The sequence below is a fragment of the Collinsella sp. LCP21S3_D3 genome, assembly GCF_052118305.1.
Taxonomy (GTDB): Bacteria; Actinomycetota; Coriobacteriia; order Coriobacteriales; family Coriobacteriaceae; genus Collinsella.
The window spans coordinates 172,558-230,228 of record NZ_JBQKHK010000001.1 but is presented as its reverse complement, the minus strand read 5'-3'; the positions used below and the strand labels follow the sequence as shown (position 1 = coordinate 230,228).

Here is a 57,671-nt window from a genome sequence, read left to right as displayed (position 1 = left end):
CGTCAGCAGCAGACGGTCGAGGAGCCCCGCCGAGGTCCCCGCATCGAGCGCAGCGGACATATCGAGCTCGTTGGCGGCGACGATGGAATCGACGCCATCGCGCAGCGCCGCGGCCATGGCGCGCACGGCCTCCTGGCGCTGCTCGTCGCTCGCCGTGGCAAGCGAGGCCGACGCTGCCTTGGCGGCAACGGCAAGATCGTGGACATACGTGGCTATATCGACCGACATAGACGGCCCTTTCTCTTAGTAGTTTGCCAACCATGGTAGCCGATTTGTGCATGCCCTCGCGCATGGCGGTAGAATTGGTCAACCCGAAACACCACAACGAACGGAAGTACCGCATGGCCCTCATCACTTCGTACCACGTCCCCGGCCTCTATGTCGAGGACCACAGCATCGACGTCCCCTTGGATTGGCGCGGCCTGGAGCCGATGATCCTGGCCGTCGGCAGCACCATGCGCCGCGGCGCCATGCCGGCGCCCATTGCCGGCGCACCCGAGAGCATCAAGCTTTTCTACCGCGTGGTTTGCGCTCCCGACCGTATCAACGACGACCTGCCACTCCTCCTCTTTTTGCAGGGCGGCCCCGGCGGCGAGAGCCCGCGTCCGCTGTCGCCCACAAGCGACGGCTGGATCGAGGAGGCCGTCAAGCACTTCCGCGTCGTCCTGCCCGACCAGCGCGGTACCGGGCGCAGCAGCTGTGTAGACGGGCGCACGATTGCCGCACTGGGCGAGCGCGCCGAGGCGGCAGGCTCCGATGCGGCCCGCTCGCAGGCAGACTTCCTCAAGCGCCACCTCGCCAGCTCCATCGTGCGCGACTTTGAGTACCTGCGCCTGGTGGGCTTTGGCGGCAAGCCCTGGGTCACGCTCGGCCAGAGTTACGGTGGCTTTTTGACGTTGAGCTATCTGTCGCTCTTCCCCGAGGGCGTGGCGGCAAGCTTTACCTGCGGTGGCATTCCGCACGTACCGGCGAGTGCCAGCGAGGTCTACGCACACACCTTCCCGCGTATGGCGGCCAAGACTCAGCAGTATTATGACCGCTACCCCACCGACGTCGAGCGCGTGGCGGCCCTGGCAGATGCCCTCGAGGAACAAAAGCCCGTACTGCCCGACGGCTCGCCGATGACGGTCGAGCGCCTGCAGCTCATGGGCAGCGACTTTGGCATGAAGCCGAGCTTTGAGCGCATGCACTGGATTATCGACCACGCGTTTGTTAATGGCGACGGTACGCTGAGCTGCGGCTCATCGGTATCCGACAGCTTTTTGATGCGCGCCTTCGAGCGCACCAACACGCGCACGAATCCGCTGTACTGGACGCTGCAGGAATTCATCTACGCCGATGGCGACACGATGCCCATTGGCTGGGCAGCCGCCGAGGAAAAGGCCCATCGTGCCGAGTTCGACACCCTCGCGCGCCCGCTCATGTTTACCGGCGAGGCCATGTTCCCGTGGATGTTTGAGCAGATGCCCGAGCTCAAGCCCTTCAAGCCCGCCATGGACCTGCTGATGGAAGACACCAGCTGGGACAAGATCTACGACCCGCAGCGCCTGGCCTGCAACGAGGTGCCGCTCCAAGCCGCGGTATATTTCGACGACATGTACGTGGATTCGGGCCTGCAGCTCGACACGCTCAGCCGCGTGGGCAACTCACATGCCTGGGTGACGAACGAGTTCGAGCACGACGGCCTGCACGGCAGCATGGTGTTCAAGCACCTCTTCGACGAGGCCCTCAACCGCGGAGACCTGCGCCAGATCTTCTAGCAAAGGAGTGTCCCCGCCGGCCGGCACATAAGAAACGCCCCCAAGTGCCGGCACGAGAAAGACAGCGCTGCGGGAAACGATCCGCAGCGCTGTCTTTCTTTATGCAAAGACGATCAAGTTGTCTCGGTGGATCGCGGGCTTCTCGGCCAAGTCTGCCAGCAAGCGGTTGCCGGCAATCTGGTCCTGGCGGCGTCCGGCTGCAAGCTCCAGCACGTCCGAATCGGCCTCGGCGATACCGCGGGCGACAACCATGCCGCTCGGGTCGCACACGTCGAGCACATCGCCCTCGGCAAACGTGCCATCGACCTCGCGAATACCCACCGCAAGCAGGGAAGAACCGCGGCTGACCAGCGCTTTCGCGGCGCCGTCATCGACCGTCACCGAGCCATGCGCCTTGTCGCCCAGTGCAATCCACAGCTTGCGGGGCGCAATGTCCAGGCGCTCCGCCGGCGGATCGAACAGCGTGCCCACGCTCTCGCCGCGGGCAAGGCGCACGAGCGCATCGGGCTCCTCGCCCGAGCAAATCACACTCTGAATGCCCGCCGTCATCAGGATGCGGCTCGCGCGGATCTTGGTAATCATGCCGCCTGTGCCAACCGATGTGGAAGAATCGCCCGCCGAGGCGATAATCTTGGCATCGATCTTATGCACGACCGGAACGAACTCGGCCGTGGGGTCCTCGTGCGGATTGGCGGTATAGAGGCCATCGATGTCCGAGAGCGTCACGCACAGGTCGGCAGAAACCAGGCAGCCCACAAGCGCCGCCAGCGTGTCGTTGTCGCCAAACTTAATCTCGTCGACGGTAACGGTGTCGTTCTCGTTGACGACCGGCACCACGCCCAGTTCCACCAGACGCAGCAGCGCGTCGCGCGCGTGCAGATAGGACGTGCGACGGGCCGTGTCGTGACGCGTGAGCAGCACGAGCGAGGTGAGCAGGTCGCGCGCATGGAACTCCTCGTCGTAGGCCGACGAGATGATGCACTGACCGGCCGAGGCGCAGGCCTGCAGGCTCGGCAGGTCACCGACCGGCTTGCGGTCAAAGCCCAGCACGGGATAGCCACAGGCAATGGCGCCCGAACTCACCACGACCAGACGCCAGCCGAGCTTGCGCAGGGCAGCAGCCTGATCGGCGAGCCCGCCGATAAAGGCGCGGTTGACCTTGCCATCGGCGCCCACCACCGTGGACGAACCGATCTTTACCACCATCGTTTTATAAAAAGTCGTCATACGTCAAACCAATCAACTGTTGAGGGTTCGGGCGAGCTGACGGCCGAGGGAACGTAATTCCACCCTACACCCAACAAAATTAGCGAGCCCAGGGGAAGGCAGAAGCCGCGGCCATGTTCTTGCGCACGAGCTCGTCGCGCACCTGCGCCAGGCCCTGCTCCATGCCAACCACATAGGTCTGCGGGTACAGGAAGCGCTTGTAGACCGGATCCAGATGGTCCAGCGCCCAAGCGCAACGCTCGCGTGCGGCCTCGATGCTCTCGCGCGGGGCAACAGCGCTGCCGTCGCGCACGATCGGCGCCAGCAGCTCGCGATACTCAAGCTCGGACACGTCGGTCACCAGGGCGGCATCGTTCACGGCCACGAGGGTATTGCCGCGCGCGGCGCCCTCCCCCGCCAGATGGTCCTCGTCATAGATCATGTCGCAGACCGGGCCGCCAAAGCCGTCGTAATAGCGGCGCACGCGCTGCACGCCTGGAATCGTGCGCTTGTAGGGCTGCTCGGAGAGCTTGACCACCGGAGTCCACGGGTCCGCCTCGCTCGCACGGCGGGCGGAAAGCTTGTACACGCCGCCCAGCGCCGGTTGGTCGTAGCAGGTCGCGAGCTTAGTGCCCACGCCAAAGCTATCGATGGGCGCACCCTGGTCAAGCAGCGACTGAATCGTGTATTCATCCAGATCGTTGGAAACCGAGATCCCCACATAGGGCAGGCCCTCGGCATCAAAACGGCCGCGGACATACTTGGACAGCTTGGCGAGGTCGCCTGAGTCGATGCGAATGGCCGACAGACGCTCGCCCACCGCCTCCATCTCCTTGGCAACCGTAATGGCATGCTCGCAGCCCTCGCGCACATCATAAGTGTCGATGAGCAGCGTGCAGTTCTTGGGGCTCGACTTGGCAAAGGCACGGAAAGCCTCGAGCTCGGAATCGAAGCTCATCACCCAGCTGTGCGCATGCGTGCCAAAGACGGGAATGCCGTAGCGGCGACCGGCGAGCACATTGGACGTAGAGGAGCAGCCGGCAACGTAGCTCGCGCGCGCGACGGCCAGGCCGCCATCGGGACCCTGGGCGCGGCGCAGGCCAAACTCGGCCACGGGACGGCCGTCCGCCGCCAACACCACGCGCGCCGTCTTGGTGGCGACAAGCGTCTGGAAGCCGACGATGTTGAGCAGCGCCGTCTCGAGCAGCTGGCACTCCAGCGCGGGGCCGGTGACGCGCACCATGGGCTCGCGCGGAAAGACGAGCTCGCCCTCGGGGACGGCGTCGATGTTTACATGCGCACGAAAATCGCGCAGGTAGTCGAGGAATTCGGGCTTGAACATCGCGCCGCCGGCCGGGGCCTGGAGCGATGCGAGGTAGTCGATGTCCTCGGGCGTAAAGCGAAGGTTCTCGACCAGCTCGGGCAGCTCGGCGGTGCCGCACATGACGGCATAGGCGCTGCCAAACGGATGGTCACGGTAAAACGCCGTAAAACAGCCCTGCTCATTGGCCTTGCCGCTCTCCCACAGGCCCTGGGCCATAGTGAGCTCGTACAGATCGGTGAGCATTGCGATGTCGGTGGGATGCGAGATGTCGGTCAAAGCCATGGGGCGACCTTTCGGATGCGTTGTGCAGAGGTTGAGGGTTGGACGAGAGCAGAGCATGCGGACATGACGCCCGATGCAGATCGGTTAGAGCAGGCCCATGCTGGTCATGATCGTGTAGCCCATAAAGACGACAAACGCGACCAAGGCGAGCGCGATGATGATCTTTTGAGCCGGAGCCATACCGGGGATCTCGCCCTCGGCCGTGGGCTCCTTGGAAGTGACCATGCGCTGGGCAAACGTCATCTCGTCACGGCTCGGCTTGGGCTCGGCGGGCTTGGGGCGGGCGGCTTTTTTAGACTGAGGCTTGGGTGCAGCAGGCGCAGGCTTCGCAGCGGCGGGCCTGGGCGCGGGCGCGGGCCTGCACTCGGATGCGCCACTCGCAGCGGCCTCCTCGGCCTTCGCATGCTCGGCACGCAGGGCGGCCAGCTCCTCACGCTCGCGCCGGGCCTCTTCCTGGGCCTCGCGGCGGGCCTTCTCAGCGCGGAGCTCTTCCAACTCGGCGCGCTCCTCGTCGGACAATGGTTGGGAATCAAGCTCGGCCATAGTGCAGCCCTTTCTTTCAAAAAAAGCCGCCGACACAATGTCGACGGCTTATCAAATCCAAGGGTGGAGACGAAGGGAGTCGAACCCTCGGCCTCTGCCATGCGACGGCAGCGCTCTCCCAACTGAGCTACGTCCCCAGGACAAGTCGATATTTTACCTACGGCTCGCCAGCTGTCAACGCCCAATACCCAGTCTTTTTGGGACGGGGCTTTTTTGACTACTTTTCGGATGGTAGCTCGACCCCCACCGGGAGCAGTCTTTTTGGGACGGGGCTTTTTAGCTACCCAGGCAAATAGCGAAAACGATTTGGACGATTAACGGCAGGGGCAGCTAAAATAGCCCCGTCCCAAAAAGACTGCTCAAAAGAGCTACTTTGCGCTGGTGAGGACGCCAGTGGTGTCGAACGCTGGGGTAAAGCTCTCGTCTACCGCGCCGCCCTCTTGCCAGAACATCGTCGTAAAGCCCAGGTCGTCGGCATGGTCGAGCACCTGCTCGTACTCCTCGCGCGTCACGGCTCGCGCCAAGTCGCCGCCCTGCTCGCGCATGAGCGCATTGGGCGTGTACTGGTTCATGACCGAGATCGGAACATCACCCACCGTCTGCCACACCAGGTCTAGCACGCGACACGAATCGTCCGCATGCCCCGGCAACACCAGGTGACGCACGATCATGCCGCGCTTCATGAGCCCGTCCTCGTCCACCAGCTCTCCCCCACGACGCTCAATCTCGCGCGCCATTTGCGCCAAACCCGACACGGCCACACGCGGGTAGTCCTTAATGTGGGAGAGCGACTGCGCAAGCCCCGCATCGGCATATTTAAAGTCGGTAAGCCACACATCGACCAGATCGCCGAGCGCCGCCACGGCACTCGCGCGCTCATAACCGCTTGTGTTGTAGACGATTGGAACAACCAGTCCGCGCGCCCGTGCCGCGGCAATCGCAGCCGGCAGCAGGTGCGCGTAGTGCGTCGCCGTCACCAAGTTAATATTGTTTGCACCCTGGTCCTGCAGCTCCAACATAATCTCGACCAGGCGCTCGGGCATAATCTCAAGCCCAAAATTGCCCGTCGAGATCTCGTGGTTCTGACAATAGACGCATTTGAGCGAGCAGCCGCTAAAGAAGATCGTGCCCGAACCGGCCTCGCCCGAAATAGGCGGCTCCTCCCACATATGAAGCGCCGCGCGGGCCACCTTGAGCGTGTCGTTAGCACCGCATACGCCGCGCGCACCCTCATCGCGCGCCGCACCGCAACGCCGCGGACACAAATGGCAGGCGGGCGAAAAAAGTTCGGTCAACGACGTCGGCATAAAAACATGCTCCAAAACAACGATTCAGCAGGTCAAACGCAAAAGGACCAACCGCGCAGACGGCTCGAGCCCAAGGCGCCGTAATCGTCCGACACGATTTTTGTAATGTCAAGACTGGAATCGATAAAGTGCAGCTTTATGATGTAGGTATTCCGCCCCCCGCGGAGCAACTGGGTGAACCGTCGCGTTTATTTAGGGAGCCCACACAGTCGTACGTAGTACAGGTATCCTTCGTTGTTAAGGACGCTGGAACGGTCGATGAGGGCACCCACCTGTTTTAGGTGGGTTCATTTTCGTAACGTGGGGGGTGGTTTTCTTTTGCCGTTTTTGCCAAAAATAGCCATCGCAGATCCCGTATGACACCCAACGGCACTCGGCAGAACCCCCGCCACCATCCCAATATCTGGTAAGCGCGTGATTATCGATTGGCGCGATTCCCCGCACCCCCTTTAGTCGAGTATCATGGGTCAGCTATACCCTTTGCGGCATGGCATCCTTTGACCTTTTCCTTCGACGCTTGGCGGTTTTTGATACATGGCTTCATCCACAAGCTACATACCGTTCCTTTGCGTGGCAGCCGCGGCATATATCACGACCTTCCTCACGGTGCCCCTGGTTAAACGTCTGGCAATCAAGCTCGACGCCGTTGACTATCCTTCAAAACGCCGTATCAACACCAAGCCCATCCCGCGCTTGGGAGGTACGGCGGTCTTTTTGGGCCTGGTCGTTGCCTGCATCGTTCAGATTATGGGCACCTGGCATCTGGGTTGGCCGCCCGTCTTGGTCCCGCATCCGCGCCTGCACATTAGCTACCCCATGCTAGCGCTTTCTTTTACCGTCATTTTTGCGACCGGCGCGATCGACGACGTCTTCCAGCTTAAGCCCAAGCAAAAGCTCGCCGGCCAGGTCCTCGCCGCGCTCATCGCCTGCGTGGGTGGCCTAAAAATCGGCGTCATCCTCAACCCGCTTGCCCCCGGCGAAATCATGCTCGGCTGGCTTGCCTACCCCATCACCGTGGTCTACCTGGTGGCGTTCACCAATATCATCAACCTCATCGACGGCCTCGATGGCCTGGCCACAGGCATCTGCGGCATCGCATCGTTCACGATGTTCTCGATGGCCGTTCTCTCGGGCCGCATCGATGCCGCCGCGCTCTCCATCGCGTTGTTTGGCGCCTGCCTGGCCTTTTTGCGCTACAACTTCAACCCCGCGAGCATCTTTCTGGGCGACTCGGGGTCGCTGCTGCTGGGCTTTGCGCTTGGTTCCATTTCGCTGCTTAATGTGAGCCGCACCGCCGCGCTCACCTCGCTTATCATTCCGCTCATCGTTGCCGGTGTGCCCATCATCGACACGTTTAGCGCCATCGTGCGCCGCAAGCGCGCCCACATTAGCATTGGGCAGGCCGACAAAGGCCACATCCACCACCGCCTCATTCAAGAGGGCTATAACCAAAAGCAGGCTGTGCTGCTTATCTATGCCTGGTGTGTCCTGCTTTCGGCCGGTGCGGCCGCCATCAACCAGGTCGAAGTCCCCATGCGCGTGCTCATCTTTACCGTCCTTGGCATTGGCTCGGCAGCCTTCGCCAAGCACCTGCACCTGTTTGAGCCCGTGCTACGCCACCATTACAACAAGCGCACGCACGAAGACGAGCTGATAACCCCCGACGACCCCGCCTTTAAGCAGGAGGAGCAAGCGGCCGAGGAGCGTAAGGAAGAGCGCCACCACAGGCATTAAGGTTTGCTGCAGAAGGTCGCTCTGCTTACCGTCGGCCGCTCGTGACCGCGCCTCGACCGCCACGCATGTCTCGCCTTACCACCCCCTTGCCCACTTTCGCCCGCCCCTCTCAATAAACGCGTTATCATCTTGACCCATGAACATACGTTAGGAGCAATCATGCCAAACGAGAACAGCTACGAAGTCGCGCTGCAAAAGAGCAACGCCATTCGCGAGGGCCTGGCCAAGACGCCCGAGAAGTTCACCATGCTTACCGGCGACCGCCCCACCGGCCGTCTGCACCTAGGCCACTACTTTGGCACCCTCAAGGGCCGCGTGGAGTTGCAAAATATGGGAGCCAAGACCAACGTGCTCATTGCCGACTACCAGGTCATCACCGACCGCGACACCACCGAGCACATCCAGGACAACGTGTATAACATGGTCATGGACTACCTTGCCTGCGGTATCGACCCCGACAAGACCATGATCTACGCGCACTCCGCGGTGCCCGCCGCCAACCAGCTCATGCTGCCGTTCCTGTCGCTGGTCTCCGAGGCCGAGCTGGCGCGCAACCCCACCGTCAAGGCCGAGATGGAGGCCTCGGGTCACGAGCTCACCGGCCTTCTGCTCACCTATCCGGTACACCAGGCCTGCGACATCCTGTTCTGCAAGGGTAACGTTGTGCCCGTCGGTCGCGACCAGCTGCCGCACATCGAGCTCACCCGTACCATCGCCCGCCGCTTTAACAACCGCTACGGCAAGGTGTTCCCCGAGGTCGACGCGCTGCTGTCCGAGACCCCGCTGCTGCCCGGCCTGGACGGCCGCAAGATGAGCAAGAGCTACGGCAACGCCATCAATATCTCGATGACCGCCGAGGAGACGGCCAAGCGCATCAAGAAGAGCCAGACCGACTCCGAGCGCATGATTACGTTCGATCCCGAGAACCGCCCCGGCGTGTCCGGCCTGCTTTCGACCGCCGCCATCTGCACCGGCCGTTCCGAGGTCGAGATTGCCGAGGAGATTGGCATGGGCGGCTCTGGCCAACTCAAGAAGTACGTGACCGAGGCCGTCAACGGGTACTTCGCACCGATCCGCGAGCGTCGCCAGCGCTACGAGAACGACCTGGACTATGTGAAGGATGTCCTGCACGAGGGCAACCGTCGTGCCAACGAGATCGCCGAGCAGACCCTGGCCGAGGTTCAGGACGCCATGGGCATGGTGTACTAGTCGAGAGCAATAAACAACACTCAAACTAAACCGCCGCGATTGGCACAATCCTCGTTGCGGCGGTTTTGTTTTCTTCAGAGGTCGGTCGCCGAGATATTCAGCCGCTTGGCAGAACCCCTAAGTCGCAAGCACCTTGAGGCTATATCCTGTTAAGCAATGACACCCTATTGTTTAACATGCGGCAGCTTTTACGGCAGACCCGACCGACCGGAAGGAGTCCCATGAGCTCAGTTGCGTTTTGTACCTGCAACGACCGGAAATGCCCATTTAACCCTGTCAACCACGAGAAGGGCTGCACACCGTGTATCGCTAAGAATCTGCACGAGCACGAGATTCCAACGTGCCTGTTCAACGCGATTTCTCCCGATCGGCTTGAGGCCGATAAAGACGAGTGGTCGTGGCAAGCGTTCGCGCGGCATGTAGAAGCATATCTGGGAAGCGACAGCCCAAGAATCCCCGCAGGCGAAGAAGCGCCGCAGGGATTTACCAAGATCGGTTGCTGTAAGCGGGACTAACAATCAAAGTTAGTGCCCCCCTAAAACCAAACGTCAGTACCTCATTATGGGATAACATAAACCTGCCAATTAGGGACAGGTTTTTTTGGCAGGTTTTATCTGGGGAAACATCAATGGAGCCAGCGTTCCGCCACAAAGAGGACAGGCACCTTTGTGGTGGTTTTGACCACGGCAGAGCCGCTAGAGCCCTGCTGGCCAACGACAGGCGGCCAAGTCGACGTGCATGGGGTCGACAAACGTCACGCCCTCCCCCAGCAGAAGTTCGCGCTGAGCATCGGGGCCGCCAAACGCAAAGCCCTCGCAAATGCTGCCATCGGCAAACACCACACGATGGCAGGGAATCTGACCAGGGCGCGGATTGCTGTGCAGCGCATAGCCCACGTACCGCGCACTTCGTGGACGGCCGGCGAGCAGCGCCACCTGGCCGTACGTGGCAACCATCCCCTCAGGGATCTGCTCGACTACCTCGTACACCCGCTCAAAAAAGCCCTCAGACGCCATCGATGCTCCTTTCCGCCCGCAACAGCATAAATCAAATGATCCCTCGGGGACGGCAGGGTTGCGGATCATTTGCGGCCTCCGTGCGGCCGATGGTCCGCAACCCCGTCATCGCCGAGGGATCACATGGCATGGCAGGTAGCGTTTGCCCAGATAAAACCTGCCAAAATAAACCTGTCCCTTTTTGGCAGGTCGGTTAGTTGGCAGGCTGGAAGAAGGCTACGGCTATGGCACCGGGGCCTACATGGGTGCCGATGGTGGCGCCGATGGTGTGAACGGGCAGCTCGCCCTCGGTGTGGCCAGCCCACAGCGCGGCGCTGTCCTCGATATACTTCCTGAGCACCGCATCCGAAAGGCCCGTATAGCCGAGCGCCAGCGGCATGGAAAAGTCGACGCCGCCCGCCTTTTCGACCTTTTGGTTCAGCAGGTTGCGACCGTTCTTGGAACCGCGCGCCTTGCCCAGCTGCACGATCAGACCGTCCTCGGCAGCCACCACGGGCTTTACGTTGAGCAGCGTACCCACAGCGCCGGCCGCAGCAGACAGGCGACCGCCGCGCACCAGGTACTCCAGCGTCTCGAGCAGGCCGATAACCACCACGCGGTCGCGCACGGCCTCGACCGCCGCCGCGATCTGGGCAGCGCCACGGCCCTCGTCCACCAAGCGCAGGGCATACTCGACCAGCACGCGCTCGCCCAAGGTGACGTTGTTGCTGTCTACCACGAACACATCGCCGCCCGGGGCCTCGGCAAGAGCGGTGCGCGCACTCTGATTGGTGCCGGAAAGCTTAGCGCCCACGGTAATAATCACGGCCTCATCGCCGGCCTCACGAACCTCGGCGATAGCCTGCGAAAACGCGTACGGGTTGACCTGACCGGTCTTGGGCAGCTCATCGCGCTCCACGAGCATCTCGTAAAAGCGCTGGTGATCGATGTCGACGCCATCCATGTACACATCGGTGCCAAAGGTAACGGACAGTGGCAAAACAGCCAGTGCCGGGTGCTCCGCCGGCGACATATCGCTTGCGGAATCGGTAATAATGCGGACGGACATAGCGAATCCTTTCTTGCGCAGGTCCCGCGCAGGGAATTTTGACAGCAATGCCCCGGCACGGTATACGCGCTCAAACGGGACGATGCAGTTGTTAATGGGAAGCAAATGCCTAGGCGGCCCTACAGCTCGCGCAGGGTGTCGAGAATCGTACGCAGCGACGCGTACATCTGCTCGCGCTGCTCCACGCCCATGGCCTTGCCGGTGGCGTCGAGCACCTCGCGAATAATGCGATCGGCCTCATTCATGCTCTCGCCGCCCAACGTGGTCAGGCGAACCGGGGCACGATACTTAACGGCGGCATCGCCCGAATCGTCGACCTCGACGTAGCCGCCCTCTTCCAGATGCGCCAGCGTGCGCGAGACGGCAGCGCGGGTCACGCCTGCCATGCGGGCGAGGTCGGCACCAGTCAGGCCGTCCTTGCTGCGCTCAAGATAGTACAGGCACATGATATCGGAACCCTTAAGGCCCAGCCTTGCGCCCTCAGATGCCTTAATGCGCTGGATCTCCTTGTAGAGCCCGCTAATCAGTCCGACAAAATCCTCAAAACGTGTCTCGTCGTTCTGCTGCATGGGAGACGACCGCCTTTCGCTTACATGATGCTAACGGGTAAACATCTTAGCCGTACCCAGCGATCGCAAGCCCCGAACGCCCTAATTGTTAACTCATCAACATAAAAACCACCACAAAGGGGATAGCACCTTTGTGGTGGTTTGTGTGGTGGTTTGGCCCGAGCTAGAGTTCCACGCGCGGGTTATCGCGGGTCACAAGCGTCTTGACGACAACCGTCGCTCCCAGATAGCGCTCAAGCAGCTCGGCTAAGCGATCGATCGCGGCCTGACAGTCCCCCATTCGCTCGGGCTCAACACACTCAATCGCCAGGAACGCATCGGCAGAATCGTCGGACAGAGCCGTTCGAACGCCGTCGCGCCAGTTCCAGCAGCGGCACACGGCACCCGCATCATCGATGTAGGCGAGCTCGCCGGGCAGCGTCGGGTCATCCGCCTCCTCGCCAAGCGGCAGGAACGCATCGCCACCGTCGGTCACCTTCAAGCGAAGGTCTCCCTCAATCGCGTGCAAATCCTCGCCTCCCACGGGCAGCGCGTAGGTCAGCGACACCGTGTTGTAAATATCCACCGCCGGTGTGATATGACCGACCGGCTTGCCCTTGAGCACGCGCTTGAGCAAGTTCTCGATCGAGCAGCGGGCGCCCTTTTTAGTCTTGAACAGGCGATAGGCCTCGCGCCAAGCCTTGACCGGCGCGTTCTCGCTGATGGTATCGCTTGTCAGATGACACTCCGCATCGATATTGGCGCGATCGAGCAGCGCCGCAATCGCGTCCACGTCCTCTTGAGGAATCTGAGCCGCGGGCTTCATGCCCTTTACGACCACAACACCGACCGCCGCCTGTGGAAATAGCTCCCAAAATGAATCCTCGGCAACAAAGCTCTTCATACGTGCTCCTTTCGCAATTCGCGCCAACGCGAGCGCCTAAACAAAAAGCGCCCTTACAACGGCCACCTTCAAAGTCCTACGGTGCCGTCACAAGAGCGCTTACGCTGCCCCCATCCGGAGAAGGGGACGATATGTCAGGCGCATTGTAACCCGAGTCATCCACACGAGCAAAACCACCACAAAGGCGCCTGCCTCTTTGTGGTGGATATGGACTCGAGGCGACGCTAGTGGCGGAGTCCCAGCAGGCCGCGGCCGCGATGACGGGCCTCGGCAGACACCTGAGCGTGCGGGCCGGCGGCCTTGACGGACTCGGGCAGGTGCGAGTACTTCTTCTCGAAGTTCTCCTCGAACATCACCGCCAGGTTGTGCGCGGCCTCGTCGTAGCGCGCTGTGCTCTGCCAGTACTGGCGCGGCACCAGGATGCCGTCCGGCACACCGTGGCACGTGGTGGGAATGTCGACATTAAAGATATCGTCGTGCAAGAACTCGCTGTCCTCGATGGTACCGTCGAGGGCGCGTGCGACCAAGGCGCGCGTGTAGGCAAGCTCGATGCGATGGCCCACGCCATAACCGCCGCCAATCCAGCCGGTGTTGAGCAGATAGACGCGGGTGCGACCGTCGGCGATACGCTCGCCGAGCATCTTGGCATAGACCATGGGGTCGAGCGGCATAAACGGCTCTCCGAACAGCGAGGAGAACGTAGGCGTGGGCTCGGTGACGCCGACCTCGGTACCGGGGATCTTTGCGGTGAAGCCCGTCACAAAGTGATACATGGCGGCATCGGCCGTCAGGCGCGAGATAGGCGGCAGCACGCCAAAGGCATCGCAGGTCAAAAACAGCACGACGCTCGGGGTGGTGCCCATGCCCTTGGTCCATGCGTTGGGGATATGCTCGACGGGATAGGCAACGCGCGTATTGTGCGTGATCGAGACGTCATCGTAGTTGGGCTTGCGGTTCTCGTCGAGCACCACGTTTTCGCAGATCGCGCCAAAGCGAACGGCGTTGAAGATCTCGGGCTCGTGAAACTCGTCCAGGCCCTCGCACTTGGCGTAGCAGCCGCCCTCGATGTTGAAGATGCCCATGTCGGACCAACCGTGCTCGTCGTCGCCGATCAGCAGGCGCGTGGGATTGGCCGAAAGCGTGGTCTTGCCGGTGCCGGACAGGCCAAAGAACACGGCGGTCTCGTGCGTGACGGGATCCATGCTGGCCGAGCAGTGCATGGGCAGCACGTCGTCCTCGACAGGCAGCAGGTAATTCATGACGCTGAAGATGGACTTTTTGATCTCACCGGAGTAGCCGGTGCCGGCAACCAGAATCACGCGTTCCTGGAAGTTGATGACCACGGCGGCGCTGGAGTTGAGGCCCTTGATGGCAGGGTCGCACTGGTACCCGGGTGCCGCGAGCACGCAAAAATCCGGCTCGCCGGTGCGCGCAATTTCGCGAGCGAGCGGACGGGCGAGCATCTGCTTAATGAAGAGCGCCTGGCTCGCGCGCTCGCAGGCAACGAGCAGGCGACGCGTGTGGTTGCGGTCGGCACCGGCCATGCCGCGGGTGACGAACACATCGCGCTCGTTGAGATAGTCGACGATGCCGGCCTTGATGGCCTCGTAGCCCTCAATCGAAAGCGGGCGGTTGACGGCGCCCCAGGCGATCTTGTCGTGAACATCGGGGGTGTCAACGATAAAGCGGTCGTTGGGAGAACGGCCGGTGCGCTCCCCCGTCTCGATTACCAGCGCGCCGTTGGATGCCATGCGGCCCTCTTCACGGCGGATGGCGTGCTCGACGAGCTCCGCAGCAGGTAGATCGACCAGCAGACGCGGCTGATTCTCGGCGGGATCTTCGACCAGCGTAATACCAAAGTTGGACAGAACTTCTGCAGGGGTAACACCAGGCATGGGGCCTCCTTTAAAAGCGCGTCACGCGGGCGCGGCGCGCACTTTACTCACGTAAAGCCCGTTGTACCCGATATGCAAAAACGTTTTTGCCGCAAGGGCGGCAAGCCCGCCCAACGGTCAAAAATCCCAGGCAAGCGGCCTAGTCATTGGGTAGTCATTGGGGACGTTCTTAAACGACGAGTCGTTGGGGACACTCTTGAACAGGCAACATTCAAGGAGTGTCCCCGGATGCCGGCACAAAAGGAGCGTCCCTAAGCGCCAACTATAGCGGCAAGCCTTGGCCGAGCATGGCGATGGCGCTCATGAGGACCAGCATGCCGGCGGCGTAGGGCAGGACGGCGCCCAGGAGCTCGGCATCCTTGCCGCGCACGTGCACGGCGGCAAGACCAATGGCAAGCGTCTGCGGCGAGATCATCTTGCCGGCGGCGACGCCAAGCGCGTTCAGCGCGACCATCCAGTAGTCGCTCACGCCCAGCGCGGTGGCAGCCTGGCTCTGGATGGGACCAAACAGCATGCCAGAAGACGTGCCCGAACCGGTCACGAACGCACCGACCGCGCCGATCCACGGAGCCAGAATAGGGTACAGGCCACCGGCGACCGCAATGCAAAACGCGCTGATCGAAGAGATCATGCCCGCATAGCCCATAACCTTGGCACAGCCCAGAACCGAAAGCATGGTAATGACCGTCGGCATCATCTGCTTGACGGTCGCGGCCAGTACCTTGCCCATCATGCGCGGCGAAGCACCCTGAATGGCGCCGCCGACAAACGCCGCCAGGAAAATCCAGACGCCCGGCGTGTTGATCCACGAAAACGTGAGCGTGCCGGGGTTCTCGCCGCAATACACCTGCACCTGGCTCGCAAACGGTGCGAGCGCAGCATGCACGGCAGGCACCAGGTTAGACGTTCCCAACAGCAGCACAAAGATCAGGATGAAGCACGACCAAGCCGAAAGCGCCGACTTAGCGGTGAGCTGCTCGCCGGCCTCGATATTCATGTGGAAACGTGCGTCCAGATGCCCCGACTTCTCGGCACGCATGGCAAGCGCAGCTGTCAGCGCGAGCGAAACGATGGAACCGACGACGACGGCAAGCTCGGGACCCACAAACATAGCAACGACAAGAGCCGCGCCGGCAAAGGACACGCCGGAGAGTACGGCGATGCCCGCCACGCCGTTCAGGCGCTCGACAACGCCCGCAACATTACCCTGGTCATCGGCGACACGACCCGCAACCAGCACGATAAACAGCGGCATCATCACAAAGAAAGGCGTCAGCTGCACCATCTGAACGGTCGCCAAATGCAGCGGGTCCAGGCCCACCAGACCGGCAACGGACACCGTGGGAATGCCAATGGAGCCGTAGGGCGTGGGCACGCCGTTGGCCAGCAGACAGATGAGCACGGCGGGCACGGCCTCAAAGCCCAGGCCCGCGAGCATGCCGGCGGGAATAGCGACGGCGGTGCCAAAACCGGCCATGCCCTCCATAAAGCCACCAAAGCACCAGGCCACAAGCAGCGCCAGCAGACGGCGATCGCTGCTGATGGAGGTGATCATGCTGCCGATCACGTCCATGGCGCCCGTGCGAACGCACAGGTTATACGTGAACACCGCGGCGATGATTACCAAAACGATGGGCCACAGGGCCATCAAAAAGCCTTCGAGCGAGGCGGTCGCGATCTGCGCTGCCGGCAGGTGCCACCATGCGAAGGCAAGCACGCACGAAAGGACAAACGATCCGATGGCGGCTTTCCAAGCTGGCCATTTAAAGCACAGCAGCATCACGACAAGCCAAATGATCGGCACAAGAGCCAGCAAGAATGCGGCGACGTCCATAGGTAGAAGCTCCTTGGTGCCGCGCGGGCGGCATCGTGGTATCACATAACTTCAACAGGATACCGCACGCTCACCGACAATTTACTGCCGCCCCCCGAAAATATTGAACAATCCGTTCAAAAACATGAGTGACACCGTCGCGTCTATACTAGAACGCAGCAATAGAAAGGACCCGCCTTGAGCATCTCGCCCCTCGATAGCATCCGCCGCGCCATCGCCCGCCGCAACGGCATCGCCAACCCCGCTGTATCGGGCGGGGCGCACGGACAGGGCGGACGCATCGAGAACGGCCTGTTCCCCGCCTCCCACACGGCCGAGGAGCTCGCGCGTATCCAGGAGCTGAGTCAGCGTAACGCCGGCGGGCCAAATAGCGGCCAAGCCACGCGTCGTCGGCGCGAGCGCGATCGCGAGCCCGGTCCCGTCCGCCGTATGGTCAACGCCTGGTGGAACCGCCTGCTCGGCGCCGTCTACGGCGGCGGTTTCTCCATGCAGGAAGCCGAATACGAGGAGCACGCCACCAGCCGCGACTACCTTTGGAATACCCTGGGCACCGCCGTGTGGGGCATGGCGTTTCCGCTGCTCACTATCGTGTCTACGCAGCTTGTAGGCGCCGAGGAAGCCGGCAAGTTCTCCATCGCCTTTGTCACCGGCACGCTCATCATGATCGCATGCAACTACGGCGTGCGCAATTTTCAGGTCTCGGACATCGACGAGAAGACGTCCTTTGCCTCCTACCAGCTCAACCGCTGGCTTTGCGGAGCTCTCGCCCTAGGCTGCGGCCTCATGTACAGCAGCGCCCGCGGCTACGACGCGCACATGGCGATGATCGGCCTGGGCGTCTACCTGTATAAGGTAATCGACGGCGTGGCGGACGTGTACGAGGGCCGTCTGCAGCAGGCCGACAAGCTCTACCTAGCCGGCATGAGCCAAACGCTGCGCTCCGTCGGCGTCATCGCGGTCTTTAGCGCGGCACTGTTCCTCACGCGCAGCATGCCCATCGCGGCCATGGCCATGGGTGTTACAGCGATCGCCTCGCTTGTGCTGGTCACCGCCCCACTCGCCCTACTCGAAACCGAAAAATCGCGTCGCGTGAGCATACGCGAAGTCGGCCACCTTTTTGCGCAGTGCGCCCCGCTCTTTGGCGCGCTCTTTTTGTTCAACCTTATCGAGAGCATGCCCAAATTTGTGATGGAAGGCACGCTGGCCTACAAATATCAGCTGTACTTTAATGCCCTGTTCTTTCCGGCGCAGGCCATTTTGCTGAGCATTGGTTTTATCTATAAACCGCAGCTCTTGCGTTTGTCGAGCATTTGGGCTAACCCGCGCAAGCGTCGCCGCTTTGACTTAATTATTGTCGCCGTCATGGCGCTGATCTTGGGTTTCACTGGCGCATGCGCCGCATTTATGGCAGGCCCCGGCATTCCCCTTATGAGCTTTATGTACGGCCTCAACTTTGAGCGCTACCGCACATTGGCGCTGCTGATGGTCGTCGCCGGCGGCATCACCGCAGCCATCGATTTTATCTACGCCATTATCACAGTGCTGCGCCACGCCGGCGATGTCACCAAGATCTACCTCATTTGCTTTGCCGTGAGCGTGGTGGTACCGATGGTCCTCATCAACCTACTGGGGCTGATGGGTGCCGTCGTAAGCTACCTGGCGGTTATGGCCCTACTGCTGGTGCTGTTGATTATCGAGTACGCCCACATTCGCCAGCGCATAGAGAGGGACCGGAATCCGTACGGCGCCTAATTAGCTGCCCCGGTCACCGGAATTTGCGATGGAATCACCCCGGCTGGGGTCTCGTTGCGGACAATATGCATCACGCAAAACTAAGTGAGTAGACTTTTACCGAATCCCCGACCACACCGACAAAGTACAAGTCTGTGACCTGCGGTTTTATTGAGGCAAATATGTTGGGTGCTCGGCATTTCCAAAAAAGTCTACTCACTTAGCCAGCGGGCAGCCAAATGATTATGTAATCCCCGTTCCAGAAAAATCATTTGATGGGCAGAAGGGCAAAAGTAGTCAAAAAAGCCCCGTCCCAAATTAGCTACCCTTTGCACCGATTATTCGCCGGGCAGAATGTTCGCATAGAACTCCGCCCCGTCGTCCAGGCGCAGAATGCCTACGCGGCCGAACTCGGAGCCGGTGGCGGCGGCGCAGTCGATGTCGATACGGTCGGGAACACCGGCGGTATCCTCGCCGCCCAAGCGCACCATCTGTCCGCGGCCCGACTCCTCATCGAGCCCTGCCAGGCCGCCCACCTCGCAATAACGCCCGAGCGACACCGTGGGCGTGTGGCCACTCACCACAACCGGACCCTTGCCCTCGGCAGAAAGCAACCCCGTCGGGGCATCCCAATAGCCATGGCGAATCCAGAGCAAGTCATCGGACGACTGCACGGCGAGCATTTGCTGCAGCAACTCGCTATCGGCATCGACCGCTCCCCTGCCATCAGCGCAATCGACACCGTGCTCAAGCAAAAACGCACGCGCCGCCTCGGTCTGAATACCGGCGTGCACCAGCAGATACGGACGCTCGGCAGTCTCTGCCACCGCATAGAGCGGCAGGGCGGCAGCCCAGCGCACCAGCTCCTCGTATGCCTCAAATTCCATTTCGTTGAGCTGTTGGCGCGTGGTCCATCCGCCGTTGATGTCCCAGGTCTCGGCATCGAGCGGGTCCTGGCCAATGATCGCGTCGAGCATAATCTGCTCGTGGTTGCCCTTAAGCACGCGAGCGTTGGGCAGCGATCGCACCAAGTTGATGACGCCGACCGGATCGGGACCGCGATCGATCATGTCACCCAACACGTACAGCGTGTCGTCGGACGTTAGCGAGATCTTGGAAAGGGCCTCGTCCAGCGCGCGCACGTGCCCGTGAGCATCGGATGTCACATAGATCGCCATGGAACGCCTTTCCCTGCATTACGGCCGAAGCCCGGAGCCGCAACTAAAACTTCAAGTTGAACTTAAACGTTACCCATTGTACTCCGTTGCAATAAAGCTGGGAAGTAGATACGAGCCGCCGCCAATAGTCTAGAAAAACGGCTCCGCCTGTGACGATATCACGAACGCCCTCCGTTCAACCCATAAACCCACCATCTTTGGGTACAAATAACCGCAGACAACTGACCGTGCCACGCCAACCACCCAGGAGCGGACACTATCCATGAACCAGATACTTCTTTTTATCGGCCTCGTCATCATTTTGTGCCTGACCATCAAACCCGTCGGCAAAAAGCTCCCCTTCCCCACTCTGCTCATCTTTATCGCGCTGGGCATGCTGCTGGGCGTCAACGGTCCGGCGCACATCGACTTTAGCGACTATGCGCTCACCGAAACCGTCTGCAGCACGGCGCTGCTGTTCATCATGTTCTACGGCGGCTTTAACACCAACATCGACCGCGCCAAGCCTGTCGCCGTGCCCGCGGTGCTGCTGAGCACGCTCGGCGTCGTCGTCACCGCCGGCATCACCGGCGCCTTTGCGCACTTCGCACTGGGCTTCGACTGGATCGGCGGCCTGCTGCTGGGATCGGTTGTAGCATCCACCGACGCAGCGAGCGTCTTTAGCGTGCTGCGCGAGCACAACCTTTCGCTGAGGGACGGCACTGACTCGCTGCTCGAGGTCGAATCGGGCTCCAACGACCCCGTCGCTTACATGCTCACCGCCGTGCTTGCAACCCTTGCGGCCGGCGGCGACATCAACATCCCCGTGCTGCTCGCCAAGCAGATCATTCTGGGCGTGGGCCTGGGCCTTGTCATCGGCTGGGCATCGGGCCGCCTGATCGAGCGCGCGCACGCAACAGCCGAGGGCGCGCAGACCATCTTCTTGTTCGCCGTGGCCATCGTCGCCTACGCGCTGCCGAGCTACCTAGGCGGCAACGGCTTTTTAGCCGTGTACCTTGCCGGCATTGTGCTGGGTGCGAGCGACATCACCGGTAAGGTCGAGCTGGCGCACTTCTTTGACACCCTCACCGAGATGGCCGAAATGACCATCTTCTTTTTGCTCGGGCTGCTCGTGACGCCCGCCCGCCTGCCGCAAATGCTGCTACCGGGCCTGGCACTCATGACGTTTATGCTCTTCGTAAGCCGCCCCATCGCCGTCGGTCTGCTGTTGGCGCCCTATAAGACAAACCCCCGCCAGGTGGCGCTCGTAAGCTGGGCGGGTCTGCGCGGCGCAGCTTCGGTCGTCTTTAGCCTCTTTGCCGTGGTGGCCGGCGTTCCCGGCGGTCACGACCTGTTTGACCTGGTCTTTGTGATTGCCGTGTCGAGCATTGTGGTGCAGGGTTCGCTACTGCCGGCGGTGGCAAAGAAGCTCGACATGATCGATGCGTCCGGCGACGTGCGCCGTACGTTTAACGACTACCGCGACGAGGACGGCATGTCGTTTGTCAAGCTCAAGGTGGGCACGGGTCATCCGTTTGCCGGACGCTCGCTCGCCGATATTGGCAGCGCCACGGACATGCTGGTGGTCCTGGTACTGCGCGACGGCGCGCACCCGGTGCTGCCCAACGGCGATACCGTCATCGAGGAAGGTGACCTGCTGGTGATGGCCGCGCCAACGTTTGAAGAACGTGCCGAGGTTACACTGCGCGAGGTCACCGTGACGCCCCACGGTCGCCTGGCCGGCCAGCGTCTCCGCGATGTGCCGCAAGGCAAGCACCCGTTTATCGTCGTGATGCTCAAGCGCGATGGCCAAACGATCATCCCCGACGGCAACACCCTCATATACGCCGGCGACGAAGCCGTCATCGCCACGCTGGCGTCGTAGCGGCAAGGGACAGCCATCCCGAATTGGCTACATTTGAGCACCAATCGCCCCGGCTGGGGTCTCGTTGCGAACAATTAGCGCCTCTCAAAACTAAGTGAGTAGACTTTTGCCGAATCGCCGACCATGTCACCAAAGCACAAGTCTGTGACCTGCAGGTTTATTGAAGCAAATTAGTCGTGTGCTCAGGATTTCCAATAAAGCCTACTCACTTAGCCAGCGAGCAGTCAAAATAGAACGGTCGCGAGCTCATTAGACTCCATTGCGACGGCTTATCTTGCATGTTCGCGCAGCTGCGGATGCAGGCGCCCTATGCCAAATTAGCTACCCTTGTCACATTCCTAGTCATCGTCGACGGCAAAATCACGGAGGTCGAGGCCTTCGCGTTCGGCTCGGGCTAGGAGCTCTTGGGGCGACTCGTCCTCGATATCCACTACGTCGAGCATGGCAGCCGGAAAGCCCACGCCGGCTGCACTCCCCGCGCGATCGAGCAGACTCTCGCGCAGCTGGTCTACATCAACGTCGATCTTCATGGTGTAACCTCCTACCGAGCCAGGTCCCTACTCAGCAGCGCTAAGCTTATCCACAGCAGCAACAAAAGCCGCAACCTGCTTGTCGTCCATCTGCATGGCCAGGCGCCCCACGGGCTCATCGTAGGCGAACTGCACCTTATCGATAAAGCAATCCCAAGCACGCTCGTCCACACGCACGGCGGCCTCGCAATACTGGCTGAGCTTTTTGAGTCCATACCAAAACGCATTCACATGGCGCGTGGGGTCCTCATCCAGCACACCATCGTAGCGACGCCCGTTAAACTCACGCATGCGCGCCACGGCGACCTCGAGCGAGTCGCCGCCCTCGGCCGAAGCCTCATCCACCAGCTCGGGAATCGGAACCTCACGGCGAACATCGTGCCTGGTAGCGCCATCGTACTCGCCCACCAGCACGTCTTCGTCAAGCCGAGAATCATAGTCGAAAAAGCTCGAGCCCCTGCAAATCCCATGCGGCGAGCCAGAGCCAAACGCGCAGAACAACCCGCCGTCGGCAACAATACGACGGTAGGTCTCAAACGACTTCTTAACCTGAGCGAGCAACTCGAAAAGCAAACCGGCATCGCACGCCGCCTCGCACGCAACGCACGCAGGCTCGGGCAGCCCCGAAGGCTCCACCGTGCTCCCCGCAACGCGGGCGGCGCGCTCGGCCCGATATGCCTGCGCCGCCAAGCGCGCTCGCTGCGCAGCGCCATGCACGTTGGTAAGCTCGCGCTCCAACGCCACGTCACCAGCAACATCGCCAGCAACATCACTCGCAGACCCGCCGGCGCCCTGCGACCCCGTCGCACTCAGCTCGGACTCAAACGTCGCTGTGATCATACCCGCAAGGTCCGTCGCATCGGCGGCACAACGCAACTGCTCCAGCTGCGTACACAGCAGGTCGGCATCCAAAGGCACGGCGTCCACAACACGCACGTCACTCAGGCGCGCCACGTCCTGCAGCACCATAACCCCCGCAGCATCGTACGCCGCGCGAACCTTGTCCGCCGTATTCGCACGCAGCTTTACCTCGATAAACGCAAGCGTCTGCTCCAAACGGGCCAGTAGCTCGGCCTTGTCCTCCATGCGCAAAAAGGCAGCATAGCGGCGCTCCATCTGCAGCGGACCAACAATGCCCGCCTGCTTGCGAGCGCGTGCAAGCGCAGCGCCCTCAACACGGCGCACGTACGTATCAACAGCCCGCACGGCAGACTCGCGCGCAGCGCGCTCGGCAGCCTCGACGCCCCTAAGCACGCCCAGCAGCTCGCGGGAGCGCGCCTTGCGCACCAGCTCCCCGCGATCGTACTGCTCAAGCGCCGTCTGACGCTTAGCCACCGACTCAAAGCCAAACAGCTCGTCGAGAAGCTCACCAACAGAACGCTCGTCTGCCACGGTAGGCCTCCTCACGCACTACGCACCAACATGTACGCGGTGCGCCCGAACACCGGACGCCCCGCACGCCCGCACTCCTACAGATCCAGTGCCTTCTTCGCGGCGTCGACCGGGTCACCATCCATGTAGAACACCGGGCTCAGTCCCGAAATAATCTCGGACGACACGCTCTGCAAACCCGCGATGGCGCTCAGCGGCAAAATCACGCGCTTGGCGCCGGCGTTTTTGGCCACGCGCATAATGTCCTCGAGCCCACGGATCTCGTCCATAGAGCCCGACATGCGCAAGATTCCCGGAATCGCCAGCGCAGGCATCACCGGGCGGTTGCACGCCGCGGAGCACAGGCCCACAAACTCGGCAAGCGAAACTTCCTCGGACAGGCCCTTGCTCTGCAGGTCGTTGTAGAACAGCAGGTAATCCTTGGAGCCAATGTGCATGCCCGGCGCCACGCGGTTCGCCAGGTTCACAAAGTTGTCGAACGCGGCCTCCAGGGTATCGCGCACCGGCTTGTTAAAGGCCACGCCCTCGTGCTTAAACTTGCACTCGCCGGCAACGGCCTTGTTCTCCAACTTGTACACGGCAACCTCGCCGCCCTGCGACCTGCCCACGCCAAACACGTGGCCGGACAGCAGCGGCCCGTCGGGAATCAGCGTGTCCTCGCTCTGCTCGGGCACGCGCACCACGTGCACGTCCTGCGGGTTGTCGGCATCCATATAGCCCAGGTTGACGTCGATAAACTCAACGCCCGCCATAATCTTGAGCTGCTCCTTTACGCGGCGACGGCCCTCGATGGCGTAGTCCAGCAGCCAGCGCACGTCGTCCTTGTCCATGGCCTCGTCGGGAAACAGCAGCTTGGCCAGGCCGCTAAAGGTCTTGCGCACGGCGATCTCGTCACGTTTGTTAAAGTCGCTGTTAAAGCGGAAGTAACGGTCGATATGGTGCGTAAAGTCCTTGCGGCGCATCTCCTTGCAAAACTCCGACAGGCAGTCGGTGATCAGGCCATAATGCCCGGTCAGCAGGCTCGAGCGCATCTTGGGAATCTCCCAGCCCGGCAGGTAGTAATGGATACGGTCAAAGAAGGCCGAATCGTTGTTAAACTCCGGCGGAAACGGATCAAACAGGTGCGTAGTCTTAAGGACGTTTTGCACGGTGTCGTTGATGTTGCCCTCAAAGACCATGGAGGCATCGGCGTTAATCTGGTCGCGGCCGCGCGCATAGCTGCCGCTCGCCATGTAGTCCTTCATGATCTGCACGGCATTGGTGTCCTTAAAGCGCATGCCAGCAACCTCGTCGAACGTCACGCAATCCCAGTGGCCCACCAAGCCCACGCGGTCGGCGCGCATGGAATTCATGCGGCCGAACAGGTTGGCCGTGGTGGTCTGGCCGCCAGAGAGCAAGATGGCGTAGGGCGAGACCTCTTTGTAGATATGGCTCTTGCCGGTGCCGCGGGGACCCAGCTCGCACAGGTTGTAATTGCGCTCGATGAGCGGCACCATACGCTCGATAAAGTGCAGACGCTCTTTCTCGGAAAGCTCACTGGGCTCATAACCAGCGGAGCGCAGCAGCATGTTGAGCCACTCGTCGCGCGTAAAGTACTGGCGCTCGTCGACCATAGCATCCAGGTCCAGGTTGGGCATCTGGATGGGCGTGAGCGACGCCACGCTAAACGGAGAGTCCTCGGGCCCGCGCTTTTTGCGCTTGGCCTTGGAGCGGCGTGGCGCATCGTCGCCAAAGACCTCCATTCCAAACTCGTCTTCCTCATCCAAGGGGTGACGATACTCGATGCTCATAATGCACCAAATGCCACCCTGCAGAATCTTGGAATAGTCGCGCACGTACTCGGCCGGCATCACAAACGGCTCGATGGTCAGGTTGGCAAACGACGCCACGTAGATATCTTTGTACTCGTCGAGCTTGGCCGTCACCTTGTCGATGATGGTAAAGCGGCCCAGTTCGCGAATCTTGGACTTAATGCGCTCGGACTCGTCGGGACGCACGTAGTTATCGGTGAGGATCCTGCGGATGCGATCCAGGCCCTCTGCCACGGCTTCCTCGTCATCGGTTGAGCAGTACATGCCCAGCAGATACTCAAGCACAAAGGTTGGCACATTGGCGCCGCGCTTCATAAGGGCCGTCAGGTCCTTGCGCACGATCTTGCCAGCAAAGTGCTCGAGCAGCTTGCCGTCCAGCCCGTCCATGTCGTAGCCCTCATCCTCGGGAGCCTCGGCCACAGCCTGGTCATAGCCATCGGTCGAGGACTCGTCCTCGGCGTTCACCGCAGCCTCAACGGGCGCGACGGCCTCCACCGGCTCCGGGGCAGGCGCCGCAGCAACCGGCTCCGGGGCAGGCGCCGCATCCTCAACGGACGCCGCAGCCTCCGCAGGCACATCCACATCAATCGAGGGAACTTCCCACAGATTGTCGTCATGGCTATCAATCATAGGGCACACTCCTAAAAACCAAAGTCAGCAACAGGGGCAAACGAAACAGCGATGGTATACGTCTCGCGCCAAACGATCTTGCCCGACTGGGCATCGCGGCAAACCAGCAAATGGGACGAGCCGGACCCAAACGACACACCCGTCTTAAGCGTAAAGCGAGCCTCGACCACGCGATCCTGCGGGTTGGGCGAAGTCATGTCCGCATGCACGCGAGCAACGTCGCTCACCTCGTTGCCGGTCTCGTCGGTAAACACCAGCTCGTACTCGCACGGCAGCACCTTGCCCGTAGCGGCCTCCTCCTGCAGCAACTTAATGCCAAACAGCGAGTTGGTAACGCGGCGGCTCTCGCTCAGCACGCGCAGCTTCGCAGTCTGCGTATCAACGAATTCCTTTGAGGACGCACTCAGGCGGCGATACCCGACCACCGGCACCACGAGCTCCTGCAGACTCACGCCGCCATGCACGTAGCGCTTGGTTCCGCCGGGTCGCTTGTAGTGCACGATCCCGCGCAGAGCCAAGCCAACGTAGCCGCCGCCCGGCACCACATGGTCCATGTTCATGGCTAAACACGGGCTACCGTCCGCGCCGTTAGCGATATCGGCCAAGGTGTCGCCCTGAGCGACCACCGCATGGCGCTTGCCAAACAGCACCGGATCGTCGGGCAGGTCGTTCTTGCCCAGGAACAAGCATTCCGGCAGTTCGTTGGCCGTGTACAAAAAGCCATGGTCGGATGTAATCGTCACGCGGGCGCCTGGCGCGTCGGTGCACACGCGCTTGGCGATCGAGACCAGCTCGTCCACGCTCTCGGCGCATGCATCGAACACATCGCTTTCGGTGGCGAGCTTCTCCCCCGTCGCGTCGATCTTGTTGTGATACAGGTACACGATCTCGCTGGACTTGAGCAGCTCCTTGCGGTCGGCGGCAGACATGTCCAGATACGCCGCGGCACTCAGGGCGCGACCCGTAGGCGCGGCCTTCTGCAGCACCGCTTGACGCTCGACCGTAGAGCTCGTCGGCATATCATCGAGCAGCACGGCGCCCGTTTCCATGTTGAGCGTCATGGCCTGATGCGGCAACAGCGCCGGCATGCCCATCTCGGTAATAGAGGGAAACATCGCCTGCACGCTACCCATGCGCACCTCGCCGCCACGCTCGCGCTCCAAAGCGGCGGCCACATCCTGCGCCACCTCGTAGCGAAGCGCATCGCTAATCAGGACCACCTTGGCCTTGGCACTACCGGTATACGTGGGCAGCGTCTCCCAATAAAACAGGTCTTGGCGAGCGACACCCTCAACATAGCCGGCATCGCGCCACTGCGCCTGGGCGGCATTGGCCCAGCACGCGTTGCTCTCGGTCAGATACCAGTTAACGTAGTTGTTCTCGGCCCATTCGACCGCACGGCGCTCGGGCTCCTCCAACAGGTCGACACCACGAAGCTTGCAGCGCTCGTTGGCCTGGCGCAGCGCGCGGTATGCCGCATCCATGCGCCACCAATCTGTGGTATAGGCCTCCCATACCTCGGCCGCCTGGGCAATATGGAATCCACCCGCATGGTCGCGCTTAAAGGCCGCCATGTCGGCCAGCGCCAAAAGCACCTGGTAGTAGCAGGCAACATCGTCGTACCAGCACAGGTCGCGACGGGCCGCGGCAACACGACGGGCCTCGTCAACGCGATCGGCACCCTGCGCCAGCGAGGTGAGCAGGTCGCTCAAAATGGCCTCGTCAACGCACGGGAATACATCCAGGCGCAGCAGATCGTCGGTAGGCAGAGCACCAAACACATGGCGCAGGCCGCACGCGTCCTGGACCAGCTCGCAAATCTCGCGCAGGTCATCAGACGCCGCAGCATCGCCCGCCCACTCGCGGACGACGGCGATGCAATACGGCGCATAGGCGGGCGCAATATGGTTGGAAAGCTTTTGCAGCGCAGCCGCTGGCACCAGCGAGGCTGAGGCCGTCAGCAGCACATGGGCGGCAAAATCCTGGAGCGAATCGCGCTCGAACAGCGTACCCTCAAAGCCCGTGCGCTGACGAACAAAGGCAGCAAGGCTGTCGGCGGCCTCAAACTTTTGCGCCAGCTCCGACAGCGCCTCCGGGCCATCGCGCAGCAGCATAGTCAGGCATGCGCGCACAATAAACGGCATGGTGGCAGCGCTGGGGTCGGAGCCGCCAAACATTGCAGCCAGCAGGCCCAGCTCAACATCGGCCGCACACGCAGGCGCGGGCATGCACTTAGAAAACTTGGCGACGCGGCCCTTGGCGGCAAAGAACGACTTGTGCGCCTGCAACGCCTTGCGAATATCCCGCGCGTTCGAAGCCCCCAGCTGATCGGCCAGCAGCGACAGATAGTCCGCCGAGAACTGATCGGCATACAGTTCAACATCGGCCAGCCAATCGCCCTCGAGGCCGCCACGCCCCTGCTGGCGATACACCAGCATGTCGCTCGTGGTGTCCTCGCGGGCGATAAGGCGCTTGACCTCAAACATATGCCCGTCGCAAGCCTCCACAAAGCGCACCGGACGCGGCAAACGTTGCTCTACCGCTTCTCCAAAGCCGCCCTCGGCAAGCTCGGCAAACGTGGCGGCAAACTCGCCTTCCGCGTCGTGCCACACCACCACGCGGCGCTCACGGCAATCGGGCAGCGGCTGTTCAAAGCGCGCCGCCAGCTCTTCAATTACATCGAACTTTGCCATCTAACAATCCCACTGTCATACCGGTCAAAACAATTCGCGTAACGCGTAATCACGTGTGCATTATTTTATCTTTGCCAGCACATCCTGGAACTTGGCATAGTTGACCTTAACGCCGTCGTCCAGGTCAATCTTGATCATCTGGTCGGCCAGGTGATGCAGCTTTTCCTCGTAGGCAACGGTCTCGGTCAGCTGATCCTTGAGCTTTTTGATGCGCTTGGTCAGCGCGACCTTCTCGCCGCGCTCGGCCGTGGCCAGCGCGTCCTCGGCGTCGGCGATCTGCGAGCGATAGCGCTCCTGCTGCTCGTGCACGTAGTCGGTACGAATGCGCGCCAGCAGGTCGGGCGTATAGCGGTGCATGTAGACCAGGGCCATAAAGCCGTTCTTTTTGCCCGAATCAAACAGCCAGTAGATAGGGCGCTTCTTGTAGGTCTGGCAGTGGTCCTTAAAGAAGTCCTTCAAAAAGTAGGTGCGGATGACCTCTCGCGAGGTGCCCTTGCCGCCGAGCGCCTCGGCAATAAAGGCCAGGTTCTGCTCGAGCGTCTCCTCGCCGTACACGGTGCGCACAAAGTCGATAAAGTAACGCACGATGTCGTCGTCAAAGTACTCGTCATCGGTGATGGGCAGCACGTTGTCGCCGTCGGGCATAAAGGTCACGTGATCGGGATCGGGCATCTTGGCCAGGTAGTCGTTGACCGTGGCACCCTGATCGGCCAAAACCAGACCGTCCACGTCCAGCGAATAGCGGCCGAACATGCAGCCCACGGCATAGCTTATGAGCGAGGTAATCTCGTCGCGCTTGGTGCGCACGTACTTGTTGCCCTTGTAGCTCTCGGGAATCTCGTCAGCGGTATCGAAGATGCGCGCCACCGATACGTACTTGTCCTCGACCTCGATGGGCACCTCGCCCTCCATGTTGTAGATCTTGGCGAAGATTCGGTTGAGCTCCTCCTCGTTAGCACGAAGCTGCTCAAAGCGAGCATTGACCTCGGCCTTGCGAGCCTCGTATTTATCGGCGAGCAACGTTGCCATATCTCTATCCCATCCAATCAGGACCGATTAAAAGCCCAATAAAACTAGCTAAGTCAACATAGACAAGTCTACCCGACAGCAAAGCTTATAGCGCCCCATGCAGAGCATTCGCAGGCATCATTTTGAGAGGACGCCCACTACAAGCCGACCCCGCTTCGCAGTCAACTATGTATTAACTTACTCCACCAGCCCCACCATTTGTTGAGCAACAAGTGCGAGCGGTAGCCATAACGCCACGGCCGCATCAACCGGTTCAAAGCAACACGAACGAGCGCGTCCCCACCATCTCATGCCAAAAGTCTGTCGTTATCCTAAAACCGCAGGCAGATTGACGAACATGTGTTTGGTCATTATAATTCCTACTTGAATAGACTCCTCGTCTCGTGGTATAAATGGGTTGCGTTCCTTTATGGAGGGCAGTCAAGGGCCGGGGGATCCCCCCGGCATTTTTGTTTTTAGGGAGACTGCATCATGAGGGAGCTTTCCGTCTTCGTCGACGAATCAGGCAACTACGGAGGGCAAAGCGCTAAATACTATCTCGTCACGCTTGTATTTCATGACCAGTCAGCATCAATTGCTGAAATTATCGAGCGTTATGAACACACGCTTAGAACGCGTGGACTTCCCGATATCCCCCTACACATGAACCCCCTGATGCACGGCAACGAATCCTACGGAGCCATGGACACTCGCTTGCGCAATCGGCTTCTGGCGAGCTTTGCAGTATTTGCAAACAAATGCCCCATTACATACATGACGCTCAGTTACCAAAGAAACAAATTCAAAAGTGATGCGACTATGTTCGCAAGAATGCGTCGCGACTTGATCCTCTTTTTGTTCGACAGACTTCAGCCCTTCCAAAGCTATGACGCTGTCAAAATCTATTACGATGACGGGCAAAACGAGGTAACAGCCGTCCTTCACGCTGCATTCGAATACGTTCTTGGAAAGCAAGCGGTCATTTTCAAAGAATGTGATCCGAAGCAGTTCAGGCTTCAGCAAATTGCTGACTATATCTGCGAAATCGAACTGGCACAAATTAAATTCGGAAACTCCGAGCAATCAAATACCGAGCAAATCTTCTTTGGAAACTATCGTGATTTCAAGAAAAATCATCTTAGAAAGATTCGGGCGAAACGTCTCGCGTAGACCCGGCGCGCAGCTTCTGCTATAAAGATATCGGTACCCTCGAATAGAGGGACCTCCAAGAGCCGGGGGATGTCCCCCGGCATTTTTTATGCGTGGATCCAATGCAGGCTCGACATAAAAACAGGGGGCATCCCTAGAGATGCCCCCTGCAAAATACATCCGACTTCTGCTTCAAAATCAATCGTCCCATATATCCATGAACCTTTTATCGGTCAACATATAAGCAGTGCGATTGTTAATCGGAGCAACCTTTTTTACTGAATGAGTCCTGTCATACATATAGCAAACAACGCCCGCTTTTGAGAACGTATCTATTCCGTCAACAGCGTCCATCATGTCATATAAAGTAAATACTTCCCCAACGTCAACTGTTTGCGCAAACTGCTTCGCAAGCCGCTTGTTTTCCGGATCGGTCTTAGCCTTCCTCTTGCGATCGTACGCTTGTCGCATCTGCCAATCGGCATCCCAATAGCATTCATCAAATCGGTCACTTTTTGGCACGCTGGCACAGAATGCTTCGAGCTTAGCCCTGCGCTCTTTCTTTTCGGCTTCTATTTGTTCGAAGTTCGCTTCGGCCTCTTTAAACGCTAGCTGGGCATCGCCCTTTTGCTGTCGCAACTCATCGACCTTTGCTTTGACGAGCTTACTTGAGCCCTTGGAGAGTTTGACCTCGATCGCCTTAAGGCTGGAATCGACCTTTTCTATATGCTCGGTAAGATCCGAGAGCTTCTTCTTTGCTTGACGTTTATTGCTAATGTCGAACAATCCAAACGACTGAAGCTCTTTCTCGCAGCTAGAGGCCTCATTATTAAGGTTGTTTCTTAGCTCTGCCAGCTGCTCTCGTTTGCGCTCTAGGTCCCGAAAGTAATCGAATTTTGAGATTGCCTCATTCAAATCGTCGACAATCGAATCTAGCTCGCGCTGGCGCCTCGCCTTGTTCACTTTGGCGTCAAAGTAATCGCCGCGCATCTCATTGCATCGATCGGCAAGCGCGTAAACCCTATCCCTCGTCTCGTCCTCTGCCCAAGACTTTGGTTGAAACGGTTGAGGCTTCTCGTCCTCGGCCTTTTTCTTCTCGATGACCACATCATTCTTTTTCTCAGGCGCAGCCGCCTTCTCATCCTTGGCAGGCTCAGCGACCTTCTCCTCAGCCGGCGCAGCGACCTTCTTCTCCTTGGCGGGCGCAGCATCCTTCTTCTCCGACGCCTTACTCTCCGGCGCGGCCTTCTTCTCCGGCGCAACGGGCGCCGGCACCGGGTCCAGTCCAATGCGGGCGCGAATCTCACGCATGTGCTCGGAAGGGGCAAGGATGGCCTCTGCGTTACGCCCGTCTTCGAGGTCGCAATTAGATGCCCTCAGTAAAGCAACATCAATAACATTAGCTGCGGCAGAGCGAATGTCCTGATATACGGAGCTCTCTTTTCCGTAGAGGCGCTCCTGGGCATCGACCGCGTCAAGAATGCGATCCAGATAACGCTCGGAATCCACATGAAGCTGAGCCAAAGCCTTTAAACCGGCATTCTCCTGATCGAGCTTAGTATTACCGACTACCAAACTAGTCTCGTATGCCGCTGACGTATAGACCTTCTGGCGAATCGTGATCAAAGGAGAAACGCCCTGGAATGCAAGCTCCCTGAACTCCTCGGGCTCGACCTTAGTTTCAAAGCATTTCTTAAACGCAATGTCCCAACTGAGAGGCTCCACCTTATTAAGACGAACGGTCGACGCGAGTCCATCGACAAACGTGCGGGCCTCATCAACACGATCCCGATCCCATGAATAGAACGTCACGCGCATGCCGTCGTTGTCACGGTATAGAGGGTAGACATAGAACTCCAAGCCAATCCCCGTATCCATGCCAGGAAGTCCCACGCCAACCTGGACGACAGCGACAATGCACCCATCACCCTGAACTTCGTGATACTCAAGCCCTCTGGGAACCATGTTGTTTATGGGAGGGAAGTGGGTGGTCCTAATCACGGCGCGACGAACCTCGAGCTGGTCCATGATGCGCATTTCTTCTGGTGTTTCAGGGCGCCACGAATAAAGAACCTGAGCCCCTTCCATGCGCCTGTTGGACGAAGCGGGGCTTAAAACAAAGGTATCTTTTTGGCTGGGGTCGGAATCGACAATCCAGCCATCGGGAAGCGCCACGGAAAACGCATTACCCCATACGCGGTCGCCCTCGCTTGCAGCAACCTTCCTATCACCGCCTGCGTTACCAGGCCGCTCCCCTCCCGCAGGGGCAGACGCCGCGCCGCATCCGTCTGAGGCCGAGGTGTCCAGCTGAATCGCCGGGGCAGAGTAGACCATCATCGTTGCCGGCTTTTCCTGCACGCCCGGAACATCCGTCACGTTGCCTACGACCAGCGTGGATAGATCGACGTTCTTCGCCGCAACAAACGTCACCTTAAACGAGGCGCCTTGCTGGCTACGCAGCCCTTGGCGCATATCCCAAAGCATGCGTGTGACCAAGTTGAAGAACTGCGGAATACCGCGAGCGATTCGCGTGTCATACATTACGCAATACGCATCGGGGGCCGGATTGTCGATTACGAGTGCCTTGTTACAGCCGCAGAAATCAGCCAAAACAAGGCCCGTCAAATCCCCTTCTCGAAGCATAGGGTAAAGCGCCTCGTGGATTGCGCTCCTGGGAACAATGAGATCCTCATCGGCCTCAACCAGGTTATTCAAAAAGCCGTCGACAAAGCAGTTGAGGTAATCATTCAAATCATCAAAGCCGCCCTGCGTGGCAAACTCGGTAAGCTCGGGCACCTTTTCGTTATCGACATGCAAACCGGTCGCAGCGTGATGATGACCATCCCAAGTAATCATTCCATCGTCAAAGCAAACGCAATAATCGGACAGCAGGTGGAAAAAAGAAGTCACCAAATCCATTTGAATTAACCTTTCGCTTAGACTTCAGGAGCTACTTAACTTCCTTTGGGGCGTTTTCAAGGAGGGCTTCGACTCCCTCCGCTCCCCCGCTTTGGTCCAACGCTGCAATCAACTTAGCCCATCAACCTCGCTATTTGTTGAGCAACAAATGCGAGCGGTAGGTATTGGGCTACGACCGTTGAGGTCAAATAAAAGCACCGGCTGGCAATGCAATAATTTCCGATTTGCGCGGCATAAAAATAGAGGGCGTCCCATAAAGAGAAGCCCCCTTGCAAAACGGTTGAACCGTTTTTCAGCTAACCTCATTTTACACCGCGAGTTAAAATAGCGAAAAAGCACGCTCCATCAACATCCCATTCATAAAATGGATTCGATTCGCAATCTAATCGTCTTCGGCATACATGACGTCAGCAATTAAATCGATTGCCACACGATAGGCCTCTTCATAATCCCCTTTGTACACGGGGACATCGATAATCTTGACTCCGTATGTTGAAAATAAATCATAACGAGCAGGATCGTTTACACGGAACGACGGACTCTCAGATTGATAAAGGCTGTAGTATCTAATGGCATTAGGCTTGATGTCCGGATGGTCTTTAAACCAGAGAGAGCGAAGATGCAGCAAATGCCATAAGTCAATCTCATCTAGGCTGAAGCCAAATCCAAGAATAAAAACATCTGTGCCGAGGAACAGAAGCGGCCAATCACACTCAACGAAGCTTGAAAAGGACCCGTTCCAAGAACGGACTACCTCATCCATTTTCACAGCAGACTTTAGATAATCACTTTGCCCAAGTACGACAGATGAAACATCATCGATCGAACCGTGAATATGCAAGACGGGATAAGTAGACAGACATAAGCCAGACTTCTTAAGACCTTCGTAGCGATTCTCAATCCTCAGATCGTAATTAGAAGTTAGAACAAAATCGTTTTTCAGCTTAAGCGCAGCATCCAATACATCGGGAGCACAATATCTCCGTTCGTTAAACCAGCCGGCAACAAAGCGCTTAACGCGGTGCTCCATATCGCCCGACCTAACCATATCGTCTGGATTAAGAATCTGCTTCCAAGCGTCATTGCGTCCTTCGAGCGAATAATAGTCCCTAAGTGAGTCTTGATTCCGTACCAGCGATGCAATCAGTCGATCATATTCAACGGGCATAGGCCTATCGTTATTGAAAACATCTTGGACATGAAAAGCAATTTCCGCCAGCAAATCCGCCCAGCTTTTGTCACGACCCTCGCAGCCAACCTTCTTTTCAGATTCTGTCCTAACTCGAAACAACCCGTTACCGAGAAATAGTGTCTTCTTCATTCCATTCACCTACAGCAGCGGATGACGCTTGAAATCCCAGGAGGTTTCAAACGAATCGTAGTCGGCAATAGAGTCCGCAATGCATTTTTTGACCAGCAGTTGGACCGCCGGATCGTGAGATTCTTCAACGTAGGGCTGTTTGCCTATATCGCCAGATTGGAAGTGCAGCGTCGGATTGACCATTCCGTTAATCTCCTTGGCCACAGAGGAATTAAGGTAGCCCAGTAGGTAAATTAATTGCATTTCAGACGTAGCAAAAAGGGCAGTCCCCGAGCTCTCGAAAAAGAAACCATCCGGCATCAATCGAAACGCAGCAAGAGAAGAACTGATGTTGGACCATGTCAATCCCCTCTTAAAGAGATATTCTTTATTTCTTATTGTTGCTCGTCCAAGGTTTCTAACGGCCCTACCATCGTCAGCCCAGTCAACCACATATGTCTGATTCCCGTACCACCTTCGAAACTCACCGCCCTTCATGCACGGAAACCAGCGCGATGAACCCTCAGACACCTCGTACCATCGACGTAAAAATAAATCATTGTTGCCTAAAGTTGACCCTTGTTTAGGAAAGGCGACGTCAGAAATTTGGGGATTATTAGCAAATGTGTCAAGCAGGGCATCGCTGGCCCAGTAGGCGATGGGGGTGCCGGGGATCTGCTTGAAGGTCTCGGCGTCGCGGCGGTAGAACCAGCCGCAGTCGGGGTTCTTGATCGCCTCGAGGGCCTTGGGAGCCTGGACGGAAGCACCAACGAAGTCCGAAAGGCGCACGTAGCCGCCCTTGTAGCCCTTGATGAATGAGTTGTGGAACGTGTAGGTGCAGATGGGCACAGTCGCGCCAGCGAAACCCGAGTACTCGAGCTGGATAAGGGAAGTCAGCGTTCTGTTGTCGATAATCTCGTTGCGGAGCTTCTCGTAGCTTCCGATGAACATCCAGACGAAGGGCGACATGACACCGCACTCGCCATGGTCTTTGGCGAGATCGAACATGCGGACGACAAAGCTGGAGAACAGGTCGCTCTTGACGTCGGGGTAGCTCTTCTTGACCCACTTGGACATGAAGGGGCCGAAGCTGGAGCTGCCCATGTAGGGCGGGTTGGCCACGACGCAGTCGTGGCGGCGGGCCAGGATCTCACAGGTGGAAAGGGCGCGCTGGAGCCTCTCCCTCGAGCTGCTGCCGAACAGGCCGTCGGAGCCGGTAAGGTCGATTGCCTCGCGGACCGCGGCGAGGTCGCCCTCGCCCGGGGCGAGCAGGGAGCCCACCTCGTCCAGGTGCGCCAGGGCGTCGACCAGGTCCTTCCTCTTCTCGAGCGCGCTGCCGTGCGGGACGTCTCCCTCCCCCAGCGCCACCGGGGCGAGCACGGCGATGTCGGCCTGCACGCCGCGGCCGAAGAAGCGGCGGTCCAGCTCGCGGGCGCACATGGCCAGCGCCAGCCGCGCGATCTGGGCGGCGCGGGGGTCGATCTCCATGCCGTGCAGGTTCTTGGACAGGACGAGCCCGGGGATCTCGCGCTCGCGGTAGCCGCGCTCAAGGTACATCTTGGCCAGCAGCTCGAAGGCGTAGACCAGGATGTGGCCCGAGCCGCAGGCCGGGTCGCACAGGGAGATGTCCTCGGGGCCTGCGATCCTGATGAAGTCCTCGTGCTCGGAGTCGGGCTCGATGTAGTACTCCATCTCGTCGCGAAGCGGGCTTCCGGGGTTGTTGAGCATCCATAGGCGCCCCAGCGAGTTCTGAACCATGTAGCGCACGATCCAGTCGGGCGTGAACAGCTGGGTGGCCGGGCCTATGGTGTCGGGGGTCTCCTTGGCCTTGGAGGCGAAGAAGGCGTCCTTGACCTCGGAGTTGTAGTACTGGTACATCCATCCCAGGATCTGGACGTTATCCCAGTCCTCCTCGGGGATGTCGCCCACCATGCGTCCGATGACGCCGTCGGGGTCCATGAGGTTGGCCGGCAGCAGCAGCGCCATGCAGGCGTCCACGGGCTGGAACACGCCGGGCAGGCACCCTGAGAGCTCGGCGCACTGGGCCAGGAACAGGTAGCGGAACAGCGGCCCGTCCTCGCCGGCCTGCTTGAGCTCGGCGACGCGCACCGGGTCCGCCCCCTCGATCTCCACGTCGAGCGCCTCGTCCGCGGCCTGGCTGCCCAGCTCCCAGGAGCCGTCCGCCGCGGGGCGGGTGAACATGCGCACGCGGGAGGGCAGGAAGTCGTGGACCTCCATGTAGCGCACGGCGGCGATGCGGTTGAACCAGGTGTAGGCGGCGCGGTCGCGCAGGTGGGAGAAGCCCTCCTCGGCGCCGGCGCGCAGCAGGGCGTCGCGCCACCCGGTCTCCTCCGGGGACAGGGCGCGCCCGCCCACCGCCGTCGCGCCGGCGGGCTCGGCGCCCTCGGCCACGCCGTAGAGCCTCATGCGGGCCTCGACGCCGGCGATGAGCTCGTTGCGGGCCCAGATGCAGTAGTTCTTGATGGCGGTATCGTTCATGGCGGTCTCCCCTTCCCCGGTGGTCCTTGGTTAGCTCAGGCGGATGGCGTCGTTGCCCTGCAGCTCGGCAAGCAGGCGCACGCGGAGCTGGGCAAGGTAGGCATCGATATCGCTTTCGCTCTGCAGCTTTTTGCGCTCGCCCAGGTCGGCCAGGCGCAGCTTTTTAATCCTCTTGGGAGCAGGAGCGGGTGCAGGCTCGACGGTCGCCGAAGCATCGTTGCCCGGGTCTTTGATCGTAGTAACGGTCTCACCGTTGGGCATGACTTCTACGTGGCGGCTCTCACGCAGTTGGCGGGCCTTCTCCTCATCGATAGCCTTATCGATGTTCTCGCATGCGCGATCGCAGTACTCAATCAGCTGCTGCTTCAGCGCGGCAAGCTCGCTGGCCTTGGTGGCGCTGTGCGCACGGCCCTCGAACGACTTGGCCATGCGGCCGGCGTCCTCGATGGCGCGCTCGGCCAGCTTGGCGTAGCCGTCCTGGCCCTGGGCATATTCGTGTACCTGGGCCATCTGCGCGGCAATGTCGTCCAGCATCTCCTTGCGCTTGGCATCGACCATCTGCTTATGGGCAGCCATGACGGGCTCCATCAGGTTGTGCAGCTCGCGGACCTCACGGTACGGACGCGGATTCTTCAGAATCTGCTCAATGCGCTTGTTGGCCTCGACCGCCTGGGCGTTAGAGTCCATGTAGAAGCCCTCTTCCTTCATAAGGCCCATAAACGCAACGGCCTTATCAAAGACGGGCTTTTGGTTCTCAAAGAAGAACACGACCTGGTCGTAGTCCTCTTTCCATTCGTCCAGATCGTCCTGCGCCTTTACAAAGGCATTGAACAGTGCCTGGGCGTCGTTTTGGTTGTCCAGCAGGCGCGTGGTCAGCGTAATGCCATCTTCTAGCACCTTTAGGCCCGGATACGGGTAGGCTGGGGCCAAGCCCGTAAAGTTGTTGTTCGTGAGCTCCACGCACTCGTTCTTGTAGCCCGTAAGCGTTTCGACCACCGTGGCGGTAAGCTCGTCCTCGTTGGAAATATCACGCTTGGCATCGAAGGTATCGCGCAGCACCCTGTTGACTTTCTTGATGAGCTCGTCGCTCATCTTGACGCGCTCGCGCACCTGGGCCTTGTCGGCGTCCTTGCGCAGGTAGGTAACCATACGCAAATCTGCGGGGGCAACATTGGCGCCGGCAGCCGTAATGATCGCACGCTGCGAAACCACCAGCTGTGCCACCACGTTGGCAATGTCGATTTCGCGCCAACCATAGGGGGCACCCTGGAACTTACGCTGCAGGTCACCCATGGTCGTATTCAGGGACAGGCGCGTCTGGGCATGCAAAAAGTCCGCGACCTCCTTCTCGGCGCGGGCGTTCTGGGAGCTCTGGCCATCGAGCGCCATCTGGTTGGCACCGCGCAGCGTAGCGCGAATGTCCTCGTCGGTCTTGGCGGGGTCGGCGATGTAGTCGGCCTTGGTAAAGATGGCATCCGTCAGCTTTGACAGGGCCTGGTCAAACACATCGGCGGGCTTGGTGGCGCGAATGTTAACCATGGAACCATTCACAGCCACACGGGCATGCAGCACGGCCTCCTCCAACAGTTTGGCTGCCTCGCGCTCAACGAAAGTAGCCTCTTTCATCTTTGCCTGGATAATCTGCTGAGTCGAAGGCGCCAGGGCCTCGGTATTGATGGTCTTGCGATACTTACGGATCTTAGCCACATTCTGCAGGTCATCAAAGTAGTCGATATCGTCTGCCAGCACCACCAGCGCGATATTGGCCGACTTGACGGCGAGCTCGGCGTCGTCGGCACGCGAGAGATCATCTGCCACCGTAACGACGTTGAGCTTCATGCCGCCCTGGGCCACACCATAGACCGAGTCGTCTACATAGCGGTCGAAGGGAAAGTCGTTGGCGCCCACGCGCAGCTTGGTAGCCGTATAGATGCCGCTAAAGAGCGACTTTTTAATGCCCTCGATAATCAGGGCAGCATCTACCGGCGTCTCGCTAATGGCGCGCGAGATATCCTGCTCCTCGTCGGTGAGGAAGTTGTACGCATCGCCCTGACGTGCCACGTAGTTTTCGCGTACCAGACGGTTGAGCGACTCCTTAACGCGGTCCTTAAGGGCGGCCTTGTCCACGTCCATGCCGTCGACCATAAGGATGGAAATGTTCTCGACGTTGGACTTGATGTAGTCGATATAGCGGATCAGATACAGCAGCTTTAGGACCTTAACGTCCTCGGTCTTAAGACCATGGCCATCCTCGGCTGCGCGCTCGGCGCGCGTGACCACCTGGATCACGCCGTGCTCCAGGTCCTTGGCAATGGTATCGAAAAAGCGCCAGAACGGCACCAGGGCGCCTACCTCTTGGTCCTGAATGGCCTGGGCCGATTCCTGGAAGGCCGAAAGCATGGAGCGCTCGCCCGTGGACATGTGCTTGGCCTTGACGCCGTGCTTACGTACCTCAGTCATAACGTCGGGTAGCACCTTAAACTGGTAGTTCACAAACGGGTAGCTGGCCGTAAAGTCGTTGCGGCTGGCATAGCCAATCAGGTCGCCGCGCGAACCGTCAAAGGAGAATACGTTTTTGAGCACGGTGCTCTGGGCCTCATAGTCCTGCTGGAGCTTTGCCTCGGCGGCATCGTTCTTTTGCAGCACGCGGCGCTGGATGACCTCGTCCACGCTGGAGCTGGAGAGCGAAAGGCGCGTGTTAAAGCGACCCTGAATCTTGGAGAAGTCGTCGCCCACGATCATGGCGACCTCGTCTATGGCCTCCTGGCTGGTCACCATAACCCACACGCGGCCACCGCAACGGCTGCCCAGCTCCTCGACGAGCGTCTGCAGCGACAGCATAAGGCTCGTGCTCATGTCGGCATCGGAGCCAATAAACTGACCCACCTCGTCGGCCATGAACAGCAGGCGGAACTCGCCGCCGCACTCTTCGGCGCGCTTGTCGGCATACTGCTTGACCATCTTGGCAAAGGTGTCGGCAGCGATGGCGTCGTCCTCGGTACCGTCGAACCAGTGGCGCGCGGCCTGCTCGCTCATGCCCAGGACCTGTTGCAGGGCCTTGACGATATCGTCCTCAAAGTAGCTGTAGCTCTCGCGGTCCTCGAGCCAGTTGCCGTGGTCAATGCTCTCGTAGGCAGCGCGGAACTCCTGCGTCTTACCCTTGCTGTCGATATGCTGCTCCAGGCGTGCCAGCTTAAGGTCCTCGCCAAAAAAGCCCAGGTGCTCAAAGAACACGCGCTCAAAGGCGCGCAGCAGGGCCGTGCGCGAGGTGTCGCCCTCTTTCCACTGGCCGCCCTTGCTGTCGATGTTAAACAGGATCGCCTCGGTGGGAACCTCGCAGCAACGACGAACCCGAGCGGCCACGATGGGATCGGAAATCTTGCCATCAAAGTAGTCGACGGCCCGCTTGCCGGCAATCTCATCGTTTTGCAGCAGATACGAGAGCATCTTAAGGAAGTGCGATTTACCGGAGCCAAAGAAGCCGCTGATCCACACGCCCATATTGTCGGTGGGAACGTCGAGGGCCTTGTCGTACGCCTCGAAGAAGTGCGCAAAATGACCCTGCAGCTCGCGCGTCACCACGTACTCGTCGAGCTCCTGGCGCACCGATTCGTCGCTGGCGTCTTGCACCTTGACGACGCCGTTGATGGAACGGTTGATGTCCTTGGAAAACAGGTCTTGGATAATCATCTGTCGCTCCTAAGAAATATCGAACGCGCGGTAATAGTTGCTGGCGTTCTCTTTGTTGAACAACTTGAGCTGGCGGCCGTCAAAGCTGCCGGGATACATGACGACGACAGGCACGGTGCCAAAATCGGCAAGCATGTCGTTGAGCAGGTTGTGCACGCGCAGCAGCGGAAAGACCTCGCCCACGCCCGTGAGCAAGATCACGTCGCCGGGCTGATGCGGCTGGGTATGCTCCAGGAGGTACTGGGCAAAGCTCTTGGAGCTGCAGGGCTTCTGGAGCTCTTTGATCTGGGCCTCCGAGCCGACCTTTGCCTCACGCCGGGGAATCGCACGAAGGATGCGGCGCTGCTCGCAGATATCGAGCATCACGTCGTACAGGTTAAAAACCTCCAGATTGCACGGCAGCTTGCCGGCCTGGGCATCTGCCACGAGCTCGTCCACATAGGCGCGGCACTCAAACTCCAGCGAGGGATCGTAGCAAAACGTGTAGAAGCCAATCTCGTTACCGATGCCCTTGTTGGCCAAGAAGTCCTGGTCTTGCAGGCGCTCGCGCAGCGCCTCGCGGCGATGGTCAAAGTCCTCATGTATGCGCTCGGCGCGGTTGCGCGGGCGAATATGCGGCTGGTTTATTGCCATGCCTACATCACCTGCCCGGTGAGTGCGGCCAGGGCATCCATATCGCCCAAGTCGCGGATGGCCTGTTCCACGTCGGGGTCGAGCAGCAGGGGCTGGAGCGTATCGGTTCGCTGCGATGCCTTAAAACCGGCGCTGCGCAGAATCTGGCGCAGGGTGCTTTTTATACGGCCCAGCGTAGCATCGGACCATTTGACGGCCTCGGCGTGCTCAACCTGAAAACGGGTGACAAACGCGTTAAGGTCAACGTCGGTAAAGTTGTAGTCGAAGCTGGCCATGCGCTCGCCAATCTCCACCTGGATGAGCTCGCGAACCATGGTGTAGCGGCACATCATGGCAAACAGGTTGGCTTGAGCAGCCTGATCGGGCATGCCGTTGGCGACAAGTTCCATAATGCGCGTGACAGCTTGATCGGCGGTGTCTTTGTCGATACCGCGGGCAGCGCACTGCGCCTCGTCGAGCGATACGGCATCAAAGCGGCGCAGGCACACGCGGGCGCGGTCGGCCAGCATGCGCTCGGTGGGATACTGAAACAGGTTGTCGTGCTTAACGCGCGCAATGATCTCGTCGTCGCTCACGCCATCAAGACGCAACGCGGCGACGATACGCATCTCGGGCAGCAAAAACTGCTCGCGCGTGAGCACGCCTCCCAGTGATATTTTTTCGGTGTTATCCACAGGACACACTCCAAGGGTTCGGGCCTTTTTATTTGCATCGGGGCGATGCAAATATGCCTTCCAATGATACCGTTTAAGTACGGGGTCGTGAGGGATGTTGCTGTCCTACTGCCCCAGCTCCTTAAGCGCTTGCAGCGACGCTGCGCGGGTCTCGGCGTAGGCAAGGCGCGCGTCGCGGAGCTGTTCGTCGAGCTGGTCGACATGGCTGCTGAGATCTTTGACCTGCCTGCCGACTTCCTCCATCTCGACAATTGCCCTCCAACCACTTTGATCGGAAAGCCGCTCATGCTTATGGCGCAGCACAAGCAGCTGGTTGAGCAAAGCAACACGTGCCTTGTCGAGCTCTTCCATCTTGTCGCGCGCGGCCTTTACCTCCCTTGCGATGCGCAGCTTTTCTTGCTCCTTTGCAGAGGGCGTAGGGGCAGGTTCCGGTGCAGGCTCTGGCTCAGGCTCGGGCTCCGGTTCAACACCGAGCGCCTCCTCGGGTTCGGGCTCCGCGAGAGCCGTTTCACTCATCTCCAAAAACGCGCATATACCCGGCTCCGTTGCCGGCCTTGCCTCGAACACCGTGGCAACCGATCCGTCGCTCAACATCGTGCTCTGAGAGCAAAGCGACTCGACAAAGCTCGCCATAAACAGGCCAAACCCGGAAATCTGCTGAGCCAGACGCTCGTCGTAGGTAACGCGGATCTCGCCCTCATTGCCCTGACGCACCGAAAGCCAGTCGCCCACACACATGAGCTGCACCAGCGTAATCGGCGTCAAGTCGCCCTCAAACAGCAACTGCAGACGGGACGAAACAACGTCGCGGGGAACAACCGGCTCGGCATGCTTCTCGAGCTCTTCTAACGTGGCACCGACGTATTGGCACAAATCGATGTTGCTCGGAACATCCGTAAAGTGCTCGCGCGCATGGCTCAGGAGCCGCTCACTTTTGTCGGCATTGATACGAATGCGCTTAACGGCGTGCGACGATCCATCCCACGTCACATCGGAATGCGTTAAGAACAGCCAGCCGTCGCAAAACAGCTCCATGGCAAAGATGGGAAAGGCTTTCTGCATCATTTACATCTCCTTGCGTTCTTGCGTATCGTCCGCGGCGTCGTGGTCGTTGATCTCGTTCCGCTGTTCCTCGTCATCAAAAAGACCCTTAAACACCAGTTCCAGATCGCGCTCGTCGGTATAGCCGGGTTCCAGCGTGCCGCGGTCAATCGAGTCGAGCATGACCTGCTCCTTGTACTGCAGGCGCTCGTAGATGTTGCGGTCGAGCGACCAGGACCCGCCGCGGCGTTCGTACACAGCGCGCAGGTAGTGGTACTGCGTGTACTGCTCTTGCGGCAGACCTAGGCGGTGAATGCGGTCTTTGGACTGCAGTAGGTGCACCAGGTTGTAGCTGCACTCAAAGTAGACGGCGTCGTGGCACACGCTGTGGAGCGAGACCGACTCGGCCAGTGTGTGCGGGTTGGTGACCAGCACGCTCGTCTCCCCCGCCTTAAACGAATCGATGATGCGGGCGCGCGTGGGCATATCGGTCGACCCACTGATGGCACGGGCCGTAATGCCGCGCACGTGCAGCTCGTGCACCACGTTGCGAATGCTGCGCTTAAAGATGCACCACACGATGACTGACTTGCCCTGGGCTACCAGGGACTCGACCAGATCTAGGCAGGCGACCATCTTGGCTGTGGGCCGGTCATCCACCTGCAGACCTTCCAGCGCTTTGCCGGCGCCCGTCTGCACCTCGCCATCAAACAAGTCGGCATAGTCGCCGGCGCTCAGATCCTCGGCCAGCATGCGCGGATCGGACGAAAGCTGCAGCAGGCGAATGATCATCTCGAACGGCTCGCCCGAAAGCGTACGCAGCACCTTTTGGAACAGCTGCTGCTCCCAGCGTTCCACCGGCACATCGACCAGATGGTCCTCGTTGGCCTGCGGCACGCCCAACTGATGCTTATTGGTGCGGCAAAAGAACGGCGCGATGGACTCGTTAATATGCTCAACGTCGTCCTCACTCGTCGACTTAAGGGCATTGGCGCTCATGCCAAAGTACCAGTTGTAGTCGCGCGGCCATAGGCAGTGGAGCAGGTTGTATAGGTCCTCAAACGAGTTGGGAATCGGCGTACCGGTGAGCGCGATAAAGTACGGCGCCGCCGCGGCAATCTGCACCGCACTCGCTGCGCGCTTGCCGCCCACACGCTTCACCTTATGCACCTCATCAAATACCACCAGGGCGCGATCGGCCGCAATGCGCGCGGCTGCCTCCCCCAGTGCGACCGACTCGTAGTTGAGTAAGATCATGTCGTAGCGCTTGTAGTCAAACAGCAGAGTGCTGTACTTGTCGCGCGTGGAACGACCGCGAAACTCGGGGTCGTGGAAGCACAGCGAACGCAGCGGGCGGTCGGCGCCAAAGCAGGCGGCCCACTCGTCGCGCCACGAGCCAAAAGCGTTTTTGGGCGAAAGCACGATGATGCGGTCGACTAGGTCGCGCTCGCGCAGGTAGGCAAAGGTTCCCAGGACCGATGCCGTCTTGCCCGAACCGGGAACGGAGAAGTTGGCACTGCGGCCCATGGCGCTCATAAAGAACGCATCCCACAGCTGACGGTCCTTGAGCGGGCGCTGCATCAGGGTGTCCTCGGCGCGGCGGAACTCATCAAAGCGATCGGCCACCGATTCATCATGCGCCTTGATCAGCAGGCCCACGCGCGCCTTCTCGCGCAGATAGTCCTCACGCGCCGTAAGGCCTCGCAGCAAGTCCGGGTCCACCTGGCACTCCACGCCAAAGCTTGCCGCCTGCTGCAGCAGCTCGACGATGCGCTTGGCGCCCGGGTCGTCAATCCCCAGAGAAAAGAGCACGTCCGCCTCTCGATAGCTCGGTGCATAGCGGCGCAGCGCCGAAAGCCGAATCTTCCAGACCGGCTCGCGGCGCAGCTGCTCAACCGTCATGTCGAGCGGCACGACGGAAATGCCGTCGCTATACGAGAGGCGCAGTTTCATTTAGGCTTCCTCGCCGCCCATCCTGTACGAGATCTTGTCCTTGATCATATGCACCCTCGCCTCGAGCTTGGCGACCTCGGCGGCGATATTGGCGATCTCGTCCGCAGGCAGCAAGCCAAAGGTCGATTCCTCCACCTGATCAAGATCCCTGATGGCGCGAATGATCGAGAGCGAAGGCGACTTGAGGGCCTTGTTCATCTTGGTGGTGTTCTCGGCCGACTCCATAACCTCACGGAAGGCCGTCGCCAGCTGAACATCGTCGCGAATCTCGGCGATGTCGGTCGAGGTCACGATCTCTTTGTTCTTCAGGCGCTCGGCAACCTCAAAGGCCAGCTCGTTTTCGCGCTCGATAAAGCGATCCGCGTCGGGGCCCTCCAAAATCGGCTTGATCTTACGGACAAAGCGCACGATGTCGCCCTGCGGCTCGGTAATCATGTTGGCAAAGACGATGTTCTTAACGTCCTCTTCCTGATCGTCGCTCTTGCACTTTTTAAGGACGCCCTGCAGTTCGTTGATAACGCCGGCGACCTTGAGCTCGCGCGCCAGGTGGAACTGGTCCTTGGCGTTGGCAAACTCCAGGAACTCGTTCATATAGCGGGCTTTTACAATCTCCTTCTCGAGCTCCTTGGGCTCAACGCCAATGCACTGGGCATACTCCTCCTTCGAGAGCAAGTTTGAGCTAATGATGTCGTTGTAGATGCCCACCAGGCGGTCGACCGGATCGTAGCCGACCTTCTCTTCCTCGCCATGCTGAATCGAAAGCTCCAGCATCTTGATCTTCTTGGAATCGTTACCCAGGCTCTCGGGAAGAATAACAGCCTCAAACCAGCCAAAGCTTGGGTTTTCGGCGGCAAGACGACGCAGGCAGGTAAAGCGGCGGTTACCATCGACGATCAGGCCGTCGGCCAGCACCACGCCGGGGCGCTCCTGCGAACGCAGGGCAATGCTACGCTGCGTCTTTTCGATGGCATCCTTATTGCTGTCGACGATAAAGCCCTCAATGATGTCGTTGCAGGCCGCGACGTCCAGCTCATTAAACGCACCCTCGCCATGTTCGGCCTTATAGCGGCTAATCCACGAGGCGATGCGGTCGTTTTGCACGTTATAGCGCAGGAACTCGAGCTTAATGCTGTAAACGGGATACATCTCGGGCTTGCCGTCGATCACGATCTTGTGGTTGGCTCCGGTCGGCTTAATGTTGACGCCGTCGCCGATCATCTCGAGCAGGTTCATGTTGACTCCTCCTATTGGTTGTTTTTGATATACAGCTCGCGCAGGTATTCTGCGTTCATCCTTTTGCTGAGCATGACCATGTCGAGGTCCTCGTTGTAGAACAGCCCCTTGTCCTGGACGGCTCGGTTAATATCGGCTGCGGTTATTACGACGCCGTAGTCATCCTGGAACGCATCGATCAGGTCCCCCACCTCGATAGGCCCCTTTTGCCTCACGACGTATTCGACCGCGTCGCCCGACGAAAACGCCCCCTCCTTGCGACAGAACATGTAAACTCCGCTAAAGCGGGTACGCCTTATTTGCTCATGAGCCAGGCCGTACAGAACGATTGAGTCATAAAACGTATTGTCAAAACCACATTCATCGACCACGGCATGGAGCTTATGCATAAAGCCCTGCTTACGCAGGCTCGTCACCGTAAACGGCACGTCAGGCTCTGTGCAGGCAAACAGGGAATACGCGTAGCTGCCCAGGTCAATACGTCGAATACCTGTCGATTCGTTCAGCCGCTTGAGCGAAATAAACGAATCGTGGTTGCACTCGATAAAGGTAAAGTTGCGCAGCAGCGGCGTAATGGCATTCCTAAAATCCGGATGGTTGATGACCTCGTCGCCAAAGCCCGGGGAACCGTAGGCAAAGCTGTCGCGCGACATAAGCAGGTTCGTAAACGACTGACGCAGGTCCACGCCTTCCTTGACTATCAGGTCCCTGGAGATTTCCAGACCAAGAGGCGCCAGTGACTGATCGTTAATGAGTCGCCCGGATGCGGTACCAAACTTGGCAGCAAAACTCGCTGCGACATACGGTAGCGAGACGTAGTCCTCGGTCACCATATCTTTGATGAACTGCTGCTGCTCGTCCGTAAGGTTGCTCTCGACATACGAGTAGCGGCCGTTGCGCAGATATGCGTTCATGTCGCGCAGGTAGTTGCCGCGGACCGTCCTCGTTTCCACGCAGTACTTGTCCGCATAGCGCTGGGCAAACTCCTCGCGCGATAGCTCGGTGCCCGCATCTCGCAGCACATCGAGCATTTGGTTTTTACGGTCCGTTTTGCCCAGACGAATGAGCGGCATCGAGCCCATTTCCAAGCCGGGCACCGAACCCGGACGCACAAATGAGCGGATAATCTCGTAGAGCTCCTCGTCATCACGCACGTCGTAGAGGTCACACAGCTCCTGATTCTCGCGTAGGATGAGGCCCGCGCCGCACTCGATATTGCGCCCCACGGCGAGCGTCAGGATCTGACGCAACTCGGACGTAAAGCGGCTGTCGACCTTGTAGGCGCGGATCTTATTGGCGCGCGCCACCAGGAACATGTGCGTGCCACGCAGCTCGTTAAGACATCTGATGTCCTCGGAAGGCAGCGAAAGCATCTGTTTGTAACCGCACTTGTTGTCTTCCAAAAACAGCTGGTACCTGTTGCGGAAATCTTTAAGGTCGTGATACTCATCAACGGCTCCAGACTCGGCAAAGGCACGCAGCGCGGCACCGCGCGTGGAGAAATTGCCCAGTTTTTTACGCGCGATCTGCTCGAGCTGGGAGGTGTTGTCCTTCTCGACACTTACGGGCGTTCGGAGCACGCCGGCAGAAGAATGACGATTCAGCTGCGCCGCCCTATCACGCCATTCCTGCGGCAACGAGTGATCGTTGGCGGCAAGGCGCAGGCTAAACTTATTCGATACCTTAACGGCTTTCAGGTAGCCAAAAGTCATCGGGGATGCCTGCGTGATCTTGCAGAACGCATCCTCGGTAAGGTCATAACGCTGGTACAACGGGGCGAATTTGTCCTCGTCGAGGCGCGGCCGATTGCACAGCAGGTCGGCACGACGCTGACGAAGCGGACCAAGACCGGCGGGCTTGTGCGGGTAATCCATAAGCGGCTTATCGCTAAAGATCCAGCGTAACAGGCTGGCATCGTCGGCGGGCAGCAACGCAAGCCATGCATCGATGGACATGGGGCCTTTGCCGGTGAGGTCTTCGACCTTGCTGGTAAAGGGCTTTGCCGGTTGTACCGGAGCCGGGGCGGGAGCGGACTCGGGGGCAGCGGCGATCTTGGGCGACGGCTCGGACTCGGGCACTAGTGAAGGGGTCGGATCAAGCTTAGAAGCCTGCGTCGACACGGCCTTAGGTTCAGGCTTTAGCACTGGCTTGGACTCGAAAACGCGTTTTGTTTTGACCTCTGACTTGAAAGCCGGAGTTGCAGCGTATCGAGCAAAATTGTCTCTTTGTTCTACATGGCAATTATTCTTTTCGGTTGCCGCAAAAGCTAAATACGCACGAACCACCTGACGAATGGACGGCTCCAGATCGTTATCAACCCCTGCGTATTTAAGCGGAATAACACCCTGCCCGTAGACACGAATCATATACAGGAAAGCAGGCTGAGCAGTCTGCGTTAATTCGTAAAACTCCTCGGCAGACAGTTCGTATGTCTTAAAGAGCGGACCAAATGCATCTATGTCAAATCGCGGACGCCCCGCCATGAGCAAATCAGAACGCTCCCGAATATACTCAGGAGACTTGTTAATGTTACCGACCCATTTTTCGGGCTTATCCTCAATGAGCATGTAAGCGAGAAGAATGCGGTCCTCGTACTGAAGGTCGGAAAACCACCTGTTAAAGTTTACCGCCCTACGGTCAAAGACCTGCTCGAGGGCTTCTTCCACCGTAATGTTCTGAAATTCGAGCTGGCCTGCCTTGCAAGAATGTCCCTCGAAACGGGGCTCAAGAGACCCGGCCGGCACAGTATTGGATTGAGCGCGAGTGCCCGATCCAATGGTAGTATCTCCGGGATTTACATTCTCGCACGTAGATATTTCATTAGCCATATCAATATCTACGTGCTGGCAAGCCGACGCATAGCCCAGGCGCTCAAACGTTTTAATAGCGGCATTATAGGCGGGGTATTCCCCTTTAAATGCCGCAAGCGTTGAGCTCGCAGCAGCCTCTTTATTTCTTCCTTCTGCGAGCTTCCCCGCTAGCCTGGTACAAAAGAGAAGGCGGAACGAGGGAATGTTCACGACCAAGTCTTCCTGCTGCAGGCGCACGATGGCCTCATCGGCAAATCTGTTAACTGTCTCGATGCGGTCGAATGGAGTTTGGGGTGCCGGGTACCATCCACCTATTGCCGACAGACGGGCAAGCTTCATATCGTGCTCGGTTTTCCCTAATTGCAAACGTCCCGATGACCAGTCATTCAAGGCATCGTTAATCGAATGTATCTCCTGTGTGACAAGACCGCCCGCTCGAAGCTCCACCCTGTTGTGCATGAGCAGTTCGGGAAGGTTATTAATCTTCAAATTCCGTTTTAATTTGCGCTGAAGTGTCGGCGTAATTGGAAGGTTCCACAGCGACAACGGTTCGCCCTCACTTGTATAGACCATGCTCAACGCTTCGGTGATCGGACCCTTAACGTTCGCATAGATGCGGCAGTCGCGCCCGATGCTGCGCAGGTTCCCAAATACATCAAACGCAAAATTGTCGTTGCCCGAAAGTTTGCCGAGCTCCGACGCTTGCGCGCGATACTGCGGAGAAAGCGGCAATGCAAATGACTCGAGCCTTTGCTCAAATGCAACGCGAAGACTCGCCCTCGACAGTCCTCCCAACTCTCGCACAAGGCCAAACACATCGCGAATATTCTGTTTATCGAGAAAGGCGACTTGAGTCTCGCTGTCGAACACGCAGCGCGGGTCATCCCAACCGCTCAGGTACTTGGGACGCTCGAGCTTGTTGACGGCGGCTTCAACGGGCTCAGCCTCTGGTTCGGGTTCGGGTTCGGGTTCGGGTTCGGGTTCGGGTTCGGGTTCGGGTTCGGGTTCGGAAACAGGCTCTTCATCAGGCGCAGGCCCTTCAACGGACATGTGCCCATTTGCAGGCTCGAGCTCGGGTTCGAGCGCGAGCCCAGGCTGCACGGGCCCAGAGGCGGACTCGGGCTCAGAGACAGCCTTCGCAGCCTCAATGTTGTCAGAGAAGGAAATGACCAGCTGCTGGGGCTCAGAGGACAGCGCAAGCTCGGGACGCTCGACTTGAGCCGGCTCCTGCCGCTCGACCGCCACCTCTGCAGGCTCCGTCGGCGACTCGTATCCCATGAGAGACAGACCGTCGGCCGGCTTCTTGTCATACGAAACACCCACGGCAACGGGAATAGGCCAGCTGCGCTCATTAACCTTCAACTGCACAAGGGTCGAATCTGCACGCAACGAAATGGGACCGCAAGCCTTAGGTGCAGGGGCCTCAGGAGTAACGGATTCAACGGCCTCGAGCTCTGCAATATCGGCGTCGTCGGCCCACGGCGCCGCCGCGCGCTCAAGTGTCTCAGGCTCTGTGGCTTCGGGCTCTTCGGCATCGCACTCAACGGCCTCAGGCGCAGCCTCTTCAGACTCAACGTTTTCATCATCAACAACGGTGCCGTCAACGTCCTCGTCCCCAGTGTTTTCGCCCTCGGCACCTTCGCTTTTAACAGCCTCAAGCTCAATGGCATCAGCAGCCACCGGCTCCCCTGCGGGTTCCGCCACCTCCTTGGCCGCAGCGGGCGCCATGCTGTACTCGCCGTTGGCGTATAAAAGTTCGCCACCTATAACTAGTTGGGCTAGTGCACGTTCGTATGAGTCATTGATGGTGCGATACACGCTCGAGCGCACCAGCGCTTCGTGCAGTGGGGCATCGGCCTGCGCGACCGCATCCAGAATGAGCGACTCGTAGTACGCGTTTACGTCCATTGAAATGTTTGTTGCACTCACAGCATTGTTGTCCATACAGAAACGACCCCCCGATATTCCCCAAACAACCCACTAGCTGTATTGGAAAAAAGGAAGAATTATGCCAATGATTACTTCATACGCCACTTGCGAACGTTTTTGTTTAGCAACATTTTGTTGTGCAATAAATCAACTGTGCATATGCTGATGAGCGGTAGTTTTAATCGGTGAACGGCGATCGCGAACGCCTGAAGGCCCTTTCATTTTCCTTGGCACCAAGGCAATTAAAATGGACCTGTCTCGCGGGCGCGCCGCGCATCATACACGTCTTTCTGCCACCAGATGGGACAAGCAAGGTTGCTCGCTCATGTCCTCATTTGTCTTTACGCTATAATCAAGATAAAACTATACATATGATTCTATGTAAGGAGTTTCATATGCCTATCGTAAAGCCTATTTCAGATCTGCAACGCAACTTTGGTTCCATAGCGGATAGCTGCCACCAAACCAAAGAGCCCGTCTACCTGACCAAAAACGGATCGGCATCGCTTGTCGTCATGGATGCCGAGGCCTATGACGAGCAGACGCGCGCACTAACCGCCATTCAGGAGCGCGAAGAACGCATCCAGCGAGCCATCACGCGTGGCTACGACGACTTAGTAAACGGTCGTGTGCGACCGTGGAAACAGGCCAAGGCAGATGCAGATCGCATCAGGGCGGCTCGCCATGAAATTGGATAACGCAGACGTCGAGTTCTACTCGGAGCTCGACGAACTTGATAAGCCTTTTGATGTTGTCATGACTGACGAGGCACTCTATGCCTATGCCGAGATTCCTTCGGAGCGAGTCTACGCCAGAATCGGCAACCTCATCGACTTTCTAGCCGAGCATCCTTATTTTGGCGAAGAATACGACCCCTACTATCAGGCGGCCTTTCCGCCCATTGACTGCAGGGTCTTCTTTTGCGCGCACTACGGTGTGTACTACCACGTGGATGTTGAGCAGCGAAACATCAGCATCCTGGCAATCGAGGACCATCGAAAGAACCCTTTGAGTAGATTCAAACTACTCAAGTAGTCCCCCATGTAACCATCCTGTAAATCATAGCGGCGCAGTCGAGTTTTACCGTGATGCGGTCGCGCCTGGCGCTCCACTGTGCTAAAGTATCCCGAACGTTCAAACGACTACGAGGGGAACTAGAAGATGGCACGTGTGCACAACTTCTCAGCTGGCCCGGCTGCGCTGCCTACAAGCGTGCTCGCCGAGATCGCCGACGAGATGATGGACTACCGCGGTTGCGGCATGTCCGTGCTCGAGATGAGCCATCGATCTAGCATGTACCAGCAGATCATCGACGACGCCGAGACAACCCTGCGCCGCCTGCTGAGCATCCCCGACAATTACCGCGTCCTGTTTTTGCAGGGCGGCGCCACGCTGCAGTTTGCGGGCATCCCCATGAACCTCATGCGCCGCGGCCGCGCCGGCTACGTCGTGACCGGCAACTTCGCCAACAAGGCGTACAAGGAGGCCGCCAAGTACGGCGAGGCCGTGCTGCTCGCGAGCTCCAAGGACACCAATTTCGACCGCATTCCCACCATGGCCAATATCAACGCGCGCATTGCCGCCGAGGCCGCGGGCAACGGGATCGACTACGTCTACATCTGCCAGAACAACACCATCTTTGGCACCATGTACCACGAGCTGCCCGCTTGCGGCGATGTGCCGCTGGTCGCCGATGTCTCGAGCTGCTTTCTGTCGCAGCCGCTCGACGTTGAGCGCTACGGGCTCATTTACGCCGGCGCGCAGAAAAACGCCGGCGCCGCGGGCGTGACCGTGGTTATCGTGCGCGGCGACCTCATCGCAGATGGCCCCGCCTTTGCGCAGACGCCGCAGTACATGGACCTTAAGACCCAAGCCGCCAAGGGCTCCATGCTCAACACGCCCAACACCTTTGGCATCTACGTGTGCGGCAAGGTGTTCCGTTGGGTTGAGCAGACCGGCGGACTAGCCGCCATGGCCGAGCGCAACTGGGCCAAGGCCAACCTGCTCTATGACCTGCTCGAGCACAGCGAGCTGTTCCATGGCACCACGCAGGCCGACAGCCGCTCCATCGCCAACGTCACTTTCCGCACCGGCGACGCCGAACTCGACGCGGCCTTTGTCGCAGGCGCGGCCGAGCACCAGATTCAAAACGTCAAGGGCCATCGCCTGGTGGGCGGCATGCGCGCCAGCGTCTACAACGCCGTAACCATGGAAGATGTGAAGGCACTGGCCTCGTACATGAAGGACTTCGAAGCGCAGCATAGTTTGAGTCCGCGATCTAACTAGCCCGCAACCCGCGGGCCGACCAGCCACTTCAAACCACTTGTTATAAACAAACCCGCTAAGGAGTTTTTCATGCGCAAGATCAAAACCATCGACGACATAACCAAAGACGGCAAGGTCGAGTTTGGCGAGGGCTACGAGTTTGTGGGCACCGCCGAGGAGGCCGACGCCATCCTGATGCGCTCCACCGACCTGCACGGCTACGAGCTGCCCGAGGGCATCCGCGCCATCGCCCGCTGCGGCGCCGGTGTCAACAACATCCCCATCGAGGAGTACGCCAAGAAGGGCGTCGTCGTCTTTAACTCCCCCGGTGCCAACAGCAACGCCGTCAAGGAGCTCGTCCTGGGCATGCTGGTGCTCTCGAGCCGCGGCGTGGTGCAGTCGATGAACTGGGTGCGAGACAACGCCGACGACCCCGAGATTCAGGTCGACGCCGAGAAGGCCAAGAAGGCCTTTGTGGGCCGTGAGCTCAAGGGCAAGCGCATCGGCGTCATCGGTCTGGGCAACGTGGGCTCCAAGGTCGCCAACGCCTGCGTCGATCTGGGCATGGACGTCTACGGCTACGATCCGTTCATTTCCGTCGAGCACGCATGGGTACTGAGCCGCGAGGTGCAGCGCGTGGGCACGCTCGAGGACCTCTGCCGCGGCTGCGACTACCTCACCGTACACGTGCCCAGCAAGGCCGACACCATCGGCATGATCAGCATCGAGCAGATCGACCTGCTGGCCCCGGGCGCCGTGCTCATCAACTATGCGCGCGAGACCATCATTGACGAGGACGCCGTCGACGCAGCCCTGCGCGCGGGCAAGCTGAGCTGGTTTAGCTGCGACTTTGCCACGCCCAAGACCGTCAAGATGCCCAATACGTTTATCACCACGCACTCGGGCGCCGGCACCGGCGAGGCCGAGGCCAACTGCGCCGATATGGCCATCAGCGAGCTCAAGGACTACCTGGAGAACGGCAACATCGCGCACAGCGTCAACTACCCCGCCTGCAGCATGGGCAAGGCGCGCGCCGCAAGCCGCATTGCCTGCCTGCACGCCAACGTGCCCAACATGATCGGCCAGATCACGGCAATCCTGGCCAAGGACAACGCCAACGTGCAGCGTATGACCAACGAGTCCGCCGGCGAGAACGCCTACACCATGTTCGACACGGACGAGCACCTGGACAGCAGCACCATCGAGGCGCTCAAGCAGATTCCGTCGATGTATCGCGTACGCGTGATCAAGTAGCGTCGGCGCCAAGCCTGCCAGACAGGCAATGAAGCTCATTCGGCCCCCGTTTTCGCGAAACGGGGGCCGATTTCGTTGCTCCGGCTGGTTTTGAAATTGCTACCCAGATTAAGTTTTTTCGGATAATAGACAGTCATGCCTAAATCACTGAGAGCACCTGCTCTGATAAACAGCTTTATCAGGGACTTTAGTAGGTAAAAATCGATCTCTCTGTGCCGAATGTAAGTTGACTGTCTATTTTCCGAAACAACTTATTCTAGATAGCATTTTTAGGGCCCTCCAAAGGCGAAATTGAAGCCTTTTTGCGGCCAAAACCCTAGCTCACGCGACCGTTTTCCACCCGCACGGCTACATTCCCGCCCAATCGATAAAAATCTCCTCACGAAGCCGCCGTTCGAGCTCTTGCTGCCGCGGCGTCTTGTCTTTCAACGGCACATCGAGATAGGACATGATGAGTTCCATCACCACGCGGAAGGCATCGGAGTCGACCAGCTGACCATAGGTCATCAGAACGACAGGATATCCCATCGCTTGCAGCGCCGTCGTTCGATCGGAGTCCGAGATCTTGGATTCTATGGATCCATGAATGGCTTTGCCTTGGCATTCAACCAGGCACTCTCTGCTGCCGTCCTTATTTGACAGCAGGATATCGGCGTAGCGCCTATCAAGCCCCGAAATCAGGCGGGCGCTGCGCGTCATGCGAATCTCAACGTTATTGGTAAGGCGCAGCCCTTCGCCGCCGCGCAACCTCGTAAGGCCAAACAGCATCGAAGCCTGGACCTCGAGCGGCGATGCCACAACCCCCGTAATACATTTCGCGGCACGCGTGAACGATTTAGCACCGCGGAGCCCCTGGATCTTATCGACGTACTCGGTTAGTTCAGAGAGCTCAATCAAGGGCGGTCGTTTCCACAGGTCCGTTGGATTCCCCGAGGCATCCTTTACGTTTTCCCAGCCCAACCGTGCGTCACCCCACCGGCTCCCATACGCCTGCTCAAGTGCCGACTTTACCTGAGGCGCAATCTTGCACACGGCAAAGGTGCCGCACATCTCATACATGCACATGATCAGGCGCTCATTTGAGACCGAGGAAGCCAGGGTCAGCAGGGTAAAGAGCGGGGACGCAACATCAAGGCCAAACTCTGTCTGCCGCACGGAATCAAACGGCCTCTCCCCGTTCCAGACATGCCTGACAATTCGACCGCCCTTGCGCCCGCAGAGGCCCTGCGCCAACACGTGTAACGGAGTGCCCAGGAAATACTTGACGAGCGGGTGCTCACAAAGATGCTCCCTGCGCGGATCGTCCACAGAATCGGGCAGATCCGGCATTATTGCCAAGACCTGTGGAGGTATCCGGTGATACCGAAAGGCAGATATGTCGCACAGCATGTCGTCCATGAAGGATACGTACCCATTGCGTCGTTTGCGAGCCTGCCCGGACGCCAAACGCGATGGCTCGGCCTGTGAACGGTTAATACTGCTACGCACACGTCGCGAATTTTCCAGGTGGCTTACAATCGGTTTTGGAAACAAACTGATTGTGAGGTTGCATATGGTTGATGAGAACTTTGCCTGGCGGCTTACGCAGGAGCTCGTGAAGATTGATAGCTCGGACCCGGGCGCCTACGAAGGCGAGATCGAACACTTCATTAAGAGGCTCATTGAACAGCAGCTGGCGCAGCTTGATAGTCCTGCGCTCGATGCCGTGCAGGTTGCAGAGCTCGAAGTACTCCCCGGGCGCCGCAACCTTATGGTCACCGTGCCGGGTGTGAGCGACGAGGCGCGACTCGTCTACATCTGCCATATGGATACCGTCACCCTAGGAGATGGCTGGAACGCGGACACACCGCCACTCGGGGCGACCGTGCGCAACGACAAACTCTTTGGCCGGGGCGCCTGCGACATGAAGGGCGGCCTGGCTTGCGCCATTACCGCGCTTGTCCACGCACTCGAGCGCGTGGCGGCGGATGGTGAGCTGCCCCACCGTGGCTTCTCGCTTATTTGCTCGGTCGACGAAGTGGACTTTATGCGCGGCTCCGAGGCGGCCATCGATGCCGGCTGGGTCGGCTCGCGCGAATGGGTGCTGGACACCGAGCCCACCGACGGACAGATTCAGGTGGCGCACAAGGGTCGCACATGGTTCGAGATCGAGATGACCGGCGTCACGGCGCATGCGAGCCAGCCCTGGAAGGGCGCCGACGCCGTCGCCGCCATGGCCGAGGCCGTCTGTGCGCTGCGCCATGCGTTCGCGGCGCTGCCCGTGCATGATGAGCTGGGGGCTTCGACCATCACGTTTGGACAGATCGAGGGCGGCTATCGCCCCTATGTCGTGCCCGACCGCGCCAAGGTCTGGGTCGATATGCGCCTGACGCCGCCGACCGATACGGCCGCCGCGACGCGCATGGTAGAGCAGGCCATCGCCGGCGCCGAAGCCACAGTCCCCGGTTGCCATGGAAGCTATACCGTGACAGGCGACCGACCCGCCATCGAGCGCGATCCGGTCTCTCCCCTTCTAGCCGCGCTCAAGCGTGCCGCCGATGACGTGACAGGCGCGGACACGACCGTCGGCTTCTTTACCGGCTACACCGACACTGCCGTCATTGCCGGCAAGACGGGTAACCGCAACTGCATGAGCTATGGCCCAGGCTCGCTCGCGCTCGCCCATAAGCCCAACGAATATGTGCCCCACGCCGATATCGTTCGCTGCCAGCGGGTGCTGATCGCGCTCGCCGACAACACGCTCTGGGGCGCGAATAGCCAAGTTGGGGCATAATAAGCCGCAAACAAACCGACTCGCGCGTTAGGACTGTCCATGAAAGCTCTTCCGTTTCCCTGCATCCGCCCAGCTCAGGACCGTGTGCTCGAGGCGCTGCCG

General features: G+C 59.3%; 41 protein-coding genes and 1 tRNA gene (2 of these 42 only partly in view). 13 read left to right on the top strand and 29 right to left on the bottom strand.

Translation table 11 applies throughout. The features are described from left to right. Positions 1 to 228: the 5' portion of a glutamate-5-semialdehyde dehydrogenase gene (locus ACTQ1S_RS00940; RefSeq protein ID WP_441546842.1), read on the bottom strand. It extends 1,059 nt beyond the left edge of the window; only the first 228 of its 1,287 coding nucleotides appear in the window; the start codon lies at positions 226 to 228; its stop codon lies off the left edge, out of view. A gap of 113 nt (positions 229 to 341) precedes the next feature. On the opposite strand from ACTQ1S_RS00940, the gene ACTQ1S_RS00935 reads away from it, so the two are divergent. Next, positions 342 to 1,760: an alpha/beta fold hydrolase gene (locus tag ACTQ1S_RS00935; RefSeq protein WP_441546841.1), complete on the top strand. Its 1,419-nt coding sequence runs from the start codon at positions 342 to 344 to the stop codon at positions 1,758 to 1,760. 99 nt (positions 1,761 to 1,859) lie between these two features. On the opposite strand, the gene proB is transcribed toward ACTQ1S_RS00935, so the two are convergent. From proB to ACTQ1S_RS00910, 5 genes are all read right to left on the bottom strand, one after another. Continuing rightward, a complete protein-coding gene (proB, locus tag ACTQ1S_RS00930; RefSeq protein WP_441546840.1) occupies positions 1,860 to 2,987 on the bottom strand; it encodes a glutamate 5-kinase in 1,128 nt (375 codons plus the stop codon). 79 nt (positions 2,988 to 3,066) lie between these two features. Further along, a complete protein-coding gene (locus ACTQ1S_RS00925; RefSeq protein WP_427794587.1) occupies positions 3,067 to 4,572 on the bottom strand; it encodes a nicotinate phosphoribosyltransferase in 1,506 nt (501 codons plus the stop codon). A gap of 84 nt (positions 4,573 to 4,656) precedes the next feature. Then, on the bottom strand, positions 4,657 to 5,115 hold the full coding sequence (locus tag ACTQ1S_RS00920; RefSeq protein WP_441546839.1) for a hypothetical protein: 459 nt from the start codon (positions 5,113 to 5,115) through the stop codon (positions 4,657 to 4,659). Positions 5,116 to 5,179: 64 nt separating this feature from the next. Beyond that, positions 5,180 to 5,252: transfer RNA gene (locus tag ACTQ1S_RS00915), tRNA-Ala, on the bottom strand. A 231-nt stretch (positions 5,253 to 5,483) separates the two neighbouring features. Beyond that, complete coding sequence (locus tag ACTQ1S_RS00910) at positions 5,484 to 6,422, bottom strand: radical SAM protein (RefSeq protein WP_441546838.1); 939 nt, start codon at positions 6,420 to 6,422, stop codon at positions 5,484 to 5,486. Positions 6,423 to 6,956: 534 nt separating this feature from the next. On the opposite strand from ACTQ1S_RS00910, the gene ACTQ1S_RS00905 reads away from it, so the two are divergent. The 3 genes from ACTQ1S_RS00905 to ACTQ1S_RS00895 all read left to right on the top strand — a co-directional run bounded on the left by ACTQ1S_RS00905 (position 6,957) and on the right by ACTQ1S_RS00895 (position 9,880). Beyond that, positions 6,957 to 8,156, top strand: a complete 1,200-nt coding sequence (locus tag ACTQ1S_RS00905; RefSeq protein ID WP_441546837.1) for an MraY family glycosyltransferase — start codon at positions 6,957 to 6,959, stop codon at positions 8,154 to 8,156. A 159-nt stretch (positions 8,157 to 8,315) separates the two neighbouring features. Then, the gene (gene trpS / locus ACTQ1S_RS00900; RefSeq protein WP_441032995.1) at positions 8,316 to 9,365 is read left to right on the top strand and encodes a tryptophan--tRNA ligase; all 1,050 of its coding nucleotides are present in this window, start codon (positions 8,316 to 8,318) and stop codon (positions 9,363 to 9,365) included. A gap of 221 nt (positions 9,366 to 9,586) precedes the next feature. Continuing rightward, complete coding sequence (locus ACTQ1S_RS00895) at positions 9,587 to 9,880, top strand: DUF6485 family protein (RefSeq protein WP_195838532.1); 294 nt, start codon at positions 9,587 to 9,589, stop codon at positions 9,878 to 9,880. 180 nt (positions 9,881 to 10,060) lie between these two features. Here the strand turns inward: ACTQ1S_RS00895 and ACTQ1S_RS00890 are convergent, their stop codons facing one another. The 6 genes from ACTQ1S_RS00890 to ACTQ1S_RS00865 form a co-directional block, all read right to left on the bottom strand. Beyond that, positions 10,061 to 10,381 (bottom strand): MGMT family protein, encoded by a 321-nt coding sequence (locus ACTQ1S_RS00890; RefSeq protein ID WP_427747461.1) that lies wholly within the window; start codon positions 10,379 to 10,381, stop codon positions 10,061 to 10,063. Positions 10,382 to 10,574: 193 nt separating this feature from the next. Beyond that, a complete protein-coding gene (locus ACTQ1S_RS00885) occupies positions 10,575 to 11,429 on the bottom strand; it encodes a DegV family protein (RefSeq protein ID WP_441546836.1) in 855 nt (284 codons plus the stop codon). A 119-nt stretch (positions 11,430 to 11,548) separates the two neighbouring features. Beyond that, positions 11,549 to 11,998 carry a MarR family winged helix-turn-helix transcriptional regulator gene (locus tag ACTQ1S_RS00880; RefSeq protein WP_154515655.1) on the bottom strand — a complete coding sequence of 150 codons (450 nt, stop codon included), beginning with the start codon at positions 11,996 to 11,998 and terminating at the stop codon, positions 11,549 to 11,551. Positions 11,999 to 12,161: 163 nt separating this feature from the next. Then, entirely contained in the window at positions 12,162 to 12,881 is a 720-nt protein-coding gene (locus ACTQ1S_RS00875; RefSeq protein WP_441546835.1) for a B3/B4 domain-containing protein, read from the bottom strand. A gap of 224 nt (positions 12,882 to 13,105) precedes the next feature. Further along, a complete protein-coding gene (gene pckA, locus ACTQ1S_RS00870) occupies positions 13,106 to 14,776 on the bottom strand; it encodes a phosphoenolpyruvate carboxykinase (ATP) (RefSeq protein WP_441535707.1) in 1,671 nt (556 codons plus the stop codon). 262 nt (positions 14,777 to 15,038) lie between these two features. Next, on the bottom strand, positions 15,039 to 16,610 hold the full coding sequence (locus ACTQ1S_RS00865) for an L-lactate permease (protein WP_441546834.1): 1,572 nt from the start codon (positions 16,608 to 16,610) through the stop codon (positions 15,039 to 15,041). A 177-nt stretch (positions 16,611 to 16,787) separates the two neighbouring features. Here ACTQ1S_RS00865 and ACTQ1S_RS00860 point away from each other — a divergent pair, with 177 nt between their 5' ends. After that, the gene (locus ACTQ1S_RS00860; protein WP_441546833.1) at positions 16,788 to 18,362 is read left to right on the top strand and encodes a lipopolysaccharide biosynthesis protein; all 1,575 of its coding nucleotides are present in this window, start codon (positions 16,788 to 16,790) and stop codon (positions 18,360 to 18,362) included. A gap of 317 nt (positions 18,363 to 18,679) precedes the next feature. On the opposite strand, the gene ACTQ1S_RS00855 is transcribed toward ACTQ1S_RS00860, so the two are convergent. Beyond that, a complete protein-coding gene (locus tag ACTQ1S_RS00855; RefSeq protein WP_441546832.1) occupies positions 18,680 to 19,519 on the bottom strand; it encodes a metallophosphoesterase in 840 nt (279 codons plus the stop codon). 262 nt (positions 19,520 to 19,781) lie between these two features. Between ACTQ1S_RS00855 and ACTQ1S_RS00850 the strand changes: the two genes are divergently transcribed. Beyond that, complete coding sequence (locus tag ACTQ1S_RS00850) at positions 19,782 to 21,383, top strand: potassium/proton antiporter (RefSeq protein ID WP_441546831.1); 1,602 nt, start codon at positions 19,782 to 19,784, stop codon at positions 21,381 to 21,383. 338 nt (positions 21,384 to 21,721) lie between these two features. On the opposite strand, the gene ACTQ1S_RS00845 is transcribed toward ACTQ1S_RS00850, so the two are convergent. From ACTQ1S_RS00845 to ACTQ1S_RS00825, 5 genes are all read right to left on the bottom strand, one after another. After that, positions 21,722 to 21,913 (bottom strand): hypothetical protein, encoded by a 192-nt coding sequence (locus ACTQ1S_RS00845; RefSeq protein ID WP_368156466.1) that lies wholly within the window; start codon positions 21,911 to 21,913, stop codon positions 21,722 to 21,724. 27 nt (positions 21,914 to 21,940) lie between these two features. Beyond that, a complete protein-coding gene (locus ACTQ1S_RS00840; RefSeq protein ID WP_441546830.1) occupies positions 21,941 to 23,305 on the bottom strand; it encodes a hypothetical protein in 1,365 nt (454 codons plus the stop codon). 77 nt (positions 23,306 to 23,382) lie between these two features. Continuing rightward, a complete protein-coding gene (brxL, locus tag ACTQ1S_RS00835; RefSeq protein WP_441546829.1) occupies positions 23,383 to 25,746 on the bottom strand; it encodes a protease Lon-related BREX system protein BrxL in 2,364 nt (787 codons plus the stop codon). An 11-nt stretch (positions 25,747 to 25,757) separates the two neighbouring features. Further along, entirely contained in the window at positions 25,758 to 28,439 is a 2,682-nt protein-coding gene (gene pglZ, locus ACTQ1S_RS00830) for a BREX-1 system phosphatase PglZ type A (protein ID WP_441546828.1), read from the bottom strand. 60 nt (positions 28,440 to 28,499) lie between these two features. Further along, positions 28,500 to 29,468: a hypothetical protein gene (locus ACTQ1S_RS00825; RefSeq protein ID WP_441546827.1), complete on the bottom strand. Its 969-nt coding sequence runs from the start codon at positions 29,466 to 29,468 to the stop codon at positions 28,500 to 28,502. Positions 29,469 to 29,939: 471 nt separating this feature from the next. On the opposite strand from ACTQ1S_RS00825, the gene ACTQ1S_RS00820 reads away from it, so the two are divergent. Beyond that, positions 29,940 to 30,617 carry a DUF3800 domain-containing protein gene (locus ACTQ1S_RS00820; RefSeq protein ID WP_441546826.1) on the top strand — a complete coding sequence of 226 codons (678 nt, stop codon included), beginning with the start codon at positions 29,940 to 29,942 and terminating at the stop codon, positions 30,615 to 30,617. Positions 30,618 to 30,794: 177 nt separating this feature from the next. On the opposite strand, the gene ACTQ1S_RS00815 is transcribed toward ACTQ1S_RS00820, so the two are convergent. From ACTQ1S_RS00815 to ACTQ1S_RS00770, 10 genes are all read right to left on the bottom strand, one after another. Then, entirely contained in the window at positions 30,795 to 33,515 is a 2,721-nt protein-coding gene (locus ACTQ1S_RS00815; RefSeq protein ID WP_441546825.1) for a hypothetical protein, read from the bottom strand. A gap of 382 nt (positions 33,516 to 33,897) precedes the next feature. After that, complete coding sequence (locus ACTQ1S_RS00810; protein ID WP_441546824.1) at positions 33,898 to 34,836, bottom strand: hypothetical protein; 939 nt, start codon at positions 34,834 to 34,836, stop codon at positions 33,898 to 33,900. Positions 34,837 to 34,845: 9 nt separating this feature from the next. Then, on the bottom strand, positions 34,846 to 37,314 hold the full coding sequence (pglX, locus tag ACTQ1S_RS00805; RefSeq protein ID WP_441546823.1) for a BREX-1 system adenine-specific DNA-methyltransferase PglX: 2,469 nt from the start codon (positions 37,312 to 37,314) through the stop codon (positions 34,846 to 34,848). 30 nt (positions 37,315 to 37,344) lie between these two features. Continuing rightward, positions 37,345 to 41,004 (bottom strand): BREX system P-loop protein BrxC, encoded by a 3,660-nt coding sequence (brxC, locus tag ACTQ1S_RS00800; protein ID WP_441546822.1) that lies wholly within the window; start codon positions 41,002 to 41,004, stop codon positions 37,345 to 37,347. Positions 41,005 to 41,013: 9 nt separating this feature from the next. Continuing rightward, positions 41,014 to 41,637, bottom strand: coding sequence for a DUF1788 domain-containing protein (locus ACTQ1S_RS00795; protein ID WP_154515694.1), 624 nt, complete (start codon positions 41,635 to 41,637; stop codon positions 41,014 to 41,016). Between the two features lie 2 nt (positions 41,638 to 41,639). After that, entirely contained in the window at positions 41,640 to 42,311 is a 672-nt protein-coding gene (locus tag ACTQ1S_RS00790) for a DUF1819 family protein (RefSeq protein WP_441546821.1), read from the bottom strand. Between the two features lie 105 nt (positions 42,312 to 42,416). After that, on the bottom strand, positions 42,417 to 43,376 hold the full coding sequence (locus ACTQ1S_RS00785) for a hypothetical protein (protein ID WP_441546820.1): 960 nt from the start codon (positions 43,374 to 43,376) through the stop codon (positions 42,417 to 42,419). Next, entirely contained in the window at positions 43,377 to 45,305 is a 1,929-nt protein-coding gene (locus ACTQ1S_RS00780) for an SNF2-related protein (RefSeq protein ID WP_441546819.1), read from the bottom strand. It lies immediately after the preceding gene. Continuing rightward, on the bottom strand, positions 45,306 to 46,538 hold the full coding sequence (locus ACTQ1S_RS00775; RefSeq protein WP_427747444.1) for a hypothetical protein: 1,233 nt from the start codon (positions 46,536 to 46,538) through the stop codon (positions 45,306 to 45,308). It abuts the gene before it with no gap. 11 nt (positions 46,539 to 46,549) lie between these two features. Further along, positions 46,550 to 51,292: a hypothetical protein gene (locus ACTQ1S_RS00770; RefSeq protein WP_441546818.1), complete on the bottom strand. Its 4,743-nt coding sequence runs from the start codon at positions 51,290 to 51,292 to the stop codon at positions 46,550 to 46,552. Positions 51,293 to 51,672: 380 nt separating this feature from the next. Here ACTQ1S_RS00770 and ACTQ1S_RS00765 point away from each other — a divergent pair, with 380 nt between their 5' ends. The 4 genes from ACTQ1S_RS00765 to ACTQ1S_RS00750 all read left to right on the top strand — a co-directional run bounded on the left by ACTQ1S_RS00765 (position 51,673) and on the right by ACTQ1S_RS00750 (position 54,796). After that, positions 51,673 to 51,975, top strand: coding sequence for a type II toxin-antitoxin system Phd/YefM family antitoxin (locus tag ACTQ1S_RS00765; protein ID WP_427794330.1), 303 nt, complete (start codon positions 51,673 to 51,675; stop codon positions 51,973 to 51,975). Then, complete coding sequence (locus tag ACTQ1S_RS00760; RefSeq protein ID WP_217107952.1) at positions 51,962 to 52,312, top strand: type II toxin-antitoxin system RelE/ParE family toxin; 351 nt, start codon at positions 51,962 to 51,964, stop codon at positions 52,310 to 52,312. The genes ACTQ1S_RS00765 and ACTQ1S_RS00760 overlap by 14 nt, the downstream gene beginning before the upstream one ends. Positions 52,313 to 52,438: 126 nt before the next feature. Continuing rightward, the gene (gene serC, locus ACTQ1S_RS00755) at positions 52,439 to 53,563 is read left to right on the top strand and encodes a 3-phosphoserine/phosphohydroxythreonine transaminase (protein ID WP_441083238.1); all 1,125 of its coding nucleotides are present in this window, start codon (positions 52,439 to 52,441) and stop codon (positions 53,561 to 53,563) included. A gap of 69 nt (positions 53,564 to 53,632) precedes the next feature. After that, positions 53,633 to 54,796 (top strand): phosphoglycerate dehydrogenase, encoded by a 1,164-nt coding sequence (locus ACTQ1S_RS00750; RefSeq protein ID WP_441083239.1) that lies wholly within the window; start codon positions 53,633 to 53,635, stop codon positions 54,794 to 54,796. Between the two features lie 348 nt (positions 54,797 to 55,144). On the opposite strand, the gene ACTQ1S_RS00745 is transcribed toward ACTQ1S_RS00750, so the two are convergent. Then, a complete protein-coding gene (locus ACTQ1S_RS00745) occupies positions 55,145 to 56,194 on the bottom strand; it encodes a hypothetical protein (protein WP_441546817.1) in 1,050 nt (349 codons plus the stop codon). A gap of 154 nt (positions 56,195 to 56,348) precedes the next feature. Here ACTQ1S_RS00745 and ACTQ1S_RS00740 point away from each other — a divergent pair, with 154 nt between their 5' ends. Both ACTQ1S_RS00740 and ACTQ1S_RS00735 read left to right on the top strand, forming a co-directional pair. Then, positions 56,349 to 57,569 carry a M20 family metallopeptidase gene (locus ACTQ1S_RS00740; protein WP_441546816.1) on the top strand — a complete coding sequence of 407 codons (1,221 nt, stop codon included), beginning with the start codon at positions 56,349 to 56,351 and terminating at the stop codon, positions 57,567 to 57,569. A 39-nt stretch (positions 57,570 to 57,608) separates the two neighbouring features. Next, a protein-coding gene (locus ACTQ1S_RS00735; protein WP_441546815.1) for a DUF1015 family protein crosses the window boundary here: on the top strand, positions 57,609 to 57,671 show its 5' portion. 618 nt of this gene lie beyond the right edge of the window; only the first 63 of its 681 coding nucleotides appear in the window; it begins with the start codon at positions 57,609 to 57,611; its stop codon lies off the right edge, out of view.

Coding starts and splice junctions, on each gene's coding strand:
- pglX (WP_441546823.1), bottom strand. CDS start 37,314: ATGAACGATACCGCCATCAAGAACTACTGCATCTGGGCCCGCAACGAG.
- ACTQ1S_RS00740 (WP_441546816.1), top strand. CDS start 56,349: ATGGTTGATGAGAACTTTGCCTGGCGGCTTACGCAGGAGCTCGTGAAG.
- ACTQ1S_RS00875 (WP_441546835.1), bottom strand. CDS start 12,881: ATGAAGAGCTTTGTTGCCGAGGATTCATTTTGGGAGCTATTTCCACAG.
- ACTQ1S_RS00845 (WP_368156466.1), bottom strand. CDS start 21,913: ATGAAGATCGACGTTGATGTAGACCAGCTGCGCGAGAGTCTGCTCGAT.
- ACTQ1S_RS00920 (WP_441546839.1), bottom strand. CDS start 5,115: ATGGCCGAGCTTGATTCCCAACCATTGTCCGACGAGGAGCGCGCCGAG.
- ACTQ1S_RS00795 (WP_154515694.1), bottom strand. CDS start 41,637: ATGGCAATAAACCAGCCGCATATTCGCCCGCGCAACCGCGCCGAGCGC.
- brxC (WP_441546822.1), bottom strand. CDS start 41,004: ATGATTATCCAAGACCTGTTTTCCAAGGACATCAACCGTTCCATCAAC.
- ACTQ1S_RS00745 (WP_441546817.1), bottom strand. CDS start 56,194: ATGGACGACATGCTGTGCGACATATCTGCCTTTCGGTATCACCGGATA.
- proB (WP_441546840.1), bottom strand. CDS start 2,987: ATGACGACTTTTTATAAAACGATGGTGGTAAAGATCGGTTCGTCCACG.
- ACTQ1S_RS00850 (WP_441546831.1), top strand. CDS start 19,782: ATGAACCAGATACTTCTTTTTATCGGCCTCGTCATCATTTTGTGCCTG.
- trpS (WP_441032995.1), top strand. CDS start 8,316: ATGCCAAACGAGAACAGCTACGAAGTCGCGCTGCAAAAGAGCAACGCC.
- ACTQ1S_RS00865 (WP_441546834.1), bottom strand. CDS start 16,610: ATGGACGTCGCCGCATTCTTGCTGGCTCTTGTGCCGATCATTTGGCTT.
- ACTQ1S_RS00750 (WP_441083239.1), top strand. CDS start 53,633: ATGCGCAAGATCAAAACCATCGACGACATAACCAAAGACGGCAAGGTC.
- ACTQ1S_RS00890 (WP_427747461.1), bottom strand. CDS start 10,381: ATGGCGTCTGAGGGCTTTTTTGAGCGGGTGTACGAGGTAGTCGAGCAG.
- ACTQ1S_RS00765 (WP_427794330.1), top strand. CDS start 51,673: ATGCCTATCGTAAAGCCTATTTCAGATCTGCAACGCAACTTTGGTTCC.
- ACTQ1S_RS00810 (WP_441546824.1), bottom strand. CDS start 34,836: ATGAAGAAGACACTATTTCTCGGTAACGGGTTGTTTCGAGTTAGGACA.
- ACTQ1S_RS00905 (WP_441546837.1), top strand. CDS start 6,957: ATGGCTTCATCCACAAGCTACATACCGTTCCTTTGCGTGGCAGCCGCG.
- ACTQ1S_RS00815 (WP_441546825.1), bottom strand. CDS start 33,515: ATGGATTTGGTGACTTCTTTTTTCCACCTGCTGTCCGATTATTGCGTT.
- ACTQ1S_RS00925 (WP_427794587.1), bottom strand. CDS start 4,572: ATGGCTTTGACCGACATCTCGCATCCCACCGACATCGCAATGCTCACC.
- ACTQ1S_RS00910 (WP_441546838.1), bottom strand. CDS start 6,422: ATGCCGACGTCGTTGACCGAACTTTTTTCGCCCGCCTGCCATTTGTGT.
- pckA (WP_441535707.1), bottom strand. CDS start 14,776: ATGCCTGGTGTTACCCCTGCAGAAGTTCTGTCCAACTTTGGTATTACG.
- ACTQ1S_RS00895 (WP_195838532.1), top strand. CDS start 9,587: ATGAGCTCAGTTGCGTTTTGTACCTGCAACGACCGGAAATGCCCATTT.
- ACTQ1S_RS00825 (WP_441546827.1), bottom strand. CDS start 29,468: ATGGCAACGTTGCTCGCCGATAAATACGAGGCTCGCAAGGCCGAGGTC.
- ACTQ1S_RS00780 (WP_441546819.1), bottom strand. CDS start 45,305: ATGAAACTGCGCCTCTCGTATAGCGACGGCATTTCCGTCGTGCCGCTC.
- ACTQ1S_RS00820 (WP_441546826.1), top strand. CDS start 29,940: ATGAGGGAGCTTTCCGTCTTCGTCGACGAATCAGGCAACTACGGAGGG.
- ACTQ1S_RS00885 (WP_441546836.1), bottom strand. CDS start 11,429: ATGTCCGTCCGCATTATTACCGATTCCGCAAGCGATATGTCGCCGGCG.
- brxL (WP_441546829.1), bottom strand. CDS start 25,746: ATGATTGATAGCCATGACGACAATCTGTGGGAAGTTCCCTCGATTGAT.
- ACTQ1S_RS00855 (WP_441546832.1), bottom strand. CDS start 19,519: ATGGCGATCTATGTGACATCCGATGCTCACGGGCACGTGCGCGCGCTG.
- ACTQ1S_RS00785 (WP_441546820.1), bottom strand. CDS start 43,376: ATGATGCAGAAAGCCTTTCCCATCTTTGCCATGGAGCTGTTTTGCGAC.
- serC (WP_441083238.1), top strand. CDS start 52,439: ATGGCACGTGTGCACAACTTCTCAGCTGGCCCGGCTGCGCTGCCTACA.
- pglZ (WP_441546828.1), bottom strand. CDS start 28,439: ATGGCAAAGTTCGATGTAATTGAAGAGCTGGCGGCGCGCTTTGAACAG.
- ACTQ1S_RS00880 (WP_154515655.1), bottom strand. CDS start 11,998: ATGCAGCAGAACGACGAGACACGTTTTGAGGATTTTGTCGGACTGATT.
- ACTQ1S_RS00770 (WP_441546818.1), bottom strand. CDS start 51,292: ATGGACAACAATGCTGTGAGTGCAACAAACATTTCAATGGACGTAAAC.
- ACTQ1S_RS00935 (WP_441546841.1), top strand. CDS start 342: ATGGCCCTCATCACTTCGTACCACGTCCCCGGCCTCTATGTCGAGGAC.
- ACTQ1S_RS00760 (WP_217107952.1), top strand. CDS start 51,962: ATGAAATTGGATAACGCAGACGTCGAGTTCTACTCGGAGCTCGACGAA.
- ACTQ1S_RS00775 (WP_427747444.1), bottom strand. CDS start 46,538: ATGAACCTGCTCGAGATGATCGGCGACGGCGTCAACATTAAGCCGACC.